This is a genomic window from Desulfotruncus alcoholivorax DSM 16058, assembly GCF_000430885.1.
In the GTDB taxonomy this organism is placed as follows: domain Bacteria; phylum Bacillota; class Desulfotomaculia; order Desulfotomaculales; family Desulfallaceae; genus Desulfotruncus; species Desulfotruncus alcoholivorax.
This window is the reverse complement of sequence record NZ_AUMW01000015.1, coordinates 1-57,671: the sequence shown is the minus strand read 5'-3', so window position 1 is coordinate 57,671 and position 57,671 is coordinate 1. Positions and strand designations below refer to the sequence as shown.

The following is a 57,671-nucleotide window of genomic DNA, read 5'->3' as shown; positions in this document are numbered from 1 at the left end:
AATCAAAATTATTTAACATAAAAAGTGAAATGTATGAATGTACTGATAATTTTAATAATAATACTTTTTCGGATGGTATAAATATAGCAAATGTAAACAGATTTGGCTCTGAATTTGATGTCTTTTGGGAATTAATATGTAATAATTCCCCGGTAATGGTTATAAGAAACAGCGAGTATTTGAATTGGAGATATATAGATATACCTTATCGCCGATATCATGTATTAAAGGCTGAATGTGATGGAAGAATTTGTGGGTATATTGTCTTACGGGAAACATCTGTAAAAAATATTAGATGCGGAATGATAGTTGATTTTATTGTGGAAAAAACACAAGTTGGGGAGCAGGTCGGAGATAATCTTATTAGGTCCGCATTAAAGCATTTTAAGGAAGCTAATGTTTCTATCAGCGGTGCTTTAATGATGAAGCATACTTTAGAGTTTAATATTCTAAAAAGAAATGGTTTTATTACATGCCCAAAATGGTTTTTACCTCAACCATTTCCATTAATACTAAAGTTGCACCAAAAACATGACAAAGATAATATTATAGAAGATTTTAATAACTGGTTTGTAACTATGGGGGATTATGATGTTATCTAAAAATGCTGTTGTAAATAATTTGCTTACCGTTGATCTGGAGGAATGGTTCCATGCAAATTATAAAAAAGATATTATTAATATTTATAAATATAGTGAACATAGAATTGTGGAAAATACTCACAGACTTTTAAAATTGTTTGAAGAGTGTAATGCTAAGGCAACCTTTTTTGTGCTGGGTTGGGTTGCTGAAAATTATCCAAAATTGGTTTTAGATGTGTGTAATAAGGGTCATGAGATTGCTACACATGGCTATGGTCATGATTTAGTTGGTGAGCTATCAAGGGAGAAATTTATTGATGATTTGGTTAAATCTAAACAATTAATTGAAAGTATAATTGGTAAAAAAATTATCGGTTACAGAGCTCCTAGTTGGTCTATAAATAAAAGTAATTTTTGGGTTTTTGATATTTTAAAAGAGTATGATTTTCAATATGATGCAAGTATTTTTCCGGTTAATACCTTTCTTTATGGTATACCGGATGCCCCACGATTTCCTTATGTGTTGAAACAAGGGATACTAGAGATTCCTTGTTCAACAATAAATTTGATTGGAAAAAATTTTGGTTTTTCCGGTGGTTTTTATCTAAGAATTTTACCACTGTGGCTTGTAAAGTATGGGATTAATACCTTAAATAAACAAGGCATCCCTGCAGTAATTTATATCCATCCAAGAGAGATTGATTTATTTCAACCTAAAATTTTGTTGAGTAGAAAAGAATCGTTTATTCATTACTATGGTATCAAAAACTGTTATGAGAAATTAAGAAATTTATTAAAAAAATATAGGTTTACTTCTATTAGAGATTATTTTAATTTTACTTAGTGGTAAAAGTAAGGCAATTGGTGGAGCATAATCTAACAAGGTCATTGGTGGCTGTATATTGTTGCTACGGCGTTCGGTCGCGTCATTTACGATGATGTTTCAATGATACTATACCGCCAGCATGCGTCGAACCAAATCGGCATGCGACTAGGTTTTGCTTCATTATTTTTTCGCCTGCGCAGGCTTCTACGTCGTTCGGCAAGGCCGTCGCGGTTGACGCAGGCACGTGAGTTTGAACGCATTTACAGTGAACGTTTGCCATCTAGGCAGTCTAGTTATCTTTCCGAACTAATTAAATGTGAGGATAATTTCATTGCTCGCATAAAATTTGCGGTTGCCCACAGGCCAAGACGCCTTAAGCTTATTGATGATATAGCTGCATTGGTTGCCTTTATGCTTGGGCGGTAGCAGGCGATGCCAGGGGAGATTGAGTGATGGACATAAATTTTTCGCTGGTGGTTCCAACACTAAATGCTGGTAGAGATTTCGAACTGTTCTTAAAGTCAATTAAAAAACAAAGTGTAACTCCCGGGCAAGTGATAGTTATAGATTCGGAATCAGATGACAATACTGCAAATATTGCCGGAAAATATGGTTGTAATGTTCTCTCGATTAAACGCAGGGATTTTAACCACGGGTCCACCCGCCAGTTTGGGGCGGAATTTGCGAACACTGATGTGGTGGTTTTTTTAACACAGGATGCAATTTTGGCAAATGAAAATTCATTAGGGAATATTATTAAATGTTTTAGTGATCCGGCTATTGGTGCCGCTTATGGTCGCCAGTTACCCTATAAAAACGCTTTACCTATCGGGGCACATGCCCGCCTATTTAATTATCCACCTGAAAGTAGGATAAAAAGTTTAGAAGATGCTCAAGAACTGGGGATTAAAACTGCTTTCATATCAAATTCCTTTGCAGCTTACAGAAAAACAGTGCTAAAAGAAGTCGGCGGCTTTCCCGGCAATGTTATATTAAGCGAGGATACTTATGTTGCTGCGAAAATGTTGCTGGCAGGATGGAAGATCTATTATTGCGCTGAGGCGCAGGTTTACCATTCCCATGACTACAGTATTTGGCAGGAGTTCAAACGCTATTTTGATATAGGAGTTTTCCATGGGCGCGAGCAATGGATACGTGAAGCATTTGGTCAGGCAGAAGGAGAGGGGCTTAAATATATTGTTTCTGAGTTAAAATATCTATGGGCGAATGGGAAAAACTTTATACCAAAAGCCTGTCTGCAAAATCTTTGCAAAATTTTGGGATATAAATTGGGGTTTAAAGAAGAATTTTTTCCTCTATGGTTAAAAAAGAGACTTAGTATGAATAGACAGCACTGGGGTTTATAACTGGCAGCTTAATTATCATCAATTTTTTCGTATTTATATGGTTGAACAGTATGTGCTACCCCTTGAATTTTTGCAATATATTCTTATTCCTGACCGTATAAAGTGGGAGCATGTCAAAATACTGCCTGCGTGAATTAACCTCAAAGTTAATTCTGGCTAACCGGTTATTTTCGACCAGTAGTTTCCCCGTTTTAAGTATTTGGTGCTGTAATACCAGGGGGGCTTCCAAAATATCCACTACATCAACCGGTCGACCGAGTATGTCTTCAAGTTCCATGCTTGTTGTCAAGATAATATCAAACCGTTTAATCTTGCTTTTTAATTTGATTGCAAATAATACGGCAATATCAATATCACTCTTCGGCCGCATTAGGTTTTTAGCTGCTGAACCAAAAAGGTAAACAGCTGAAATTAGATTGTTGCCGGAAAAGTAATATGCTATTTTTTCTGCGATGGCATCCATAATACTTCACCCTCATAAACACATCGGGGATGGTTAGTTGATCTGAATATTATTGTTACTATATTATACCATAACGGTCAGTCCTTTAGTTGAAAATCAACATCGAATAACCGGTGCCACGGAAAAGTAACGTTGGAAACAGTTATGCCGCCAAAGTTTTTGGCCAGGTTTTGTTCGGCAAACTGGTTGAGCATCTCTTTCGTTTTAACTGCAATATTTTGCTCAAATTCACGATCGATAAATAAAAACTGCTGCCCGGGCGGGACCTCCTTTTTCAGCTGCGGTCGCACAACAGACTGGTAGCCCCAGTCTTCGATGAGCCTGGTTAAAAGTATCTGCCGGTGGACCTGCCGTTGAGCCTGCCGGCGGACCGCGTTTTCCCCGTTATGATCATCTTTCCCGTTATAAAGGTGGTAAATCAGCCCCTGGCTCAAAGCTATGCCCAAGGAATTCCCCGGCGTGTTCCAACCCGCATACGCGCCCAGTTTTGACAAGTCAACGCTTGCCCCGAGTTTCTGCATGAATTCGTTGTCCGCGCCGTTGGGCAACTTTACGTCGGCCAGACATACTGTTTTCCCTTCATCAATATAGTTGGCAATCCTGCCTACAAAATTCTGCTCTGTATTTTGCTCTATATTTTGGCCGTTCCGGGCGCCTGTATTTTGACCACCGGCAGGTATGGAAGCGCTGTCTTCAAGGCCCGGCCCGTTGTGTACGGCCAAAACCATGTCCGCCTGGTGTACGTCAGGCGTTCTTATTGCCCCAATAGCGTTAATATGCAGGCTCACGTTTTCATCCAGGGGAACGTCCTCATAATGCAATATGGCGTTTTTACCCGCCGGGTCTGCGTAATCAACAAATATCCGGGGTCCGGTTTGGTTCTTTTTGCCAACGGAAGCGGCGGCTAAAAGCAGCATGCCGCATTCATCTGTTCCGGTTAAAAATGTAACCTTGGATTCAATGCCGTGCAGCTTGATCAGCGAGTTCAGCTTTTGCGCTTCCAGGACGGAATAGCCATAAGCGGAAGCATCATCCTTGCTGATGGTCAAGTGGTCAATATAGCCCTGTTGTACCAGTTTAAGAATCTCGCCGGTTGCAGACAGGTTTTTTTGCCTCCTGCCGGCAAAGTCATTTAGTTCATTGGGAATCGTTGCTTTAATGTTATTGTATCTTTGTATCTCCGCCGGGTTGGCCAGGCCGAGCCCGAGCTTGTGTGCCAGCTCTCCGTATTGGTAAATCATGAAACCGTATTTGCTGTAATAATCCGGCATGGTGTAAGGGGTATTGGCCGAAGGCGCCCTCATTATGGATATGAAAGCATATACCCTGTTATTTTTTGTCTTTAATTTTTTAATTTCTTCTATTCGCCCGTTAATTTCGTTTTGAGTTAACTTGTGCTTCCTGGATTCGACGAGGCCGCCGTAGATCAAGGCGTCCAGTGAGGCTATTACCGTGCTTGACGTCCGGGCGTTGGCAGCGGACCACTTGGCCAGCTCTGCATGGTTTTTCAGCGTTTGTCCGTCAGGATATACAACAGACGAACCGGTTAGGCCGGAAAGTTCAACGACCTGCTTGAAATTTACTGGCCTGTCATCCAGGGGCAGGTATAAAATTTGGCTGCTGCCCACCTGCGGATTGCAGCTTGAAATTATCATCATTAAAGAAAAAATTGCAGTATAAAATAGTAGTCTGTTTTTCAAATGATCCACCGCTTTTTGTAATATCTTTACCCGGCTGGTTATCAGCTTTACTCAAGTGCAAGGAAGCGAAGGAAACGCAAGGTGTCATTGCAAGGAGTGATACGACGAAGCAATCCGAAAATGCAATTGCCGCGCTGCGCTCGCAATGACAAAGGCGAGAACAGAGTGGATACCCGGGTATCTTTAATTATATTAGAATATATGACATGAGAACAGTGTTTTATGGAAGGACATATAGATAATCCGTCGAAATTATGCATAGCCCAGTATTTTATGTTTGGAGGTCGATTTGGTGCGCGCAAAAAAGAAATTGCTTTGGTCCGGTTTGCTGCTGCTGGCGCTCTGCATTGCGGGTTACGCCGGTCTGGCTTCGGCCGGCGAAGACGGCAGCCCCGGTTCGGTGAATGATCCCCTGGTTACAAAAAGCTTTGTTGTAAAATACGTGCAGGAAAGTTTGGCCCAGCTCGGCCAGGTCAAGGGGGGAGGCTCTCTTGAATGGAGCACCTCAGCACTGGAGCCGGGCCAGCAGTTTATCGGTAAATCAGGCACCGAATTTATTGTGCGCAGCGGTGAGGCCGTGGTGGTGGACCCGTCCGGCAGCGGCATTGTGGACCTAACCGCCGGTAAGAATGTGTCTGCCGGCATGACGGCGGAAAAGAATCACCTGTTTACCATCCCCAGGGAGGATGGCCGCGGGGTAACAGCTGTTAAGCAGACAATCATTATGTACAGAGGCTATTAAAACTTAAGTATGCGTATAAATATGCGTAAAACAAGCAGGCGTAAGCCGGGTAAATCTCTGTTAATATTGGCCCTATCGGTTCTGGTTGCCTTTCTTCTAATATCTGCCAAATGTAATAACACAATTAATAACATATTCAATAACACAATTATTAATAACGAAAGCACCTTGCCCCCACCCCACCAAGTGGGGGACGTTTATGATCTGGTAGTTGTCGGCAGCGACCCCGAAGGCATTGCCGCTGCAGTATCCGCCGCCAGGAACGGTCTCTCCGTGCTTCTGGTGGATAAAAGGCCAATTTTGGGCGGTTTAATGACCATGAGCTGGTTGAACTCAATTGACATGAATTACGGCCCCGGCGGGGAAATACTAAACAAGGGGATATTTGCCGAATTCTATAAGAATGTAAAAGGCGACTCGTTCGACGTGCAAAACGCAATACGCGTCTTTAATAACCTGGTGGCCCGGGAAAAAAACCTCCGGGTTTTGCTTAATGTCCGCAGCATCAAGCCGGTTATGGCAGCAAGCGGAGGGCCGGAGGTCATTGGCGTAAGCCTGGCGGGCGGGGGAGTGGACAAGGTGGTTAAGGCCGGAGGTGTCATAGACGCGACTCAGGATGGTGATATTGCCGCCCTGGCCGGTGTGCCCTACAGCGTGGGCCGGGAGGATACCGGCAGCAGTGCCGGTAATATGGCGGCGACCCTGGTTTTTAAATTAAGCCATGTCAGTTTGCTGGACTGGTTGAAAATTCGCTATTACTTGTACCGGGACGGCAATAAAAACACCGGCGCCAACATGCGCAGCGCCTGGGGTTTTAACGAAATCACTTCGCATTACAAACCGTTGAGCGGCAGGATTAAACTGAGGGGCCTCAATTTGGGCCGCCAGGATGACAACAGCGTGCTGGTCAACGCCCTGCTGATTTTTGGAGTCGACCCGCTCAACGATAATTCCAGGCTGCAGGCCAGGGCGGCTGCCGAAAAGGAACTGCCTTCAATTGTAGCTTTTATCAATCAACATGTTCCCGGGCTTGCGCACGCCTCCCTGGCCGGGGCGGCGCCGGAGCTTTACGTGCGGGAATCCAGGCATATTTACGGTGAATACCGCCTGACCCTGGATGACGTGCTGGAAAACAGGGATTTTAAGGACAGAATTGCCTTCGGGTCCTACCCCGTGGATATTCAGCCCACGGGCCCAACTGTGCCGGGCGTTGTTATCGGCAAGCCTGTTCAATATGCCATACCTTTTCGCTGCCTGGTGCCGCAAAAAGTGGACGGCCTGCTGGTTGTGGGCAGGTCCGCCAGCTATGATTCACTGGCGCACGGCAGCGCCAGGACCGTGCCCGTGGGTATGGCCGAGGGGCAGGCGGCCGGGGCTGCGGCGGCGCTGGCCAGGGAAAACAACCTTTCCTTCCGGGAACTGGCCGGGCGGCGGGATTTAATGCTGGAGCTGCAGTCGAGGCTGAACAAACAGGGCATGGTATTGCATCCCTTTAAAATTGAAAACAAAATTGCCGGCCACTGGGCGTACCCCGGGCTGAAGTTCATGCGCGGATTGGGCCTGGCTGCAGGCGGTTATAATAACGACTACAAATTAGATCAACCCATTGAACAACAGCGATTTATCAATATCTTGTCCCGGGCGGTTGAGCAAACAGGCGCCAAAGTAAAAAACCATCCGCATCTATTCACGGAACCCAATGTATTCAACCTTAATGACGCCTGCTATATGCTGTCCGGGTACCTGGGGCTGAATCGCACCAAAGAGGAATCTTTTCGTTATTTTAATGACCGCGGCTTTTTTGACCGGGAGCCGCAGTGGAAGGCATATATTGATGTAAACAAACCCCTGTCCAACGGGGCGGCGTATATGCTGGTCAAGAACTTTATCACTATGCTGTCATAGGAAATAAAAAGCCTATTGTCTTGAACTATTCTGAATTCTGACTCCTGAATTCTGACTCTTGAATTCTGAATACCTGAATATTTATGAGCTGGGGGTTTAAGTATTGGATAAAAAATGGACGCCCGTTTTAATCGCTGTCGTTGTCATTTCCATCATCGCCGCCGGTTACCTGGCCTGGCAGAGGCACACCATGGAGGCTAACAATCGCAGCGTGCAGATGGCGGTTGTATATGACGAAGTTGCCTCGCTGGCCCGCATGAACGGTACCGGCGTGGTGGATGTGCTGCGTCAATTCCGGGAGCGGGGCGCGGGCGCTGTCTTAATCAAAGAGCCTACCGTTGCGGAAGCGGAGCAAAACGGGGAATTTAAACTGCAAACCGGGCAGTCGCTGCTGCTGATGCGGGATTATGGCGTTTTGAAGACGCTGGGTAGCGATTTTTGGCAGCAGGTCCGGCCGGACCGGGCTTACTTTATTTTTTCAAACCCGGACATCTACCAAAGAGTCAAGGGCCAGTTAACCGCCAAGAAGGTGCAGTTGAGAGCGTGGGAACGTCCAGGGCTGTATATCCTTGAAGCGGGGTGCGGCTGGAGCCTGCTGCAGCAATTGGGCGTGGGTTTCCCCCAAAACGCCGTGGATGACGCCAACCGGGCCGGCATGCAGGTGCTGGTACAGCTGCGCTCCTGGAACCAGGTTGACGCGGCAGGGTTAAAATACGTTTTCGGCGAGATCGGCAAAATACCGGGCCTGGCCGGGCTTTTATTCAACGACCCGGTGCTGCCCGGAGCGCCGGACCAGATCCGGCCGCTGGCCTATGTGGTGCAAAAACTCAGAGTCCCGGTGGTGGCCATAGAATTTTCCAACCAGATCGGCCTGTCCAAGCTCGGCTACCTGCTGGACAAGAACGTGGTCAGGCTGCATACATTGAGCCTGGAGGAAGACGCCAAAAAGAATTACAGCCCGGAGGAGATTATCGACAGGTATGCTCTGGCGGCAACCGAGCGCAATATCAGGATCCTGCTCTTCCACAGCTACACCAAGCCCGATGCGCCGGATATCCTGCAGTGGAACCTGCAGCTGGCCGGGCGGGTTGGTGAAAAGCTGCGTGCCGAGGGCATGCAGGTGGGCGAGCCGTCTGTTTTGGCCGCGCCATTATCAAATTCGCGCTGGTTGCTGTTCCTGGCCGGCTTAGGGGCAATTGCGGGAGGCATGCTGCTTTGTTTCACCATGGGCTGGCCAAAAGCCGCGCCGCTGCTTGGCCTGGTGGCGCTGCTGGCCTGGGCGGGGCTGTTGGGCGCGGGGATGACCGGCCCGGCCCGCAAATTGATGGCCTTTGCTTCGGTGGTAATCTTCCCCACCCTGTCGCTGTCGATCAACATTAAGAGCGAAGGCAGCACGGTGCGGAAAAGCGTGCTGCTGTTACTGCGCACCTCGCTCATTTCGCTGACCGGCGCGCTGCTGATGGTGGGCCTGCTGGCGGACCGGGGCTTTATGCTCAAGCTGGACCAGTTTGCGGGGGTTAAACTGGCTCATGTGGCCCCACTGCTCTTATTGGCTTTAATTTTCTTTTTCCGCCATGATGAAGAAGGGATGGGCTGGCGCAGGCAGCTGCAAAAGTTTTTGGACCAGCCCATACTGGTTAAGTCCGTTGTGATCCTGGGCATATTGGCTGTTGCCCTGCTCATCTATGTGTCCCGCACGGGCAATGAGTCGGTGGCCATATCTCCGCTGGAGTTAAAGTTCCGTTCGCTGCTGGACACACTGCTGGGGGTGCGGCCGAGGACCAAGGAATTCCTGGTGGGCCACCCGCTGCTGCTGCTGGTCTTTTATCTCGGGTACCGGAACAATAATTACATGCCGCTGCTCCTGGCCGGGGCCATCGGCCAGATTTCCCTGGTCAATACCTACGCCCATATTCACACTCCACTGGCCGTATCTTTGCTGCGCAGCTTCAACGGGCTGGTTTTGGGAATTATCGTGGGACTGGCGCTCATTGCGCTGTGGCGAGCCGGGGAACGGTTGTACCGGAGGCTGCAGGCTGCAACGGAGACCAATTCGTAATTCTTGGCTCAATTCAAGGGCAATTCAACGCGATGTGTCTGGCATATGCATAACACAATGCGTAATACAAGGAACAAAATTGGAGCAACCGGCGTCATTATTCAATAAGTGCATTCTATGAGTACATTTTCCACATGTGCATTTGTCAACCGTATTCAATTAAACACCCGACAACTGCCCACTGTGCGCAGCCGGCGGGCTGATAGAATTACCAATCTTTATAACTTTTTTGTATAAATTTACTAAAGGTTATACCCGTTCGACATAGAACTATCTTTCTATAGAAACTATCTTCCATAGAACTACCTATAGAACTTATTATTCGAACTATTTATCCGGGTGATAAAAATGAAAGCTGAGATTTTGGGGGCGGGCATCGGCCGCTTGACCATGGACCAGGCGGTTGAAGCCGTTACCGCGCTGGTGCGTGCAAGCAAGCCCTGCCGGGTGATTACGTTAAACCCCGAATACCTTTACCGGGCCGCAACTTCAGATGCAGCACTGCTGGAACTGGTCCGTAAGGCGGACCTGGTCACTGCCGACGGCGAGGGCATTGTCTGGGCGGGGCGGGTGGCGGGTTCGCCTTTTCCGGAAAGAGTCACCGGTATAGATTTGATGCTGCGCCTGATGCCGAAAGCCGCAGCGGAAGGCTGGCGCATCTACCTTTTGGGGGCCGCGCCCGGCGTGGCCGAAGAGGCAGCCGAAAACCTGCGCCGCCTGCACCCGGGCCTGCAGGTGGCCGGCACGCACCACGGTTACTTTCAGCCCGCTGAAGACACCGCGGTTGTCGAAGACATCAGGAAAGCTGCTCCACAATTGTTGTTTGTGGCTCTGGGCGCTCCCAAACAGGAAATTTGGATCGATAAATATATAGATGAAATAGGCCCGGTGGTGGCCATGGGCGTCGGCGGCACCTTTGACGTGCTGGCCGGCCGTGTGGCCAGGGCGCCCCGCTGGATGCAGCGCCTCAAAATGGAATGGTTGGGGCGCCTGGTCATGGAACCGTCGCGCTGGCGGCGGATGGTGGTCCTGCCCAAGTTCGCCTGGCTGGTATTAAAAAAATATCGACTAAATTTGCGCTAAAAACAAAAATATTGAACGTTCAGCGTCTCCGGTGTATTATGTTTAAGAAGCCGGGCTGATAAATGACCCGGCGAAGGGAGGTGCCGCTTATCGCCGGCAATAGAAAGAGAAAGTTGAACAAGCCCAGGTTTGCCATATTTGTTGTTTTGCTCGCTGGTTTGTTTGCCGGGGGCTTTGCGCTTGCCAACAATGTTTTGTGGCCTTTATTAACCGGCAGCCCGTTAACTGATAATACAAATAGTAATGAACAGGATTTATCCAAACTTCCCGGCATCAATGTGTTGATGATGGGCGTGGACGAGCGGAGCGGCGATACCAGCAACCGCACGGATACCATGATTCTGGCCAATATTAACAACAAAGACCGTCGCATCTCGCTCCTTTCCATTCCACGGGATACCAAGGTTGATTTGCCGGGCCACGGGGTGAACAAGATCAACGCGGCCAACCAGTATGGCGGGCCGAAAATGGCCATGAGCGTTGTTTCCGATCTGACAGGAGTGCCCATAGACTATTATATCCTTACCAATTTCGGCGGATTTAAAGGTATTGTGGATGCCCTCGGCGGGGTTACCGTTGATGTGGAAAAAGACATGCATTACCATGAAAACGCTTACGGCGGGGCATATAGCATCGACCTCAACAAGGGGGTCCAGCGCCTTAACGGTGACCAAGCCCTGCAGTACGCGCGCTTCAGGCACGACGCTTTGGGGGATATCACCCGCACCCAGCGCCAGCTCAAGCTTTTGACGGCAATCGGCGATGAGGTTATGAAGCCGGGTTCGATAATCAAAATGCCCAAACTGATACCCGAAATCTACAAAAACGTGGACACCAATTTGGGGATATCACAGCTGGTGTCGCTGGCCAAGGCGGCCAAAAATATTGACAATGTGCAGATAGTCAGCCAGACATTGCCGGGCTGGTTCCTCAACGAACACGGGGTAAGTTACTGGTACGTGGACCCGGGCAAGGCCAAAGAAGTGGCCAGCGCTTTGTTTGAACAAGGAAAAGTGACCGACGTGATCCTGGGCGAAATTAATCAAAACTCCAATAATACCAGGCAGGTGGCCATGGATCAGGCTAAAACCGCTCCGGTTAAACCACTGCAACAGCCTGATACGACCAAAAGTGCAAGCACCACCGGCAGCGGCGCCGGCTCCGGCGGTACCGGTAACAGCAGTGCCAATGGCAGTAATATAAGTAACAGCATTAACAGCAATCCAAATAACAGCGGTAATAGCAGTCTGCCAGGCAATCAGGGCGGTGTGGTGCAGGGTACCTCGACGCCGCCGCCGGGGACCGGCCAAACAGAAACGCAGAAAAGTACTGCGGGAGGCGTTGTGGAAACCCAGCCGGAAAAAAATCACGTTCAAATTATTATCAACAGCAACAACTGACAAAAATGCGACAGTGGACGGTTCTCCCCTGTCGCATTTTTTTCTGCGGCAGGGACGGTTCTATTTTAACCGAGCAATTGACGTTAACCGGCTGTTAACGAAACGGGCTGAATCAATCAGCTCCTACACTAAAGCAATGTGGGACGGCCCGCAGCTCCAGATGAATGATAACTTTAAAACTGGCCCCCTTGAGATTTGAAGGCTTTGAAAAAACAGCACAAAGAGTTGACGATCCGAATGAAAATCAACTGTTGTTTATTTCCTGAATTCAAATTGGTATAATTCTGGTAGGGAAGGTTCAAGGAAGAGGGAAATATTGATGAGGGCACAGACTTCCGTATGGATAGGAATAGCCGAGGACGACCTGGAAGCCGCAGAACACTGCTACGAGGGAAAAAGATACCTTTGGGCCATGTTCATGTGTCAGCAAGCGGTAGAAAAAGCCCTTAAAGCAGTCTATTTTGAAAAAACTGGCTTAACTCCCCCAAAAAAACATGACCTCATCTCACTGGCTGGTACCGCCAATATCCTTGATCAGTGTACCAAAGAGATGAAAGATCTCTTTCGTCGCCTGTCTCTCTACTATATAGAAACGCGGTATCCCGATAAGCGAGCGGAGTTGGAAGCAAAATGTACACCAGAGCATACAAAGAACATTTTGCAACGTTCAATGGAGGCGGTAAAATGGCTAAAAAGCATGTTGAAGTAATCGTGAAGGAATTTATCAATGCTATAAAAGAAAGAAATATCCGAGTGGAAAAAGCCATCCTGTTTGGTTCCTACGCCAAAGGAAATGCAGTCGAAACCAGTGATATTGACGTGGCCGTCATTTCCCCGGACTTTGGCCAGGACTATGTGGAAGAAGCTGTGCTGTTGAAAGAAATCAGCGAGAACATTGATTTGGACATTTCCCCAAGACCTTATTCATTGGAAGAATATAAAAAGGTTAACAGTGGCCAGTTTCTTTACGATGAGATTATCAGTAAGGGTAAGTTCATTAATGCTTAATGATATTACTGCGACAGGGGATAGTTCTTAAAGGGTCCAATTGGAAGTTTTGCGGAGAAAAAAAGGCTCAATGCCAGGTAACTCCTGGTTTTGAGCCTTAATCATCGATAACGCGCAATAAATGCCTCGCAAAATTTTCAATTGCGATGAGGTAGCTGACATGGATTTTGCGCAGGCTTTTTTTGACTGTTGGAACTGCTAAAACAGGCTTTGCGGGAAAACTTGTTTCTTCCGGAGTCTGTGGTCAGTGAGTTTATTTTAAGGTTTTATGGATAACTTGCTTAATTTCTAAAAGTCAGATTGAATTTGCAAACTGCATAACTATGGGTTTTTGTCAACTCCGAAAGTTGAGTTATAAAAAATTTTAGCTTCTATGGATTTATATGTCATTAGTTTAAAGGATTATATAAATTACTGGTAGAATTGTAATATATATAAATTCGGCAAATTTGGATAAGGAGGTATGCAATTATAAGTTCAGATCAATTTTGCACGGCGAGAAAAACTGGAACCAAGGATTAACAAGAAACTAACTCAAAGGGGTGAAATTATTTGGGTTATAAAAAATTTTTTACTGTAGCGTTAACGGCGTGTCTTGTTCTAGCTGTGGCGGGCTATGCTTTGGCGTCCGGCTTCACCGACATCAAAGGCCACTGGGCGGAAGCCCAAATAAATAAGTGGGCGGGTAACGGCCTGGCAGGCGGCTATGATGACGGTACGTTCCGGCCGGATAACCAAGTATCCCGGGCTGAATTTGTCGCCCTGGTCAACCGGGCTTTTAGCGTGGAAAAACAAAATGTCGCCGGTGCCGGGTTTAAAGACGTTAAAGCCGGCAAATGGTACTACAACGATGTCAATACAGCCAAAGCAGCGGGGTATATCGGTGGCTATGCCGACGGCACCTTCCGGCCCGATCAAACCATCACCCGCCAGGAAGCGGCCAGCATATTGGTGCGGTTGCTCGGTTTGGAACAGACCGGTGACGGGCTGGATAAATTTGCCGACGCTGCAACGTTTGCGGCATGGTCCCGCGGCAGCATCGGCGCTGCGGCCAAAGCAGGGTTGATGGGCGGTTTTCCGGACAAAACTTTTAAACCGGTTAAAAGTATTACCAGGGCTGAGACAGTTGTAACCCTTGACCGTGCCCTGGTCAAATACGGTAACAAGGTTGTCGTCAACAGTGCCATAGAAGGAAAGGTAACTTTTGACGATAAGGCTGTGGCGGGCGCCGTAGTCCGAGTTTTCAAGGCAGGAAGTTTTGAAGCCATAAAAGAAACCAAGACCGGTAAAGACGGAAAATATAAACTGGCCCTGGAAGCCGGAGTTTACAATTTAACCGCTTCAACTGATCAACAGGTTGCTTATCTCGATGACGTTAAGGTAACAAGTAATCAAATATCGACGGCTGACTTAAAAATGGTCAAAGCGGCTGTCTTAAAAGGTAAACTGGTGGACAAAAGCAACAGTGCCCTTAAAAATACCAAGATGCTGTTCACCACCAACCCCACTTTTGTAACCGTAACCAATAGCTACGGTGAATACACCGTTGCCGTATTGCCTGACAGGACATACACTGTGCGGGCTTATGACCCCACAAGTCAGACCAAGGGGCCGGTAATTATTAAAGAAGACCTGCAAGCCGGCGCAGCGGGAGAATATGCTACCGGCACGCTCAAAGCTCCTTTCACCGTTTCATCTGCAGGCGGCGGCGGTGGCGGTGGCGGCATTACTCCTGATTCAGACCCGATCGTACTTGGCGAAAGTGATATAAAGGCAGGGGAAACGTACAGCGACTCCAGGGGTTATACCATCAAAAGCTCCGGAACTTTTGGTCCGGCCAGCGGATTAGCCGAATTCACGACAAAATTAACTTTGGATCCGGGCGCTGCCGGCGAGGTTACCCTGCGTAATATAAAAGCAGCTAATATCGAAGTTCTTTCCGGCGCATCATCATCTGTTGGATTTGAAAATGTTGAGGCCGATCAAGTGGCCGTAAAAGCTTCCAATCAGCAAAATCCGGTTAGAATTGTAACCCGTGGTACTACGAATCTCAAAAGAACAAACGTTGGCTCCAAGGTTATTTTAGAAGCAGAACAAGGCTCCTTTGGGGACATTACCATCCAGTCCGAAGCAGCCAATCAAGAGGTTGAATTAAGGGGAGAACTTTCAGGTAGCACCATAACTGTTGATGCTCCGAACTTAACCATTACTGTGGCACCGCCAACCTCCCCCGGAGCTAGTACCACAGTAGGTACACTTAAGTTAAATCAAAGCGCCGCAATTAAAACTAACACAAATACTACTTTGTCATCAGTCCAAATATCTGGCAATAACGCCAGCTTAAACTTGAGCGGCAGCGGAACAGTTACAAGTATAACCGTACCGCAGGGTTCAACAGGTACAAAAATTACAGTTGGCGAAGGAACAATAGTACCTAAGCTGGAAATTAATAGTTCTGATGTTTCTTTGGAAATATCCGATCCTAATAACGTAACAATTAACGTGGACGACAGTATAAAGGATGAGTTAATAGAAAATGTTAAAGGCGCGGCAATTGATGCAATTAGTTGGAGCTCGTCAATAACATACAACCAGGACAACGAAGATAAGATCAAAACAGCACGTAACAAAGTTAATGCATACTTGGTCCTAATCGGTAAAACCAGTGATAACGATATCGCTGACAACACTTTAAAAGAAAAGGTGCAAACATTGCTGCAATGTGCGGAGAAAGCTTTCTCAGATGCGAAAAACCTGTCGATTTTCGCCTCCGGGGACAGCGCCGCCGGTGTTACCCAGGATTTAACGCTGCCATCTACCGGTGCAAAAGGATCAAATATAGTGTGGTTATCGTCCAATGCCAGCGTTGTTGCCGCTAACGGTAAAGTAACCCGTCAACAAACCGATGTCAGCGTTACTTTAACCACCCAAGTTACATGCGATGGTGTCACGGTTACCAGAGAATTTGCATTAACCGTCAAGGCCGGGGCGCCGACAATAACCAAATTCGCCGGACAAACACCGGTTGGTAGTAATATTTCAGTTTCTTTAAGTCAAATTAATACCCAAACCGGCACAGAGGTTAGCCAAGATTGCACCCTGAAGTTAACTGTGGAAGGATTGGGTCCTTATGGCGAATTTGCTTTAAAGTCCGGAACATTAAATAATATCAGCAATATTTTAGTCCCGAATGTTAACATCTCGTCACAGGATTTAACCGCCTTATTTAATGCTTTAAAGAAAATCGATTCGGCTACTGTGAATTCAATCATTGCCGGTATTGACTTCAGCGGTTTGTTTAATGCAATTAATAAAGCCAGCGACCAAACTAAAAAATCCGTATTGGCCGCATCTAACTTTACCAATGCTTTTAAAGCGGCCAAGAGCGCTCCGGCTCAATACAAAAGCAGCCTGTTAAACGATTTGAAGACAATCATGCCCATGATAATTAACAGTGAAAATAAAATAACTATTGTAAAAGCAATCAAATCGGATGCGCTGCTATCAGTGTTATCAGAGCAAGACAAATTAATCTTGTTTGAAGCCTTATTAAACGGCGACATTTCAGGCATAGATTTCAGCCGGATTTTCAGTTCAATAACCGGCGCGGACGAAACCACACAAAATGCCATCATAGAGGCGATTGACTTTCAAACCTTATTCAATGAAATCAATAAGCTTGATGCAAATACCAGGAGTGCGGTCTTCAATGCGATCAACTTTACCACCCTGTACAACGCCATCAAAGAATCTACCGATGTTCAGGCTAAACAAGCTTTCGTTACTAATGATGTGCCCAGCATGATTGTAACAGTTGCAAATGATACACAAATCAACCGCTTGGATTTAATTAAATCTCTAAACTTGAATCGGGTAAAAGTTGAAAGCTTATATGACTGGCTGAAAACTATCAGCGGTAACACAAATGTTGTAGAGATATCTGCCGCAGTAAGCAATAATAACGGCATAACAACATACAATATCAACATCAACAAATAGGTGTCAGGCACCAAACTTATTAACTTATGTAAATACAACTAAACGGCCGGGCAGTTCCATGCGGATTGCCCGGCTGATTTCTTTTCTTTACTGCTGGATCTTCTCAATTGATTCCAAAATACCATGCCCGCCAAGGCAAGTCAAGAAAGAAGAAGAAACAGGAAGCAAAGCAGGAAGTGACAATAATCGGGTGGAATATATAAACCAGGTAATTTTAACGACAAACAACAAATTAGAAAAAAGGAGGCACATGCAAAGAATGACCCAAAAGGCAACACGTATATTATTTTTGACAATGTTGGTACTGTTGACCCTGACGGGCTATGCCCTGGCAGCCGGTTTTACCGATTTGCAGGGCCACTGGGCGGCAGGGCAGATAAACAAATGGGTGGATCAAGGGCTGGCCGCCGGATATGCTGACGGCACCTTTAAGCCTAACCGCCAGGTTAGCAGGGCGGAATTTGTCGCTTTGGTCAACCGCGCGTTCAAAGTTGAGCAGAGCAAGTCAGGCGCGAATTTTCCGGATGTCAAGCCCGGAACCTGGTATTATGGTGATGTGGCGAATGCAACCGCCGCAGGTTATATCGGCGGGTATTCCGACGGCACCTTCAGACCCAACCAAACCATCACCCGTCAGGAAGCGGCCGGCGTTTTGGTGCGTTTGCTCAAGCTCACCCCGGATACCGGTGGGATTGATAATTTCACGGACGCCGGGCAAATTGCGCCATGGGCCCGCGCCAATACCGGCGCCGTTGTCCGGGCCGGCTTGATGAAAGGCATGCCGGACAACTCATTTGCACCGCAAAAAGGCATCAGCAGGGCAGAGGCGATAGTATCCCTGGACCGGGCCCTGGGCTATACACCGGGCGCCGGTACACCGGTTCAACCCCAGCCGCTTAAAGCAACCGGTATTGACGGCAAGGTAACTTATAATAATGCGGCCGTGCCCAATGCTGTGGTAAAAATATATCAGGCCGACGGCTATGAAGTATTGGCTTTAACCAAAACCGACGCCAACGGTCGTTTTAAATTTAACCTGGAGCCGGGTAAATATGATTTGACAGCCGCCACCGGCAAGGAAGTGGCTTATCAAAGTGATGTGCAGGTGACCGCCGGCAATATGACCGGTGTCGACCTGCCGGTGCAGGCGGCCGCTGTGGTCACCGGCACCTTGAAAGACAAGAACGGTGAGCCTGTAAAAAATACGACACTTATTTTTACCACCAATCCCACCTTTACTGTCAGCACTGATGACAGCGGTAAATATACCGCCGTGTTGGTTAAAGACCATAAGTACCTGGTGCGCTGCGTAATTGACGGCAAGGTGGCCCAAATAGAGAAGAGCTTACAGGTGGGTAATGCCGGGCAGCAAAATATAACTTTAAGCACGGCAAACGCTGCAGGTTTGCCCATCGCAGGCGGCGGCGGTGGAGGGGGCGGCGGCGCAGTTGATACCCCCTACACCGAACAACCACCGGTGGTGAATTCAGTAACCTTTATGGTGAACGGCAACCCGGTTACGGTAACGGGTACAAACAACAATTTCAACATTAATTTAACCGGGTATCAAGACAGCTCCAAATTCACCGGCATTACAGTAAATGCATCATCAGATGCAAGCAAAGCCAGGGTTAGTTTGCTTGGCGTCACTAAAGAAATAACTTTCAATCAAGGGGTGGCTTCCGTTACCGTTGAGCAATTGATCGGTGACCCTTCAATAACCCTGAATGGCTTGAAGACAGTGCTGGATTTGCTTGAAACCAACACCATATCCATAACCGTCACCGGCAAAACAGGCTTGGAATCACAGGTTACGGTTAACATAAGTATATAGTGCCGGGCACCAAACTTATTAACTTATGTAAATACAATAAAATACGATAAAACGGCCGGGTAGTTACATGCGGATTACCCGGCTGCTTCTTTCGGTGCTTTTTTAATCTGTATTCAGAGGTAATAATATATGTCACTGAGGTATAGGCGGGTGTTTCTCCTCTGTGCTAAAATTTGGGTTGGGGCCAAGGTTTGCCGGGACAGGGTATGGGATATAAATTAATAAATGAAGGCGTTTTGAGAAGTGTTGGCGAAGTGTTATAAGAAGGTGTGATTATGGGACATAGAATAGTAATATCCGGCTATTACGGGTTTAATAACCTGGGGGACGAGGCGGTGCTTTACAGCATGCTGCTTACTTTGCGCAAAAGCATCCCCGGATTGGACGTGACCGTGCTTTCCAATGACCCGGCTGCCACGGCCCGGGATTACGGGGTGCGGGCGGTAGACAGGTGGAGCATCAGGGAAGTGGCCGGCGCGCTCCGGAAGGCCGACCTGTTGGTAAGCGGCGGGGGGAGCCTCCTGCAGGACGTAACCGGGCTGCAGAGCCTGCTTTACTACCTGGGGGTAATCTGGCTGGCCCGCATGCTTGGCCGCCCGGTGATGTATTATGCCCAGGGCATCGGCCCGGTTAACACCAAGTACGGGCGGCTTCTCGTGGGCCTTACCACCCGGGGCGTCAGGGCCGTCACGGTGCGGGACGAGGAATCCAGGCGCGATTTACAGGCCATGGGGGTAACGCGGCCGGTCGAAGTCACAGCCGACCCGGTGCTGGGGCTGCACCCCGAAGACATCGGCCTGGCGGAAGGGGCTAAAATCCTGCGGCGCCATGGTGTGGAACCGGGCGCCGGAGTGGTGGGGGTCGCCATCCGCCCCTTGCCGGGCCGGGCCACATGGGAAATGGATTTGGCCCGCGCCCTCGACAACCTGGTCAAGGCCGGCCGGACAGTGGTATTTATACCCATGCAAAGCCCGGCGGATCTGGTGATTTCACGTGAAGTGGCGGCGGCGATGCGGGAACCCAGCATTATTGTCAGTGAAAAGCTGAATGTGCCGCAGGTGATATCCCTCACCGGCAACCTGGACCTGCTCCTGGGGATGCGCCTGCACGCCCTGATTTTCGCCGCTGTCTGCGGAGTGCCTCCGCTGGGGATTGTTTACGACCCCAAGGTTGAACGCTTCCTGAAAAGAATTGATGTGGCGCCTGCGGGCCGCCCCGGTGAAATAAAAGGCGAGGCCCTGGCAGGCCTGATTGAAAGGCTGCTGGCGGACCGCTCCCGGGTTGTGCTCAATATGACCCGTAAAATGGAACACCTGCGCACCGCGGCTACACGCACAGCCCAGGTTTTGGAGTCCGAGATTGCCGCGTCGCTTCGCTCCTCGCAATGACAATACACGAATCGCCATCTGAAGATGCAGGGGCGGGCGACCCTGTCCGCCCGGCTTTCGCCCGGCTTTGCGCTGAAATCGCGGCTGAAGCCGAACCGCCAAACCGGGCCTGTCGGGTTTTGCGCCGGCAAAAAAAGAGTAAAATCATCAATCTTTATCAATCTTGATGATTTAGGAAAATGGAAGCCTGACGCAGCCGGGGGGACAAACCCGACATAAATAGCCCGTATTTTACATATATTAGCTAATATCAAGCATTTTTTGAATTTGTAGAGCACCAACGCCAGTGATAAAATAGATTTAAGTTTGTCTGATGCCGATTTTTACCGGCTGGAGGGAGAATTCTTGGAAAAATATACAATACCGCTTTTTCTCGCGCTGGTCCTTGGTTATGCTGCAACGCCGGTGGTGCGGGTAATTGCCGTTAAAATTGGGGCCATCGACCGCCCCGACCCTCGCAAGGTGCACAAGGGTTTAATGCCCCGGATGGGCGGACTGGCAGTATACCTGGCCTTTACTGCGGCGGTGATCATATCTCCGGCAAGGGCATATCCGGGCATATGGGGATTGCTGGCCGGTGCCACTGTTATTGTTGCGCTGGGAATTCTGGACGACACCAGGGGCCTTCCCCCCGGGGTGAAGCTGTTGGGACAAATACTGGCGGCGCTTTCCGTAATTCCCTTTGGAATTGAGGTATATTATATAACCAACCCGTTAACAGGTAAAATGTTGTTTCTGGGAGTGCTGAGCGTTCCGCTGACATTATTTTGGATTGTGGCTGTAACCAATGCGGTTAACCTTATCGACGGGTTGGACGGGCTGGCCGGAGGGGTTTCGAGTATCGCCGCCCTCACCATGGCGGCGGTGGCCTGGACCCAGTGGGGCAGGTCAGGCACAGCCGCAATGACCGACATGGTAATGCTGTCACTGATTTTGGTGGCTGCAACCCTGGGCTTTTTAAAGCATAACTTCCACCCGGCCAAAATATTCCTTGGTGATACGGGTTCCATGTTTCTAGGTTTCACCCTTGCAGTTATGTCCATTATGAGCCTTACCAAAAGCGCCACAGCCGTCTCCGTAATTGTGCCGATGGTAATCCTGGGCATACCGCTGTTGGATACTTTTTTCGCTATTATCAGGCGTTATCACAAGCACCGGCCGATATTCCAGCCCGACCGGGAGCACCTGCACCACCAGCTTATGGCGATGGGGCTCAGCCACCGGCAAACCGTACTTGTGATATACGGTCTCAGTGCTTTCCTGGGGATTAACGCAGTGTTGTTGAATTTAATCAGCAGCAACCAGGCGCTGGCATTGCTGGCTGTGCTGGCGGTAGTGGTTATCTACTCCGCCAACCGTTTGGGCGTGCTGGGAAGCTCCGGGCGTGCCGGTTTCAAGGTAACCGAAGGCTTGAAGCGTCAAGGATCATCTAAAATGTAATCATTTCATAAATTGAATAATTGAACATTTGAATAATTGAATAATTAAATAATTAAACAAAAGCAACCATGAACCTTACAGGTTTCAAGGTTGCTTTTTATTGTACTAATTACTTTTTTCTGGATAAGGAGGATTTACCTGCCCCCGGCTGGAATATATACTTGAGTTATGAGTCAAGTCCTGAGTTGAAATGCGCAAGCTTGGGGGGGAAGCACGGGGGGAGCGGGAAACGCGGAGACTGTTTGCAGAACCGTCCCCGCATTTCCATCCCTGTTCTTTCCTGGTAAATTGATAATTAGGAGGAATCGCCAATGAGAATCAGAAAGGCGGTTATACCGGCGGCAGGATTGGGAATACGTTTTTTGCCGGCCACCAAGGCGCTTCCCAAGGAAATGATACCAATAGTGGACAAGCCTACCATTCAATATATAATTGAAGAAGCAGTAGATTCAGGGATCGAGGATATACTTATTATAACCGGCCGGGATAAAAAAGCCATTGAAGACCATTTCGACAAATCGCGCTGCCTGGAAGACCACCTGCGCAGCAAGGGCAAGCAAGACCTGCTGGAGATAGTGGAGAAAACTTCCAGCCTGGCTGAAATCCACTATATTCGCCAGAAAGAGCCGCGCGGTCTTGGCCATGCCGTTTACTGCGCCCGCCGGTTTGTGGGCAACGAGCCCTTTGCCGTGCTGCTGGGCGACGATATCGTCAGCAGTGAAGTGCCCTGCCTGCGACAAATGACGGACCTGTACGAGGAAATGCAGGCGTCGGTTATCGGTATTAAGGAAGTACCCCCGGGAGATGTCGGCAAATACGGTATTCTGGATGCCGAACCGGTGCGGGACAACATTTATATTATCCGCGACCTGGTGGAAAAACCGGCCCCGGAGGACGCGCCCTCCCGCCTGGCCATCATGGGCCGCTACATTATCGAACCGGAAATATTCGAAATTCTGGCCCATACCACACCGGGGGCCGGGGGTGAAATCCAGCTGACGGACGCGCTAAAAGTGCTGGCGGCCCAAAAGCCCATGTACGGGCTGATTTTCGAAGGCGACCGGTACGACGTGGGGGACAAGCTGGGTTACCTCAAAGCCATGGTGGAATTTGCCCTGCAGCGTCCGGACCTGGCGGAAGAATTCCGCCAATACTTGCACGACTTAATGACTGGAACCAGGTAAGAACCAGGTAAGATAGAAGCAAGAGAAACATCCGCATGTTTGCATGCGCGTGTTTGCATGTATCTATTGTTTCCCCAGCCCTTGTCATCGGTAGGGGCGGACGACCGCCCGTGCGGTTTACTACTTAAAGTCCCTATCGGAGCCAGGTATAGCGGATTCATGAGCAGCGGAATCATGGGACGCTTCGAGCGTCCCCGAAGCGTACGAAGCGTATAGCGAAGGGAAGCCGGAGGAACCGTCCCCGTGGCGCTTCGTGGCGCGGAACAATCACTTTGATATAGGAGGGCATATGCGAGTATTAGTAACTGGCGGGGCCGGCTTCATCGGTTCCCACATTGTAGATGCCCTGGTCGCCCGGGGCTGCCAAACTGCCGTACTGGACAACCTGTCCAGCGGGCGGATGGAAAACCTGGACCCCCGGGTTAATTTCTACAAGGGCGACCTGCGGGATGAAAACTTCGTGCGGGAAACTCTGAAATCCGAGCGACCCGGGTACGTAATCCACCACGCCGCCCAAATCGACGTGCAGTCCAGCGTGGACTGGCCGGCGGAGGACGCCGCCATCAACGTCATCGGAACCATCAACCTGCTGGAAGCCTGCCGCTCCTGCGGGGTCAAAAAAATTGTCTACGCCTCTTCGGCTGCCGTTTACGGCAACCCCCGCTACCTGCCGGTGGACGAAAAACACCCTTTGCAGCCCATGTCCGGCTACGGCATATCCAAGCACACCGTGGAGCATTACCTGGCGGTCTACCGGACATTATACAACCTTGACTTCACCGTGCTGCGTTATGCCAACGTATACGGCCCGCGGCAGGACGCCACCGGGGAAGGCGGCGTGGTGGCCATCTTCACCGACCGGATGCTGCGGGGCCGGCGGGTGAAAATATTCGGCACCGGCAAGCAGACCCGGGACTTCATCTACGTGGGAGATGTGGTGAACGCCAACCTGTCCGCGCTGACCGGGGGCGGCGGGGGCATTTTTAATGTCAGCACCGGCATGCCCACCTCGGTTAACGAACTGTTCGACACCCTGAAAGAAATAACGGGCAGCACACCGGAGCCCGAATACTGCCCGGCCCGGCCGGGAGACATTGAACATAGCTACCTGGACGAAAGGGCGGCCGCCTCGGGGCTGAACTGGCGGGCACAGACCGGCCTGGCCGCGGGCCTGCTGGAAACTGTGAAGTACTGTCGACATGCCGCAAATAATACCTTTAATAATTAAAAATTAATATTTAACTATTGAAAAGAACAGGCTTGCCGCTTATTTCAGCGCAAGCCTGTTTCGCACAGCGCTGTCAATTTTTCCCCGCGCTTTTTTCTTTTCCGCCAACAGCAGCAAATAATCACGATACATCTCATCCCGCCGGATATCTTCAACCTTGCCAATCCTTAGCACTGCCTGCTTATTCAATATAATCCTCCTTATCTGGCTAAAAATGCATAAAGTAACATTTTAGGGGTAACATTAAGATCTGTACATTATATGCGCATTGATTGACATTTAATATAAAAAATAATTACTTCAAAATAATTACTTCAAAATAATTGCTTTATTGAGGAGTCAGGAGTCAGAATACTTTGGTTAAAGGTCATTCAGTATGCTTGCTTTGGCATATGGTTAAAGCCGGGTAATTGAAGCGGTGTTAAATAGTTGGCGGATAGAACGTGTTTATCAAACCAGGACCAGGAGGATTACATAAAAATGAAAAAAATAAAATTCGGCACGGACGGCTGGCGGGGAATTATCGCCGGCGATTTCACCTTTGATAACGTCCGCATTGTCTCCAAGGCGGTGGCGGACTACATCAACAGCAAGGACATGGGGGCCAGGGGCATAGTCATCGGATATGACAACCGTTTTCTCTCCGACCTCTTTGCCGACAACGTGGCCGATGTGATGATCCAAAACGGTATCAAAGTTTACCTGTCCGACGGGCCGCTGCCCACGCCGGTTACAGCCTTTGCCGTAAAAGTGCATCATGCCGCCGGTGCGGTAATGCTCACAGCCAGCCACAACCCGCCTGAATACAACGGCTTTAAATTTATCCCTGATTACGCCGGCCCGGCGCTGCCTCACATAACAGCCGCAATAGAAGAAAATATAGCCCGCCTCCAAAACGATATAGCTTACCTCCGGAACGGCGACCGCCGTCCAACAAGCATCCACCAGGAGCAGGCCCTGGAACTGGCTGTTGACCACGGCATCGCGATGGCGCAGCCCGCAGCTGAATACCAAACCGGGCGCCGGTCCAAAGAACAGTCTGAACACCACGTGGCTGACCGCATTATGATCGACCCCCGTTACGAATATTTTGATCACCTGGAAAAACTTGTGGACATGGAGGCAATCGGCCGGGCCAACCTGGAGGTAATGGTGGACGCCATGCACGGCAGCGGGATGGGCTACCTTGATATAATGCTCAAACGGGCAGGCAGCAGGGTTAAAGAGTGCCGTTGCCACCGCGACCCGCTGTTTGGCGGCAGCTTGCCCGAACCCACCAGGAAGTCGCTGGAAGGAGCGTGCCGGTGGATCAAGGATGAGGGCGCGCGCCTGGGCCTGGCGCTGGACGGCGACGCCGACCGCTTCGGCATCATCGATGCCGGGGGGGTTTACATAACCCCCAACCAATTCCTGCCCTTGCTGTATCACCACCTGATTACCGTAAAAGGCCTGGTGGGCCCGGTTACCCGCACCGTGGCCACCACCCACATGCTGGACCGGATTGCCGAAAAACACGGGCAACAAGTATACGAAACGCCGGTCGGGTTTAAATATATCGGGCAAAACCTGCTGGAAAAGGGCTGCGTGCTGGGCGGAGAGGAAAGCGGGGGGCTTTCCATAAAAGGGCATATTCCTGAAAAGGACGGCATACTGGCCGGCCTGCTGGCAGCCGAAATGGTTGCTGTCAACGGTAAAAGCTTGAGTCAACTTGCGGAGGAATTGGCCCGTGCATACGGCGGCGGCATGTACAGCGATCGTTTGGATGTTCACACCACCCCGGCCCAAAAGAGCCGCATCATGGAGAAACTGCAACAACTGAACCCCGGTGAACTCGCCGGGGTTCCGGTCGCCAAAAAAAATGCCATGGACGGGATAAAGCTTGTTTTAGAGAGCGGCGAGTGGGTCCTGGTTCGCGCCTCCGGCACCGAGCCGCTTTTTAGGATTTATGCGGAATCCAACAATAAAAACAGGCTGAAAAAAATACAGCAGGATATCATCAATGCGGCAGGTATACATTAGCGCAGGTTCTGTCTCCGGTGCACGCTTGGCTGGAAGCCCGCCGGTGCGATGCGGCAATCTATTTTCCATTACCAAAATTATATAACTATTAAAGGAACAGATTCGATCCTTGTCGAATTATTTTCTTTGGTAATCCATAACAGATAAGTACATTTACTGTACTTTAAGTGCCTTTTCCTTTTAGTGACCTTTTAGTGTCCTGTTAGTCCTTTTAGTAATTGATTTATTATTTAATTATTTTAATGTTGCTGAATATTGCAACGGGGCGGGTGCCATATTGAAAAACCCAAAATTTTTAATAGCGGCAACTTCCTTATTATGTGTAATAGGTATCAGCCTGTTATTGCTGATTAACAATGCCGGCCCCGGCGGGTCGGATTTGACAAAAAATTACCACGGGATGACGAATCCAGCCGGAGAACCTGGTTCTTCCGGAGCGCCCGGCACTTTTCAGGGCGGTGCCGGCATCGACCTTTTGCCCGGCCCCGGGGACTTGTCCCAATTGGGCTCCGGCGTGGAACAGGAAAAATACAAAGCCATTTTATTAAAATATACAGCCCTGTTCTCCAATCTGCAGTCGGAATATACAGGCAAGCTCAACAACCTGCTGAAAAGGGCCCAGGTGGATGTTAAAAACAGCGGAGGGCAAAAAAAAGAAGTTATCAAAATCGCTTACCGGTGCATTACAGAAGCCAAGGCACTTGAAAAAGAATGTGACGCCAAATTTTACGGCATCCTAAGCGACATGGAAAATGAGCTGAAACAGGGGCATTTTCCGCTGGATGTGGTCGACGAAGCGGAAAGTCAGTACCGGCAGCAGAAAAAAGAGCGGGAGCATTACCTTAGAGCCAGGGCAACAGAGTACATTAAAAGAAATAATTAGTTCCCCCTGAAGCCATAAAGGAAATATTAAGGAAAGTTTCTTTGAGGGTTGATTATGATTGATATTCACGCCCATATTTTGCCGGGCATGGACGACGGGGCCCGCGACGTCAACGAAGCTTTGGACATGGCCCGCATTGCCGTGCTGGAAGGAATGACGGGCCTTATTGCAACCCCCCATGTCGCCGCCGGGTTGTACAGCCGGGAGAAATGGCAGATTTTGGATGCGGTGGCTGCACTGAACAACTTGTTAATTAAAGAAAAGATCCCTTTGCAACTATACCCCGGCGCCGAATACCTGCTGGAGCCGGATATCCCGCAACGGTTGCGGTCAGGCGAAATATTGACCCTTAACAACGGGGGCAAGTACCTGTTGGTGGAATTCCCTTTCGCCTCCGTGCCGGTTTATGCCGAAAACGTCATATTTGAAATAATGCTGCAGGGTGTCACTCCCATCATCGCTCACCCGGAAAGAAACGCCGAACTGCAAAAAAACCCCGGCAGGCTGGCCGGTTTGATCCACCAGGGAGCGCTGGCCCAGGTTACATTGGGAAGCATAGCCGGCCTGTTTGGAGATAAGGCCAAATACGCGGGGATAAACCTGGTCAACCAGGGGCTGGCGCATTTCCTGGCGTCGGATGCCCATTCCCCCAACAACAGGCCGCCTCTGTTAAAAACACTGCTGAAAAAGATGCACCAGCAATTGAACACCGGTATGATAGAATTGCTTACAGAACAAAACCCGGAGCACTTAATCCGGGGCAAGCCGGTAAAACGGGTTGAACCGGCTGAAAAAACACCTAAACAGAAACAGGCGGGAAGAGGTTTGATCTCCAGGCTGGTCAAAAAGCTGAGGCAAACGCCTTGAACCTTGATAAATTAAATGCCCCGGATATTGAAAGGGAAAATACCGCCCGGTGAACTGCCCGGCGACTGTTTTATCGCGGATTGTTTTGCGGATTATATTATATGATTATATTATATTATTTTATTGTGGAATGTTTTATCGTGTATTGAAGGTAATTAAAAATAACTGTCGAATATTACCTTATTGCTCAATATTTTAAAAAGGAGTTATAACATTGCAGAACGACCAACCAAAAGAAGAATTTTTCGCCGAGGTTATCGATTTAAGGGATATAATCGATGTTTTAAAGAAAAGAAGAAAAATAATCGCCCTGATCACATTAATTTCCCTGCTCACCAGCGGGATATTGAGCTTTTTCGTACTGGACCCGGTTTATGAAGCCAAGGGCATGCTGCTTGTGACCATGGCTTCCGATAATACCCACACAGTTGTGTCAAATAATGACAATTTGAATTCCGTCATTGACAACCTGTCCAGGATGCCCCAAATGACCATGAACACCTATGTCGAGCAGCTCAAAAGCGAAGCTGTAATGAAGAGAGTAATTACCAAGCTGAAATTGGGTGAATACGGCGTCACTCCCTCTGACCTTTCCTCTATGATTGATGCCCAGGCGGTTAAAGACACCAATATCATTGAAATAAAGGTGCAAAATACCAACCCGCAGCTGGCGATGGATATTGCCAACACATTGAACAGCGAATTTCTGGACTACCTGTCCGAAAAGAACCAGGAGCAGATGTCCCGCTCCGCGGCTTTTTTAACCCAACAAAAAGAACAAAACGATAAAAAATTAAACGCAGCCCTGGCAAAACTCAAAGAGTTCAATGCCCAGCCCCGGGGAGTCGATTTTCTGGACAAAGAATTTACGATTATGACCGATGACTTGAACAGCAGCCTTTCTCAGCTCGATTCAGTGCGGATAGAGGTAAAGGAACTGCAGGCCGGGATTACCCAATTAACGGAAACCTTGAAAAATGTGCCGAGAACCATAACTGTAAACAGCCAGGACCTGCAAAACGGCTCAACGGCAGTTAACGAACAGGTCAACCCGCTTTACGTATCGTTAAATGACCAGTTAAACCAAAAACAGGCCGCCCTGGCTGAAAAAACAGCCCGCCTTGATGCGCTGGTAACTAATACGGAAAGACTGAAAAAAGATTTAACCAGCCTGCAGGTGGAACTTAGCGAAAAGAAATTTAAGCAAACCCAACTGCAAAATGAAATTGACAGGTTGAGCCAAACCAGCACGTCTCTGGCTGATAAAGCTACGCAAACTCAAATTGCCAAATCTATTGACCTTGGGAACACCAGTGTAGTTATCGTTTCTTCAGCTTCAACCACCAGGCAGGTAAAACCAAATAAACAATTGAACATGGCTGTGGCACTGGTGTTGGGTTTGATGCTGGCGGTTGGATTGGCGTTTATGCTTGAATTCCTGGACAATACCTTAAAAAGCACGGAGGATATCGAAAAAATTCTTGAAGTACCGGTTATTGGGGTCGTGCCCAATGTTAAACGCTAGCAAATGAGGTGGATGCTATATGAGTGATAATGGCGATTATAAACTGATAACCAGCAGCAATGCCAGGTCTCCCTTTGCGGAGGCCTTCCGCACGATACGCACCAACATAAATTTTGCCGGGCTGGACAAGCCGTATAAAACCATACTGGTCACCAGCGCGGGGCCCGATGAGGGAAAGACAACCACCATATCTAATTTGGGCATTGTTATGGCCCAGTCCAATAAAAAAGTGTTGATTATCGGCCTGGACCTGCGTCGCCCCAACCTGCACAAAGTATTCAACATTGAGGATAAAGTGGGGGTTACCAATGCTTTGATCGAAAACATAGACCCAAAAGATATAGCGCAGGAAACGGAAATCCCCGGGCTTTACGTTTTGCCCAGCGGGCCAATTCCCCCCAATCCGTCCGAGCTTGTCGCAACACAGAGGATGCATGCGCTTTTGGAAAGGGCAAATAAAAATTTTGATGTGGTTTTGGTGGATTCGCCCCCGTTAATGCTTTCCGACGCGCTATTGCTGGCCAACCAGGTGGACGGCGTTATCTTGGTCGTGAGTAAGGGAACCACCCGCAAGGATCATGCCAAAGAGGCCAAAGAAAAATTGGAGAGAGTTGGAGCCAGAGTTATCGGTGTGGTTTTAAACAGGGTGGATATGGAAGGCGGGGATTATTACTACTACTATTATTATTCACACGGCAATGAGGGAAAACGCAGGAGGCATAAGCCCGGCAAAATTGCTTCTTTTTAGAAAAAAATACTTGATCTATCAACTAATATCTGTTAAATTTTTAGGTGTAGTCATATTGCGGCATATAGAGGGCAAATCTGTCGAAAGACAGGGGCGCAAAGCCACAGGGTCTAAGTCGCGAAAGCGATAGGACAGCCGGTTGCAAATAAGCCGTGCCTCCTTACCCGTGTCTAAGGATGTGCTGCTTAAAGAGGAGGTTTTATTTAAGGATGGAACATATACTTGCAAAGGAATCAATCAAGGGTAATGTAAGAACTGCACAAGACAGGGAGGTCATCATTAATTTAAAACAAAAACTGACCAAATTGGGGTACACACCCGGCGAGGTTGAATACATTTTAAGAAACTGCACCACCAACCAGGAAATTATTCAAAAATTAAAAGAGCAATTGGACATTGCAAATAGGTGCCTTGGTATAAAATAATATTTTCCGGAGGGAAACTCAGGATGATGACCTGGGTTTTTTTATTTCCCGGCCTTTAAGATCAAGCCTCAAAACCAAAAAAACATCCGCCCGTAAAGAAAATCACCCGTTTGGGTGATTTTCTTTCAAGCTGTCAAATGGTATTTTTTAAAGGAACATTTGACAGTAAACAACCATACCGGGAAAGACTTAAAGAAATGGCGGGAAAGAATGATAATTTTTTAAACTAAGTAATTATCAAGGATGGCAGGATTTTAGAAATATATATAGAATATTGAAAATTATGGATATAGATATAAACTCAAATATTAAATCCCAATATTTGGGGTAAAGTTTTGGGTAAACCAATCTAAAGGTTGGGACACAAAGCCATGGGCCTAAGGCAATAATGCTATGGCTGCCAGGCTGCTTAAAAGATGTTGTTGTTGGTTAAACAACGTTTTTAGGTTGACCTTGTTGCTGTCATGGCTTTTTTGTTCGCCTGCCTGTCTGTCTGGCGTTGCGGGGAGAGAAGCGGCGAAGCAAGCCCATTTTTCTAAAGAAAGGTGTTTATTATGTGACGGCATGGGACAACTCGGTTACGAATGTTATATATGCAGGAAATGATCCAAAGAAACGGCAGGGTAAGCAATGTATGGTTTAATGCGGCATTTAAGCCTGATATTTATTGATTTTTTAATCATCAATATCGCTTTCATCTGTTCTTATTTTGTCAGGTTTGAAGAACAGGGCGTGTTTATTTCCAATCTGGTTAACTACATCAAAATATCTCCTGTAATAGTTGGTATTTATCTAGCCTGTTTTTATTATTTTAAAATATATAAGCGCGTCTGGGCTTATGCAAGTATCGGTGAGCTTATTACCATCGTCCAGGCAGTCTCCCTTGGTAGCGGCATTATTGTTGTTTTAACCTACCTGACCGGGTTGCTGCTGCCCCGCACCATTGTATTGGCTTCCTGGGCGTTTATCATACTGCTGCTGGGCAGCTCAAGATTATGCTGGCGCCTGAATCTTGAATTAAAAAAGAATAACTGCCGTAACGGTAACGGGTATAATGGCCAAAAAGTGCTCATTGTAGGGGCCGGTGATGCTGGAGTCCTGGTGGCAAGGGAATTAAAGAATCACGACAGCGGCCTTGTGCCCGCCGGTTTTATTGATGATGACCCCAATAAGTGTAAATTAAGCGTGCTGGGCCTGCCTGTATTCGGCAACCGCGACAAAATTGAAAAAGTAGTAAATAAATATGACATAAAGCTGATTATCATCGCCATGCCGTCCGCCACTGCACAACAAATAAAACAGATCTTTGAGATCTGCCGGAAAACAAATAAAGAAGTAAAAATATTACCGGGTTATTACCAGCTGATCAATGGCAACGTTACCATAAGCCAGCTGCGGCCGGTAAAAATTGAAGACTTGCTCCACCGGGAGCCGGTCAAATTAAACATAAATGAAATATCGGGGTACATAAAAGGAGAAACCGTGTTGGTAACCGGGGCCGGGGGCTCCATCGGCTCCGAGCTTTGCCGGCAGGTGGCCGGCTTTAAGCCCAAGCTGCTGGTGATTTTGGGACACGGGGAAAACAGCATCCATAAAATTTGGCTGGAGCTGACGGAAAAGTTTAAAGATATCCCGCTGGGGGTAGAAATTGCGGATATCAGAGACAAACATAAGATTAACGCTGTTTTTAAAAAATACCATCCCGGGGTGGTGTTTCACGCGGCGGCGCACAAACACGTACCGCTGATGGAATATCACCCGGACGAGGCTGTCAAAACAAATGTCCTGGGAACCAAAAACCTTGTCGATGCGGCGGACAAGCATGGTGCCAAACAGTTTGTTCAAATATCAACCGACAAGGCGGTTAACCCGTCAAGTGTGATGGGGGCCACCAAGCGGCTGGCCGAACTGATCATTCAAAATATGGATAGAATCAGCAACACCAGGTTTGTGGCTGTAAGGTTCGGCAACGTACTGGGCAGCCGGGGCAGTGTTGTGCCGATTTTTGAACAACAAATCGCCAAGCGCGGCCCGGTGACAGTGACGCATCCGGAAATGAAGCGGTATTTCATGACCATTCCCGAGGCGGTCCAACTGGTCATACAGGCGGGATCGATGGCTGACGGGGGCGAGATATTTATCCTGGATATGGGCGAACCGGTTAAAATAGTGGATCTGGCCAGAGACATGATTAAATTGTCCGGTTTGGAGCCCGGTAAAGATATTGAAATCAAGTTTACCGGTATGAGGCCGGGAGAAAAACTGTTTGAAGAACTGTTAACCGAGCAGGAAGGGGCTACCGCAACAACACATAAAAGGATTTTTGTCGCCAAGCCCTCCCTGATTGAAGTATCGGAACTGGAAAAACAACTTCTGTATTTATCAGAAAATGTTAATCATATTGACAATGAAGCGGTATTCGAGGTGCTTGGTTCAGTCCTGCCGCATTTTAAGAGCTATAGGAATAAAGTTACGGCGGTATAAACATCTACTAACCACTATAGGGTATAATACTTTCGAGGTGGTCATAATGTTAACTCCAAAACAACTGACCGGTTACCGCGCCGGTTGGCTGGAACGAAAAAAGAAAAAAGAACAGGAGCTTGAACTTCGCTACCAAAAAGCCACTGCTCTGGCCCACAAGGCTGCCGAACATTTAAAACAAAAATATCATTGCCAGGTATTCCTTTTTGGCTCCCTGCTGAGCAAAGAAAGCTTCATGGAACACTCTGACATAGACATAGCCATAGCAAACCTGGATAGCGATAAAAATTTTTGGCAGGTCTACTCAGAAGTTATGGGTATACTGCACCCCTTTGATTTTGATTTGATCGAGCTGGAAAGAATTGATTGGGAAGTACGTAATTACATTCTGCAAAAAGGGTTGGAATTATGACTCCAAGCATAATTTTGTTGGAAGCGCGCATTAGGAAAGAGTTGCATCAATGCCTTTAGGCACCGTTTCCGCAACTTATATGGGTATGAACTTGAATGGGCCAAGATGGAACCTTTGGTAAAAGAGTTAGCAGCAACCTATAAAGCAATAAAAGATAGTGTGGAAAAATTTCTTGACCTGCTATCAAGAATAACAGATTAGATTGGTTAGGATAGAAAAAATGGAATCTGGACTAAGATAATTAATCACTGTAAAAGTTGGGCAAGATTTACCTAAATTCATGAACCAAAAGGAATTAGCAATATTACATAATTGGTTAGAAAACATACCGGAGAAAATAGCTTTGGGTTTTCGTACCATGCTGAAGTTTTGGGGCACGAGAATATATCAACCACCAGGCGTTATGCCAGGACCGCCCAGGAGGCAATCATGGAGTTGGCAGCCAAGCCGGATAGGGTTGAAGAAACAATGGCAATTTATAAATTTTTAATGAAAAAAGTTTATCAATGTTAGAAGGATATGGAATATATTTGTGGAATATTGCTAATATGGACAAAAAATGTACGAGGTGCCAAACGTTATGTATAGTGATTGACTACTCGATTCGAATTGTAATTTACACCAGGTAAATCTGTTAGTTAGTTAAAAATAAGGTCAACAAGATAATCCTAGGAGTTATTACGAAAACTAAAGAAAGGGCCTTCTAGGAGGTCCATTATTTTTATATTAAGGTATGTTAAAGGTGTGAATCATGAAGCCATATTTTATTGTTAAACGATTATTAGATTTATCATTTGCCATTATTCTACTTATGCTAGTTTCGCCAATTATGGTATGTGCCGCACTCGCAATAAAAATAGATTCACCAGGTTCTGTGCTTTTTAGACAAAAACGCCCTGGCAAAAATGGCAAAATATTTACTGTCTTTAAATTCCGTACCATGCGAATGGAAACAAAAAAAGATGGCAGGCTTCTTTCCGATATGGAGCGAATGACAAAAGTTGGCTCTTTGCTTCGCAAATCAAGCATAGATGAACTACCTCAGCTTTTTAATATTCTGAGGGGTGAAATGAGTTTTATTGGGCCAAGGCCATTGCTAATACAATATCTTGATCATTATACACCAGAACAGATGCGCCGCCATGAAGTAACTCCAGGTATATCCGGTTGGGCACAGGTAAACGGACGCAACACAATAAATTGGAATGAAAAGTTCAACCTAGATATTTGGTATGTGGATCATATAAGTTTTTGTCTTGATGCTAAGATATTTTTTATGACTGTATGGAATGTATTGAGCCGAAAAGGTATTAACAACTCACAAGTGGATACTATGCCGTTTTTTACAAATAATACTATTAAACATTATTAATAAAATTATAGGGTTAAACAAAAGTCACGAATTAGTAATTTTAATAACTGATATTACAAAATGTGGTTTTTGTAAATGCTTATTGTAGGAGGGATGGAACCTGAAGTCCCTTATAATTATTGGCGCTGGTGGATTTGGTCGGGAAGTTGCATGGTTGGTCAATGAAATAAATGCTTCAAACCAAGAATGCTTTAAATTTCTTGGTTTTGTGGACGATTGTGCAACTGGTACAACAATAGAGGGATATCCTATCCTTGGAAACTGTGATTGGTTAAAAAATTTAAGTGAAAAGCCTTATTTAGTCTGTGCTATAGGTAATCCTGCAACTCGTTTTGCTTTGGCCAATGATTTTAAGAAACATGGTTTTCCATTTGCTAAACTGATATCACCATCAGTTCAAATGTCTAAGTACATTTCGATTGGCGAAGGTTCAATAATATGTTCTAATTGCGTTTTAACTACAAATATTAAAATTGGTCGGCATGTAATTTTAAATCTGAGTTGTACAGTTGGACATGATGCTATTCTTAATGATTTTGTCAGTTCAATGCCTGGTGTAATGATTGCTGGTAATGCTAATATCGGAAAAGGGGTTTATCTTGGTATTGGCTCAAATATAATAAATGATGTAAAAATAGGCGAATGGACCATAATAGGTGGTGGAAGTACCGTGGTCAGGGATATACCAGATCACGTTGTTGCAATAGGTACTCCAGCAAAGCCAATTAAGGAACACTATCCTGAAATTTAGCTTTAATAAAAATAATGCCTATGGCATTATTTTTATTGCAATACATTTCAATGATGGATTTATTAAGAAGATAATGTACAAAACAATAAATTATAATTTTAATAATTAAAATAGGTGGTCCTTTATCTAAACGGAGATGAAATTAATGAACCAAAGAATATACTTGTCCCCACCTCACATGAGCGGGCATGAAATGAAATACATACAGGAAGCATTTGATACAAACTGGATCGCCCCCCTTGGCCCAAATGTAGATGCCTTTGAGCAGGAACTTTGTAATTATGTAGATATTAAATATGGACTAGCTCTGTCATCAGGGACAGCGGGAATACATCTTGTGTTAAGATATCTTGGAGTGATGCCTGGTGATTATGTCTTCTGTTCAAGCCTAACATTTTCCGGAAGTTGTAATCCAATAATGTACCAATATGCAAATCCTGTTTTCATAGATTCAGAACCCGATAGTTGGAATATGTCTCCTGAGGCATTGGAAAGGGCTTTTGATTGGGCCAACAAGGAAAACAAGATGCCCAAGGCAGTTATTATAGTTGATCTATATGGACAGAGTGCTGATTATGAAAAGCTCCTTCCGATTTGTGAATATTATGGAGTTCCTGTAATTGAAGATGCTGCAGAGGCCTTAGGGGCTACATATAAAGGAAGAAAATGCGGCAACTTTGGATATGCAGGTATTTTTTCATTTAACGGTAACAAAATTATAACCACCTCGGGTGGTGGAATGGTTGTTTCTAATGATGAGGGAGCCATAAAAAAAATGCGTTTTTGGTCAACCCAGGCCAAGGAACCTGTAAGACATTATGAACATAAAGAATTTGGATATAATTACCGCATGTCCAATGTATGTGCAGGCATAGGACGCGGGCAGTTAATGGCATTGGATAAACGTATTGCAATGAAAAAGAAAATCTATCAAAGATACGTTAATGATTTAAACAGTTTGCCGGTAACATTTATGCCGGTACAACCAAATAATGAACCCAACTATTGGTTGACGGTTATGACCATTAATGAGGATTGTAAGGTTTCCCCGGAAGATATAATGATAGCTTTGGAAGAGGAAAATATTGAATCTCGTCCGGTTTGGAAACCGATGCATCTGCAGCCAGTGTTTAAGGATTACCCGTTCTTTTCTCATCTTGAAAATAAAAGTATAGCGGAAAAAATATTTGAGAGAGGTTTATGCTTGCCTTCAGGTTCTTCTATGTCATCAAGTGAACAAAGCAAAGTTATAGAAATAATTAATATAGTTTTTTCTGATTGCAGGTGATACTATTGAATGTGCTATTATTAACACTTGCATACCCTGAAGGTGAAAACGCACGCAATATATATACCGATTTAATGCAAGAATTTAAGGATCGCGGCAACAATGTTTATGTTATTTGTCAGCGTGAACGCCGTCACGGTAAGCCTACGGAACTTAAAATGGAAAAAGGTATAAACGTTCTTCGCATCAAGACCGGGAATATAACCAAAACAAATATTATTGAAAAAGGTATAGCTACGCTTCTATTGGAGAGCCAATTTATTTGGGCTATAAAAAAATACATAGGATCCATTAAATTTAATTTATTAATTTATTCAACGCCACCAATAACATTTGAGCGCGTGGTTAAATTTATTAAAAGAATAAGCAATTGTAAAACATATTTGCTTTTAAAAGATATTTTCCCACAAAATGCAGTTGACATTGAAATGATGAAAAAGAACAGTTTATTATGGCAATATTTCAGGGCTAAAGAAAAAAGGCTTTATGCTATTTCCGATTATATAGGTTGTATGTCCAAAGCCAATGTGGAGTATGTGTTAAAGCATAACCCAGAAATAGATGCTAATAAAGTTGAGGTATGTCCTAATTGTATAAAACCTGCCCCACTCCTTAGTCATAATAATAAAGATTTAAATATGCGGCAAAAACTTGGCATACCAAATGATGCTGTAGTTTTTATCTATGGAGGCAATCTTGGCCGCCCGCAAGGAATAGGGTTTCTGCTTGAGGTACTTGATTATATAAAGGAACGGGATGACATTTTCTTTTTAATAGTAGGTTCCGGTACCGAGTATGGACGCATTGAACAATACATCAAAAATAATAAACAACGCAATGTAAAGATTATTAAGTCATTACCAAAGGAAGAATATGACCGATTGCTGGTATGCTGTGATGTTGGCCTAATATTTCTTGACCACAGGTTTACTATACCAAATTTCCCATCCCGCTTAACTGCCTACATGGAGTCGGCTATACCTATACTTGCTGCAACGGATGTAAATACCGACATTAAGGATGTATTATATGAAGCAGAGTGTGGCATGTGGGCCGAAAGCGGCGATTTGGTTAATTTTATTAAGCTTATTGATAAATTCGCAAAAGATGCAAATATGCGCAAACAGATGGGTTTAAATGGACGAAAATATCTCGAAAAAAATTATACAGTATCAAGGGGATATGACATTATCACTGCCCATTTTAAGGTTGATTTTGGAGTTGATAAGAATTGTTTAAGGACAAATGTTTGCTAATAACCGGTGGTACAGGCTCTTTCGGCAATGCGGTGCTAAGGCGCTTTCTTAATACAGATATCCGTGAAATACGCATATTTTCCAGAGACGAAAAAAAACAGGACGACATGCGCAAGGAGCTAATGAGTGGCAAAGTAAAGTTTTTTATAGGCGATGTGCGCAACTATGACAGCATAGCTTCTGCCATGCATGGAGTGGATTATGTATTCCACGCGGCAGCACTCAAACAGGTTCCGTCATGTGAGTTTTTCCCTATGGAAGCGGTCAAGACAAATGTAATAGGCACTGAAAACGTACTAAATGCCGCCATAGCATATGGCGTTAAAAAGGTTATTTGTTTATCAACTGACAAAGCAGTTTACCCAATTAATGCCATGGGTATATCCAAAGCTATGATGGAAAAAGTCATGGTTGCCAAATCACGAACTGTAGACCCAGAAAAAATTACCATATGCGGCACACGTTACGGCAACGTTATGGCTTCCCGCGGTTCGGTAATACCACTATTCGTTCAGCAGATAAAAACCGGACAGCCCCTTACCGTAACCGATCCCAATATGACCCGCTACCTGATGTCATTGGAGGAATCAGTGGAACTTGTTTTATTTGCCTTCCAAAATGCCAACCAGGGCGACATTTTTGTGCAAAAGGCACCGGCTTCTACTATCGCTGATCTTGCCCAGGCTATTAAAGAACTGTTCAATGCTAATAACGAAATAAAAATTATCGGCACACGTCATGGTGAAAAACTATATGAAACATTACTAACCCGTGAAGAAATGGCCCATGCGGAGGACCTCGGGGACTATTACCGCATCCCGGCCGATACGCGCGATCTCAACTATGATAAATACTTTGTAAACGGCAATGAACAAGTAAGCTATGGATGGGAATACACATCACACAATACCGAAAGGCTGGATGTCGAGCAAGTCAAAGAAAAACTACTCTCGCTCCGGTATATCAGGAATGAGCTTGAGGGCTGGGAGGGTGAATAATGAAAACAGTATTGGTTACCGGCGCGTCCGGTTTTATCGGTAAAAATTTATGCGCTACGCTTGAGCAACGTGAGGACGTCCAGATATTACGTTATGATCTTGGCAACACTAAGGAGGAACTGGCTGACTATTTAATCCGGGCTGATTTTGTTTTTCACTTGGCAGGCATTAACAGGCCCCGGCATGTAGAAGAGTTTGACCTGGGCAATCGCGGCTTTACCGAAGAAATACTTGCATATCTGGAAGAGAACGGCAAAAAGACACCTGTGGCTATGACATCTTCTATTCATGCGGTTTTGGACAATCCTTACGGCATAAGCAAGAAGGCGGCGGAGGATACAGTTTTTAAGTGGTCCCGGCGCACCGGTATACCAGCATATGTTTATCGCCTACCGGGGGTGTTCGGTAAGTGGTGCAGGCCAAACTATAACTCGGTGGTGGCTACTTTCTGTCACAATATTGCACAGGGACTGCCTATTCAAATAAATAATCCTGCTACTGAAATTACACTTGTCTATATTGATGATGTAGTTTCAGAACTGGTAGCGGCAATGGACGGCATTGTTCATTCCGGTAATGACGGCTATTGCTACGTTCCCCGTACATTTAAGGTTACACTGCAACAACTGGCGGATACAATCTATTCCTTTGCAAAAAGCCGCAACAATCTCGTTATGCCCAATTTTGAAAGCGTTTTTGAAAGATATCTTTATGCCACATACATATCATACTTGCCGGAAGATGGTTTTGGTTATAAGCTGGAAATGAAACATGACAACCGGGGCTGGCTAGCGGAATTTATCAAGTCCAGGCAATTTGGACAGATATTCATCTCCCGTACAAAACCGGGCATAATGCGGGGAAATCACTGGCATCAAACTAAAGTTGAAAAATTTCTGGTTATCGAAGGAGAGGCTCTGATAAGATTTAGAAAAATTAATTCAGATAAAATTATAGACTATAGAGTATCTGGTAACCTGCTTAGAGTTATTGATATACCTCCAGGCTATACCCATTCCATAACTAATATAGGCGATACCGACCTGATCACTTTATTCTGGGCAGATGAGATATTTAACCCGGAGAAGGCTGATACATATTTTTTGGAGGTTTAAATTTTGGAAAAACTTAAGGTTATGACGATTTTAGGTACAAGGCCGGAGATAATTAGGCTTTCTGAGGTGATAAAAGCCTGCGACAGATATTTTAACCACATACTAGTGCATACCGGACAGAACTGGGATTACACGTTAAATCAAATCTTTTTTGAAGAGTTAGGGCTCAGGGAGCCGGATTATTACCTTGACAGCGCCGGCAGTAACCTGGGTGAGACCATGGGTAATATTATTGCCGGATCATATGATGTGTTGCAAAAGGAAAGGCCTGATGCCCTGCTGATTTTAGGGGATACAAATTCAGCGCTTTCGGCTATTTCAGCCAAACGGCTCAAAATACCGATTTTCCATATGGAGGCGGGGAACCGCTGCTTTGACCAGAACGTGCCGGAGGAAATCAATAGAAAAATAGTTGACCATATAAGTGATATAAATTTACCATACACTGAACACTCCAGGCGCTATTTATTATCGGAAGGCTTCAGAAAGGAGCATATATTTGTAACAGGCTCCCCTATGCAGGAAGTTTTACAGGTACATATGGAGAGAATTGATGCCAGTGATGTATTGGACAGGCTGGGTGTTAAAGCAGGAGAATATATTATGGTTTCAGCTCACAGGGAGGAAAACATAGATAATGAAGAAAATTTTTTATCCTTAATGACTGCTATAAATAATATTGCGGAACGTTACAAAATGCCGTTAATCTATTCAACCCACCCCAGAAGTAAAAAGTTTATTGAGCAGCGCAACTTTACTTTTCATCCTTTGGTGCAGAATGTAAAGCCTTTTGGTTTCCTGGATTACAATAAACTGCAAAAGAATTCTTTTTGCGTATTATCCGATAGCGGAACTCTCTCGGAGGAAAGCGCAATCTTAGGCTTTGCTGGGATATTATTGAGGACATCCACCGAGCGGCCGGAGGTATTGGATAAGGGGACAGTAGTAATTGGGGGCATTAACGGAAAGGATATAGAGCAGGCCATAGAGCTGGCCAAAGCAATGCAGGAAAATAATGAACCAACCGTCTTGGCGACCGACTATGTTGATGCTAATGTATCGGTTAAGGTGGTTAAGATCATTCAGAGTTATACGAAGATAATTGATAGAGTTGTGTGGGGAAAAGGATAGATGAAGGTACTGCAGATAAATTCTGTTTGTGGATTCGGCAGCACCGGCAGGATAGTAACAGACATCGCTTCGAAACTTAGAGAAAATAATATTGAAAGCTATATTGCATATGGCAGACAGACTTTAATTGATAACGACAATATCCTGAAAATTGGAAACAAATTGGATTACTATATACATGGAGGTCTTACCCGGCTTTTTGATACCCATGCTTTATTAGGTTCGCGAACAGCAACAAAAAGGTTTATAGAGCAAATAAAGAGTATAGACCCAGATATTATTCACATACATAATCTCCACGGCTATTATATTAACATAATAATTCTTTTTAATTATTTAAAGCAAACAGGCAAACCAGTAGTTTGGACATTGCACGATTGCTGGAGTTTCACAGGGCATTGTGCATATTTTAGCTATGTAAAATGTGATAAATGGATTGAGGGATGTCATAAATGTCCTCAGAGGACATCTTATCCGGCAAGTACTTTTTGGGATAACTCAAAAAGGAATTACAATATTAAGAAAGACTTATTTACCAGTCTTGAGAATATGACTATCGTCACGCCTTCACAGTGGTTAGCAGATTTAGTGGGGAAGTCATTTTTATCAAAATACCCTGTGAAAGTTATACATAATGGAATTGATACAGATATATTTAAACCTGTTGATGGAAAACCTGTTCGTGAAAAATTAAAAATAGGAAATAAATTTATTATATTGGGTGTGGCAAGTATTTGGAGCAAAAGGAAGGGATTAGATTATTTTATAGAACTGTCAAAAATAATTGATGATGATTCGATAATAGTGCTGGTTGGGCTGGATGAAAAACAAATTGAGAACCTTCCGCTGAATATCATTGGCTTAAAGCGAACATCTAATATACTTGAGCTGGTACAGATATATTCTGCAGCTGATGTTTTCGTTAATCCGTCAGTTGAGGAAACCTTTGGGCTGGTAACAGCAGAAGCCTTAGCATGTGGGATACCTGCAATTGTATTTGATTCAACCCCTGGGTCGGAAATTGTAATAGATGACTGTGGATTTGTAGCTGAGCCAGGTAACATCTATGATATTAAGAAGTTTATTGACATCATAAAACGTAACGGGAAGGGTTATTATTCGGAAAAATGTGTAAGAAGAGTTAGAAATAAATTTAGCAAAGCTGATCGTTTTGATGAGTATATTGAGTTGTTTAGATATTTAGATAAATATCGGGGGAAGTTTTGTTGAAGGTATTGTTTATTACGAACATCCCATCACCGTATAGAGTAGATTTCTTTAATGAGAGCCAATTGCAAAATTCAAAAATTATAACGAATAATCAGTGACAACATCTAAGTAACGGAGATTAACCTGGAAAAACCCACCAAAAAGCTTAACAAAATCAAGCCGGAATAAAACACTTGTCAAAAAAAGCACAAAGAAGCTCTATTGCAGCTATACACAGGTAAAGCCAGTTAAAATAATTACGCTACATTAGCTAAAGGGCTAGTTTTAAGCTGAACAAGAGTTCCAGCAAGGTATGTAGGTATACCCAAAGCCCCAGGTGCTGGGCAAGGGTTCTGTTTTTAGCATCCCGGATATTTACGTCAAACTGCCTTTTGAAACGGTTACACGTAAAGGTAAACCCATCACCCGGCAACGTTTCGTGCCTATTGCGGCTATTGCAGCAACCTATGTCAAGCAGGTACCGGAAACAAGTATTCTGCTCCCGGAAAAGGAACTTACGGCAACTTTCAAGGATGCGTATCTTCTCATCAGTAACCGCGTTGATGCGCCCGAAGATGCAGCAGGTACCTATATCAAACGCTGGAGAATCGAGGTTTTTTATCGAACAGTCAAGCAGAATCTTGGTCTAACATCCTGCTACGCCCGTTCTAAAACAGCTCATTTCGCACATGTGGAGTTTTGTTTACGGCGAATACCCTTCTTTGTTATGCCACCTGGGAGTGTAATAAAGAAGGCGCTGAACAAGCCCTCTCCCTGTGCGAGGTGATCGGGTGCTTTTTCAACGCCGCTTGTCGAATCAGCTGCTGCAATCAGCAGATCCAAGTCTATTTTGACACGGCAACCGAACGCTTTGCAAGTCTGATTGATAAATTGTGGCCTAAATCTTTGGATTTTAAGTTGTGGAATTGGGGTTATTATCCTGAAACTGCATAACTACTGTTAAAACGTACAATCGTTATAAGGTTGTTACTTGTAGATTAGGCTGGAAAATACCATTGAAAAGGGATTGCAAATGAATATTGTTCATATTGATTTTACGGGACCTTATACGGACGATACAAGTTATCAAGAGAATATTTTACCTTGGTATAATGTTTTAGATGGGTATAAAACCACTATAATTGTAACGATGCAAAGGTGGGAAAATGGTATAATCAAAAATATTCCTCTGTATGAACCCATTGATTATGTCCTGCAAAATGGGGTAAAAGTGATTCGGATGCCGTTTAAAAGGGTATTCAATCGTTATGTTAATCAAAAAATTCGGGCTGTAAATGGCCTTTATGAGTTGTTGGAAGAATTGAAACCAGACGTAATTATGTTTCATGGTATACAAACTTGGGAGCTTATAACCGTTGCAAGATATAAGAGGGAACACCCCGAAGTGAAGTTATATGTGGATAGCCATTCAGATTTTAACAACAGTGCGCGAGGTTTTGTATCAAAACATATCTTACATAGAATGTTTTATAAGAGAATTGTAAATATGGCATTGCCGCAAATCGATAAATTGTTCTATGTTTCTGTCGAGTGTGGGGATTTTATGCGCGAACTATATAAAATACCTAAGGAAGTGATGGAGTTTTATCCATTAGGCGGGATAATTTTTTCTGAAGAGGAACGCCAGGCTAAAAGACAAGAAATTCGTAAAAGTTTAAGATTAACAGATAACAACATTCTGTTTGTTCACTCAGGAAAAATGGATAAAAAGAAAAGAACATATGATATTTTAAAGGCCTTCTTGCAAGTTAAATCAGATAAAATACGCCTTGTACTTGTAGGTAGCATGACGGAGGATGTTAAGGAAGAGGTTGAACCATTAATAGAGACGGATCCCAGAATATCCTTTGTTGGATGGAAAACAGCAGATGAATTGTTGAAGTATCTATGTGCAGCAGATGTCTACGTTCAGCCAGGTGGGCAGTCGGCAACAATGCAGAACGCAATATGTTGTGGGTGTGCTGTCATGCTATATCCTCATAAAAGTCATGAACCATATCTTCAAGGCAATGGGTACTATATAAAAAGCATAGAGGACATGAAAAGAGTGTTTAAGGAAATTGCAGATAATCCAAGCAAATTAAAAACGATGAGTTCAAATTCTATGAAGATCGCAAGAGAGCTTTTAGATTATAAAAAACTTGCGGCGAGGCTTTATGTATAATTGTATGCAATCTTGCCCCTTTTGTAATCACGAGAGGTAGTAAAAATGTAATAAATTTAATGAGATATAGTCGTAAGGGTTGCGAGAGGAGAAAAAGAATGTCCATCAAAGAACAATTGCTTAATAAAATAGCGAAAAAAGAAATAATTGTCGGTGTAGTAGGCCTCGGTTATGTCGGTTTGCCTCTGGCCGTTGAAAAAGCCAAAGCTGGCTATAAAACCATCGGCTTCGATATCCAGCCCCAAAAGGTAGATATGGTTAATCAGGGCATCAATTATATTGGCGATGTCGTTGATACTGAGTTAAATCAGCTCGTAGCAAGAGGTATGCTTAGTGCCACTAATGATTTTTCCTTTATAAGTGATGTAGACTTTGTCGCTATTGCGGTACCTACTCCGCTGGACAATTATCAGCAGCCAGACATTAGATATGTCAGAGATTCCGCAATTGCTATAGCTAAATACATGAAAAGAGGCAGTATGATTGTACTCGAATCCACCACATATCCCGGTACCACCGAAGAACTGCTACTGCCGATACTTGAAGAGGGTTCAGGACTCAAATGCGGGAAAGATTTTTACCTTGCTTTCTCACCAGAGCGCGTAGATCCAGGCAACCTCCGACATCAGACAAAAAATACCCCCAAAGTAGTAGGCGGTGTAGGCAAAGATGCCACTGAAGTCATCGCCGCCATGTACCGCAATGTTGTGGATGGAGGAATCTTTGAAGCCAGTTCGCCTAAAATCGCTGAAATGGCAAAAATATTAGAGAATACATATAGGAATGTTAACATTGGGCTAATTAATGAACTAGCTATCCTCTGCAACAAGATGGACATTGACATATGGGAAGTTATCGAAGCTGCTAAAACTAAGCCCTTCGGCTTTACACCCTTTTATCCCGGACCTGGACTCGGTGGACACTGTATTCCACTGGATCCCTACTATCTGTCCTGGAAAGCCAGGGAATACGGATTTCATACCTCCATGATCGAAGCATCCATGATGGTCAACGACAAAATGCCTGAATATACAGTTGAGCGTGCTTCTAAAATCCTTAACCGCTTTAAGAAAGCATTAAACGGTGCAAAGATTCTTGTATTAGGTGTGGCCTATAAACAGGACATTGACGACTATAGAGAAAGCCCTGCCATTAGAGTCATTGATGAATTCCGCAAAGCAGGTGCCGAAGTCGAATATTATGACCCCTACATCAATGCATATAAAGAAAAAGGCCAGATTATAATTGGACTCAGTGAACTTAATGCCGAAAAACTAAAGTCAGCCGATCTTGTCGTCATAACTACAGCTCATACGAAGATCGATTACGAATTCGTGCAAAAAAACGCCAAAGCCATATTCGATACTAAAAACGCCATGAAGAACGTGAAAAAACGAGAAAACATTGAATTACTCTAATTAAAAAAACAATTTAACTTGGTATACGGGAATCATATAAAACCCTATATAGATGCACAAGCTGGCAGGCGAGTCCATTGCCAAAACATATAGAACAAACAAATATTGGGTTGGCGTACAGTCTGATGGCCAATGTATCCTTAAGGTGAAGTATTGGTGGGGAGAAAAATTAAAGTAAAATTATTCAAAGATTTTGGAACTAGTATTATCGGTTCTTTAGTAGTGGTAGCATCTCTGCAATTGCTAGTTTACCCATATTTAGCAAGAATAACTTCTCCTGAAACATATGGTATTATTTTAACCTTCATGGGGATCCTAAATATTATTGTTGTTGGACTTGGAAACACTCTTAATAATATTAGATTGATTCAAAATGTCGAATATATAAGACGAGATATTCAGGGTGATTTTAATGTTATTTTAATTGGTACATTGCTGGCTGGGTCATTAGTTCTATATATTATAAATCAATCTTTGCTGGCAAGAGATAATATTACAGTTATCTTGTTGATTTTCACCTTAATAGTGGGAATATGTCGATCTTATTTTTCCGTAAGCTATAGGCTAAAACTAAATTTTACCATGAATATGGTTTTTAATTGTATAACCGCTTCGGGTTATATAATTGGTTTATTTGCTGTGGCCTATACAAATTATTGGCCTTTGGCCTTTTTAATAGGTGAAATAAGTGGCTTTATTTTTATATTCCTGACAACTAATATTATAAAGGAATCAATTAAAATTACATGTTTATTTAAGCCAACTTTAATGAAGTATATAGTTTTGCTTTTTTCGGGTTTAATGGGTAATATGATTGTTTATCTGGATAGGTTGATTCTCTACCCAACATTGGGGGGAGATGGTGTTGCAACATATGCAGTAGCGTCCTTTTTTGGAAAAAGCTTGGGCCTGGTTTTTTCCCCCATTGCTAGTGTCTTACTAGGATATTATGCTCAAAAGAACTTTAATATGACTCGCAAGTTATTTTGGAGGATTAATCAAGTTGTAACAGTTTTTTCTATTATATTTTATTTTCTTTCTTATTTTTTGGCTAATTGGTTTACTAGCTTATTGTATCCAACCTTGATTGACAATGCTTCCCCATATATTATGCTGGCCAATATAGCTGCAATAATTGGGGCTGCCGCAAATATGACTCAACCTGCTCTATTAAGATATTCACCATTACACTGGCAAATTATTATTCAAATAATTTATGGGGCTGTTTATCTAGTAGGTGGATTGATTTTGTTAAAATATTATTTAATTTTTGGTTTTTGTATTGCCGCTATTATTGCCAGCTTAACTCGTCTATTTGCATTATATTATATTGGAAACAGAAGTGTATTTTATAATGAAATGGGAGAACGAAGTGCAAATTAGTGTAAATAAGCTGAATTAAGTTGTTAAAGGTTGTCACAGCAAAACAGATGAAAGTAGGCAATACGAAATATGTTATATATTTTGAACCTTACAGCAATTATATATATAATACTTTTATGCAAAAAAAAGAATCCAGTTTCACTTTCAATGTACTGGGTTATTGTATTTTATGCGATATATATTTTTATACCAATATTTAGGAACCAAATTACAGAATTTAATGGTATCTCAGATGATTTAGTAGAAAGATTAGCATCATACTCAATGCTAGGGTTGATATCATTTATATCAACTAATTGGTTCTTCATGTTAAAATGGGGTAAATTAAAAAAAGTTTCTTTAATTAGGCAGATAGAGGTATCTTATAATAATGTCAGTTGGTTATTTAAACTATTTATTGTATTATCAATAATATTGGTAACACTAACTATTGGCGCAAGTGGAATAATAAATATATTTAATTCTGGTTCAGGGAGGATATGGCTATATGAAACTAACAATAATATATTCTCTACATTTGCTGAATTATCATTATTTTATGTTGCAATCATAGGATCGGTTTTGGTGCTCTCGTCGAATAATAATAAAGATAAGAAGAAATCTTATATAATATTTATTACAATTATTATGTTTATATCAATGCTCACATTTGCTAGGAGGTATGTAGTTTATCCTTTGTTTGCTATAATATTTTATAAGTTGTCAAAAAATACGAATAAGGTTAAAATTGCAACTATTAGTATATTGTTGATACCCATATTTTTTATGGTAATGTTTATGACGGGTTATTTTAGAACGTTTGGAATTAATGATTTTAATTTAAATTCCATTATAAGTTACTTTCAATATGGTAATTTTATGGATATATTCATGTCAAATACAGACTTTGTGGCATCATATAAATATTTTAGTTATCAGATTGAATATGGTGATATTTTTGTAGGTCCCACAGGTTATTTTAAAGCCGTATTTGCATTTATTCCAAGAATTTTATGGCCAGATAAACCTGGTTATACATCAGTAGAAATATTATCAATATTAGAACCACAGAAAGTAAGTCAGGGATTTTCCGCAGCTTCAGGTTACATTGGAGAAGCACATGCTGCGCTAGGATTGGGGGGTGTAGTTATTGTATCATGCCTTTGGGGGATATTATGTGGCTATTTAGATAATAAGTATCATTATATCATAACAAATAAAAAAATTATATATAATGATGTTGAAGTTAATCGAGGGTTTACTGTGTTTGAATATTATTATTTATATACTGCTATGCTATTAATAACTGAGAGTCATAGAGGGGATTTCGGAGCGGCTTCACTTCATTTTATATTGGAAATTGTGTTTATAGGGATTCTACTGAAGCTTGTATCTAAGAAACATCATTTAGAGCATATTCAAAAGTTTACAAACTAAACTACCACAAATAGGTAGTATACCTTTCTTGTTGAATTTGGTGAGGGCGTTCCCAGTTATAATAGCGCAAAAATTCGTTCAGGTCAGACTGGAGTTCTTCTACAGAGAAATATCTTTTGCACCTTAAGTCTACCTGGAAAAATTCCTGGTATAGAGTCTGAATAACCGTTCAGCATAACCGTTGGTCCAGGGGTGCTTTACCTTGGTGGTCTTATGCTTAACGCCCAGGATAAGGCATGTAGCACCATTACAATGCTCATACGTGGGTTCGGACGAGCCGTATTCCTTTCCGTTATCCGTCAGAGCCCGCTGTAACTTAACACCCATAGACTGATAGTCGTGATGGACATAGTTCAGAAAATCAGCAGCGGATTCAGCTGTCTTGTCGGTGTAGAGCCGTGCCCAGCCATAGCTGCTGGCACAGTCCACCCCGACCTGGACATACACTTTTTCGAGTCTGTTTTCTCCTGCGGAGGTTGCAGGGAATCAATCCATTTAAGGCGTTCGCGCCTGAGGCCATTCCGTCTAAGTACCCCGTATACAGCGGTTTCGCCGATTTTAATTCCACCGTTTTCTGGTTTTCTCAGTTCGGCGCTGATCCTTTTGGGGCCATGAGCTGGGTGTTCCTGGACAAAAGCCAGGATAGCTTCTTCAACGTCCGGCGGTGTTTGATTAGGCCTGATGCCTGGTACACGTTCTTTATCGTGCAGGCCAGCCTCACCATGTTCCTCGTATCTTTTCAAAAACTTGTAGAAGGTGGTATGGGATATCTGGCATTTATCGGATATTTCTCGATGGGAATAAACTTTTTTCCGATCAAGTTCCATGGCTTGCTTTCTGCAGCATAATGCTAGGGACAAATACCGCTAATTTCTATATTCTTTCGAAAAAAAATTATAGGAGCAATTAGCTATGAAAAGAAAAATATGCGTAATCGGAGGAGGAAGATGGGGGCAAAACCACATCAGAACTCTTTTCCATATGGGTAACTTAGCGGGTATTGTGGAAGTCAACCAGCAAAGGCTGAATGAACTGTTAAAGCAATATCCAGTAAAGGGTTTTACTGAACTAGATTATGCAATTCAGCAAAGTTTTGACGGATACATATTAGCTACACCTGCAGAAACCCATTATCCTGTGGGAAGGAAATTGCTGGAACAGGGCTTAAATGTACTCATAGAAAAACCAATGACTCTTTCCTCAAAGCATTCAAAAGAGCTTATTGAGATTGCTGAGCAAAAAAAAGCCAGACTTATGGTAGGACATCTCTTACTTTTCCATCCAGCCATCAAAAAAATCAAAGAGGTCATCGATAGCGGCAAAATTGGACAGCTTTATTATGTTTATTCAACCAGATTAAACTTGGGAACAGTCAGAACAGAGGAAAATGTTTTCTGGTCATTTGCGCCTCATGATATTTCGATCTTGGATTATTTTATTGGGCAACCAACCATTAAGATAGAAGCCAAAGGAGCAAAATTCCTCCAGGATAAAATCTATGATGTGACAATGACACAGTTTGTCTACTCAGGCAATATACATGCTCATATCTTTGTTTCTTGGTTGCATCCCTTTAAAGAGCAAAGGTTGGTCGTGGTGGGTAGTCACGGAATGATATCTTTTGATGATTCCTCTTTAGATAAAAACATTCTTTATTATAACAAACACATAGATTGGGTGGAAGGTAAACCGGTTAAAGTAGAGCAGCCTGATGAAATCATCCCTTATGAGAAGGGTATGATGCCCCTGACTGAAGAGCTGAAATACTTTGTTGAGAACCTTGATAAAACAATTGAAATAGCTAGTGGAATAACTGGACACGAAGTTGTCAAAGTGCTGGAGACAGTGCAAGAGTTAATATGCAAAAATGAATGAGATAGGAGTAGGAAGTGATGGCGGACTATTTTGTACACGAAAGCAGTTATATTGATGAGGATGTAACTATAGGCAGTGGCACAAAGATATGGCATTTTAGCCATGTTCAAAAAGGCTCGCAGATTGGAGAGAATTGTTCTTTAGGTCAGAATGTTAATGTTTCAAATAACGTGAAGATCGGCAACGGAGTGAAAATCCAGAACAACGTATCTGTATACGAAGGCGTGGTATTAGAGGACTACGTATTCTGTGGGCCGTCTTGTGTGTTTACTAATGACTTAACGCCGAGAAGTAAATATCCCAAAGGTAGTGTCGGTTATAAGAAGACGCTTATTAAATACGGTGCATCCATCGGTGCAAATGCTACCATTGTTTGTGGACATACCGTCGGCAGGTGGGCGATGATAGCTTCCGGTGCAGTTGTGACTAAGGATGTACCGGACTATGCTTTAATGGCAGGGGTACCGGCTAGACAAGTGGGTTGGGTATGTGAATGCGGAATGCCGCTTAAAGATGGGCTTAAGTGCAAGGTTTGCGGCAGAGAGTATGTATTGATGGATGGTAAGCTAGAAGAGAAATAAAATCGTGTGAAAGAGAAAAATTTTAAGAATAACACATTTCAACAGACCGGGGGGATAATCCCCTAATATGTAAAGCATCAAATAATAAATTAATGGAGCAATAAAATGCAATTTAGAGATTTAAAAGCTCAATATCAAAAATATAAGGCTGAGATTGATTCTGCAATACAGGAAGTTTTATTAAATGCAAACTTTATAGGTGGCAAACAGGTTGGTGAATTGGAAGCGCTTTTGGCCGAATATGTTGGAGTGAAGCACTGCATTTCCTGTGCCAATGGAACAGAAGCAATGACGCTTGTGGCGATGGCCTGGGGAATTAAAGCAGGAGACGCAGTTTTCGTACCCGATTTTACGTTCTTTTCAACAGGCGAAATTGTTTCTTTTGAAGGGGCGACTCCTATATTCGTGGATGTAGACAGAGACACTTTTAACTTAGATCCGGCAAAATTGGAGAAAGCAATTCGGAAGACAATAGCGAAAGGGAAATTAACTCCTAAAGCTATCATTCCTGTTGATTTATTTGGCCTGCCTGCAAATTATCCAGAAATACTAAAAATAGCGAAGAAATATAACCTGTTGGTTTTGGAAGACGGCGCTCAGGGCTTCGGTGGCAATATTAATGGACAAAGAGCCTGCAGTTTTGGCGACGCAGCAACTACTTCATTCTTCCCCGCAAAACCGCTGGGATGCTACGGAGACGGCGGAGCTGTGTTCACCAATGATGATGAACTGGCACAGCTTGTCAAATCTCTTAAAGTTCACGGCAAAGGTGACAATAAGTACGACAATGTGAGAATTGGAGTTAATTCAAGATTGGATACCATTCAAGCCGCCGTATTAAAAGTAAAGTTGAAAGCCTTTATTAACCATGAACTGGAAGATGTGAACAGGGTATACCGACATTACAATGAAAGACTGGATGGCGTTGTTGAAATACCTGTAATACCGGATGGGTTCTATTCGAGTTTTGCTCAGTACACCATCAAGCTGAAGAATAAAGAGCAGCGTGATGGTCTGCAAGCCAAGCTGAAAGAGCAAGGCATACCGAGCATGATTTATTATATCAAGCCGATGCATAAACAAGGCGCTTTTGCGGATTTAGAGTTTGATGAGAACGATTTTGAAGTGACCAATGAACTTTGTGATATTGTACTTTCTCTACCGATGCATCCTTATATAACAGAAGAGGATGTTACAGCCGTGTGTGATGTAATTAAGTCTTATATAGTATGATGTGCTTTAGCAGATAGTAATCGAGCTGAAAAAGGACCCATAAAAATTTTTGGAAACCATCTTTTCCCTCACGTGTCAACTGCCATTGAAAACTTGTTCGAGGAAATTTCAAAGGCCAGAGGTTGAAAGTTGTTGATATACCCCCAGGGTATACCCATAACATTGAAAACCTTGGTGATACAGACATGGTGACCATTATGTGGGCCAATGAATGTTTTGACCCGGAGAAGCCGGACACGTATTATTTGGAGGTGTAAAGTGGCTAATACGGCAATGAGAAAACTAAAACTAATGACCATCCTTGGCACCAGACCGGAGATAATACGGCTGTCCGAAGTAATCAAAAAATGCGATATTTATTTTGACCATATCCTGGTGCATACCGGCCAGAATTGGGATTACACGCTTAACCAGATTTTCTTTGAGGATTTGGGTTTAAGGGAGCCTGATTACTACCTGGAGGCAGTCGGTGGAGATTTGGGTGAAACCATTGGCAATATTATAGCTAAAAGTTATAAGGTGCTCTCAGAAGTGAAACCGGATGCACTCTTGATCCTGGGCGATACAAACTCAGCTCTGTCAGCCATATCAGCCAAAAGACTGAAAGTGCCTATCTTTCATATGGAAGCCGGCAACCGCTGTTTTGATGAGAATCTACCCGAAGAAACCAATCGCAGAATTGTTGACCATATCGCGGACGTGAATCTGTGCTACAGCGAACACGCCAGGCGCTATTTGAACTATGAAGGCGTAGCCAAAGAGCGCACTTATGTAACAGGGTCCCCTATGGCAGAAGTGCTGACCGCCAATATTGATAAAATTAAGCGCAGCAAGGTAGTTGAGCATTTGGGTTTGGAGAAGGGGAAATATATTTTGCTTTCTGCCCATCGTGAGGAGAATATTGATATTGAAGAGAACTTTTTTGCCTTGATGAATGCGGTCAATGCCATGGCGGAGCATTATGATATGCCTGTTATTTACAGTACGCATCCCCGCAGCGCCAAGTTCATTGAGCAAAGGGGCTTTAAATTTCACCCCCATGTGCGGAGTTTAAAACCCTTCGGGTTTTCGGATTATAATAATTTGCAGCTAAATGCATTTTGCGTTGTATCTGATAGCGGTACTATACCGGAGGAAGCATCCTATTTCAAATTTCCGGCTGTATCTGTGCGAACCAGCACCGAGCGGCCGGAATCCATGGATAAAGGTAATTTCATTATTGGAAGTATCACTACAGAGCAGGTACTGCAGGCAGTTGACCTGGCTGTTGCTATGCATAAAAATGGCGACCTCGGCGTTACGACACCTGACTATGCGGATGAAAACGTAAGCGTGAAGGTGGTCAAGATTATTCAGAGTTATACGGGGATAGTTAATAGGGTGGTTTGGAGGAAGTGACTATGTACAAAATATCAGTAGCCGGCACAGGCTATGTCGGATTAGTATCTGGCGTATGTTTCGCCTAAGTAGGCCACAAAGTTACCTGTGTCGATATTGACGAACAAAAAATCAATCTGCTGAAGCAAGGCATCTCTCCCATTTATGAAACAGGCTTGGAAGAACTGATGCAGAAAAATTACGCCGCCGGCAGGCTCAGGTTTACCACCGACAACACCCGGGCCTATAAAGACGCCGACGCGATTTTCATCGGTGTCGGCACCCCCGAGCAACCCGACGGTTCCGCCAACCTGTCCTACATAGCCACCGTGGCCAGACAAATAGCGGAAACCATAGAAAAGGATTGCCTTGTGGTGGTAAAGTCAACAGTCCCCGTCGGTACAAATGATAAAGTAGAGCAATTCATCCATGATTTCCTGGTGCATGACGTTAAAGTAGAAGTAGCAAGCAACCCCGAATTTCTGGCCCAGGGCACGGCGGTGCGCGATACGCTTGAGGCGGCCAGAATCATCATCGGCACGGACAGCCAATGGGCTGAAGAAATGTTGATGAAAATATATGAGCCATTTAATCTACCAATTGTATCAGTAAGCAGAAGGTCAGCGGAAATGATTAAATATGCGGCCAATGATTTCCTGGCTTTAAAAATATCCTACATGAACGACATCGCCAACCTCTGCGAACTGGTAGGCGCAGATATTCAAGATGTAGCCCGAGGCATGTCCTTCGATGAGCGTATTGGTAGTAAATTCTTAAATGCCAGTATCGGCTACGGCGGAAGCTGCTTCCCCAAGGACACCAAGGCGCTGGATTATCTGGCCAGGCAGAACGGCTATGAGCTGCGGACAGTGAAGGCCGCCATTGCCGTAAATAACGACCAGAAGACCATATTATACAAAAAGGCTTCGAACCGGCTGATTACCTTTGATGGCCTGAAAGTGGCGGTATTGGGGCTGACCTTCAAGCCCGGAACAGACGATTTGCGGGAGGCGCCGTCCCTGGAGAATGTTCCGCTGCTGTTGGAGCGGGGGGCCCATGTTTATGCCTATGACCCTGTGGGCTGCGATAATTTCAAGCAGAGGTACCCGGAGGGTGAGTATAACATTAAGTATGTAGACAAACCGGAAGAGGCACTTTCCGGCGCTAATGTCTGCTTTATCTTCACCGAATGGAGCGAGATTAAAGCTGTGCAGCCAAAGGAGTATAAGAAGCTAATGCGTACACCGCTGGTATATGACGGCAGGAATATATACGGCATTGAAGAGATGCAGGATGCCGGAGTGGAGTATTATTCCATTGGCAGACAGGCTGTGGTGGAAAATAAAGACTTAAAGTCAAATAACTCGTATAACCCGGGCCACCGGCAGTACATTGCTTAACATCGATGATCTTTAATTACAACCATTCATGGAAATGTGATTGCCAACGATTAATAACCATTATTTTATCAAACCCCTTACCGCGTCGCGGCACAATTACGAATGAAAATAGAGTTCGAATCTATATTCTTATCAATTAATATAATCGTAAGGAGCAAGTATTCATATGAGAGCGGATTACAAGGAACTGGATACAACAAAGACCTATCTAATCACCGGGGCGGCGGGGTTTATAGACTATTTTCTGGCCAAACGACTGCTGGAACAGGGCTGCCGGGTGATTTGTATTGATAATCTCAACGACTATTATGATGTATCCTTAAAACAAGCCAGGCTTGAAAAGCTAATGCAAACAAAAAGCAGCGGCATATTCACCTTCCTCAAGGGCGACATCTCGGACAAGGATATGGTTAATACTGCATTCAGCAAGTACAAGCCCCATATTGTGGTAAACCTGGCGGCCCAGGCGGGGGTGCGTTACAGTATCGAAAATCCCGATGCATATATCCAGAGCAATATCATCGGGTTCTATAATATACTGGAAGCCTGCCGCCATTCGTATGACCAAGCAGATAACCAGCACAGCAATTATCAAGGCGTCGAGCACCTTGTTTACGCATCATCCAGCTCGGTTTACGGCGCCAATAAAAAAGTCCCCTTTTCAGAGGGCGATTTCGTGGACAACCCTGTCTCCCTTTATGCCGCCACCAAAAAATCAAACGAGCTGATGGCCTATACTTACAGCCACCTTTATAATATACCGGCCATCGGTCTAAGGTTTTTCACTGTCTAAGGACCTATGGGCCGCCCCGATATGGCTTATTTCTCATTTAGCCAGAAGATAATGAAGGGAGAGCCCATTAAAGTTTTTAACCACGGTGATATGTACCGGGATTTCACTTACATTGACGATATTGTCACTGGGGTGGAGAGGATATTAAGCAACCCGCCTGCTAAAGACGGGGTGCGGCACAAGGTATATAATATAGGCAACAACAATCCGGAGCAGCTGATGTATTTCATCGAAACGCTGGAAAAGGCACTGAGCAAGGCCACCGGGAAGAACATTTTGGCAGAGAAAGAGTTCCTGCCTATGCAGCCCGGGGATGTACCAAGGACGTACGCTTCCACTGCCGAACTGGAGCGTGATTTTGATTTCAAGCCCAGCACCAGTATTGAGGATGGGTTGTTGAGGTTTGCGGAGTGGTTTGTTGACTATTATAAGGTGCAATAAAAGGTTAATGCTCAAAAGGCCAGAAAGGTTCGATTTGTAATATATGAACATACTAGTTACCGGCGGTGCTGGATATATAGGCTCACATACCTGTGTTGCCTTGTTGGAAGACATACGGTGATTGTTGCCGATAATCTTTGCAACAGTAAGCCCCAGACTATAGATAAAATAAAACAGATAACAAATAAAGAACTCACTTTCTATGAGATAGACGTGACCGTTGAAGCATCGGTTAACAGTGTCTTTATCTCTCACCAAATAGATGGCATTATTCATTTTGCCGGTCTTAAGGCGGTAGGTGAGTCGGTGGAGATGCTGCTTTCCTATTATTATAACTGGTAAAGGGACTTCAGTTTTGCAGTTAGTTAAGGCTTTTGAAGAGGCAAATGGTATTAAAGTACCCTATGAAATCGTAGACCGAAGACCAGGCGATATTGCTGAATGTTATGCCGATATCTCAAAAGCAAAGCGGGAACTTAACTAGGGTTTGCTGAACCAATCCTAATTTCAATTAAAACACTATAATGACGGTCGAACTAAAGCTAGATTATACCGAAAAAGGTGCCGCAGAAAATAGAACAAAAGAACACGGAGTCTATGCTCCAAGTTCATCACCAGGAACTGTAGACAAATCACGCTTTCGGCGGTCTCTTTCAGGCGTGCCATAATACGAGCCAAACTGTAGCGCCGCTTCCCTTCGCCGAATTTACCTTCTACAGCATTACGTTCGCTGGCATCTTGCCGTTCCAGGCGTTTTTGTTCCTTCTCTATCTCTTTGTTAGCCGGTGGTCTCCCTAGCTTTGGTCCACTGAGCCGTATGCCATGTTGTTCGCAGTACCGAAGATTTTCCGTGTTTCGGTAGATCTTATCGGCCTGAAC

General features: G+C 44.6%; 51 protein-coding genes, 3 pseudogenes and 2 riboswitches (1 of these 56 running past the window's edge). Of the genes and pseudogenes, 49 read left to right on the top strand and 5 right to left on the bottom strand.

All coding sequences use genetic code 11. The features are described 5' to 3' along the window. The 3 genes from H569_RS0108760 to H569_RS0108750 all read left to right on the top strand — a co-directional run. A protein-coding gene (locus tag H569_RS0108760) for a GNAT family N-acetyltransferase (RefSeq protein ID WP_051273482.1) crosses the window boundary here: on the top strand, nt 1–602 show its 3' portion. It extends 460 nt beyond the left edge of the window; 602 of the gene's 1,062 nt are visible here — the last part of the coding sequence; the start codon falls outside the window, past its left edge; its stop codon occupies nt 600–602. After that, complete coding sequence (locus H569_RS0108755) at nt 592–1,425, top strand: XrtA system polysaccharide deacetylase (protein ID WP_034630045.1); 834 nt, start codon at nt 592–594, stop codon at nt 1,423–1,425. The genes H569_RS0108760 and H569_RS0108755 overlap by 11 nt, the downstream gene beginning before the upstream one ends. Nucleotides 1,426–1,859: 434 nt before the next feature. Next, the gene (locus H569_RS0108750) at nt 1,860–2,774 is read left to right on the top strand and encodes a glycosyltransferase (protein WP_081410940.1); all 915 of its coding nucleotides are present in this window, start codon (nt 1,860–1,862) and stop codon (nt 2,772–2,774) included. A 55-nt stretch (nt 2,775–2,829) separates the two neighbouring features. Here H569_RS0108750 and mntA read toward each other — a convergent pair whose 3' ends face one another. Both mntA and H569_RS0108740 read right to left on the bottom strand, forming a co-directional pair. After that, complete coding sequence (gene mntA / locus H569_RS0108745) at nt 2,830–3,237, bottom strand: type VII toxin-antitoxin system MntA family adenylyltransferase antitoxin (RefSeq protein ID WP_034630043.1); 408 nt, start codon at nt 3,235–3,237, stop codon at nt 2,830–2,832. A 77-nt stretch (nt 3,238–3,314) separates the two neighbouring features. Beyond that, nucleotides 3,315–4,937 carry a DUF4127 family protein gene (locus H569_RS0108740; RefSeq protein WP_027364688.1) on the bottom strand — a complete coding sequence of 541 codons (1,623 nt, stop codon included), beginning with the start codon at nt 4,935–4,937 and terminating at the stop codon, nt 3,315–3,317. 292 nt (nt 4,938–5,229) lie between these two features. Here H569_RS0108740 and H569_RS0108735 point away from each other — a divergent pair, with 292 nt between their 5' ends. The 14 genes from H569_RS0108735 (at nt 5,230) to H569_RS0108670 (ending at nt 24,207) form a co-directional block, all read left to right on the top strand. Then, nucleotides 5,230–5,679, top strand: a complete 450-nt coding sequence (locus tag H569_RS0108735) for a hypothetical protein (RefSeq protein ID WP_027364687.1) — start codon at nt 5,230–5,232, stop codon at nt 5,677–5,679. A 21-nt stretch (nt 5,680–5,700) separates the two neighbouring features. After that, a complete protein-coding gene (locus H569_RS19785) occupies nt 5,701–7,584 on the top strand; it encodes an FAD-dependent oxidoreductase (protein WP_034630074.1) in 1,884 nt (627 codons plus the stop codon). Nucleotides 7,585–7,687: 103 nt separating this feature from the next. Next, nucleotides 7,688–9,643 (top strand): DUF5693 family protein, encoded by a 1,956-nt coding sequence (locus tag H569_RS19780; RefSeq protein WP_051273478.1) that lies wholly within the window; start codon nt 7,688–7,690, stop codon nt 9,641–9,643. A gap of 348 nt (nt 9,644–9,991) precedes the next feature. Further along, complete coding sequence (locus H569_RS0108720) at nt 9,992–10,726, top strand: WecB/TagA/CpsF family glycosyltransferase (protein WP_027364686.1); 735 nt, start codon at nt 9,992–9,994, stop codon at nt 10,724–10,726. A gap of 62 nt (nt 10,727–10,788) precedes the next feature. Continuing rightward, complete coding sequence (locus H569_RS19775; protein ID WP_081410938.1) at nt 10,789–12,126, top strand: LCP family protein; 1,338 nt, start codon at nt 10,789–10,791, stop codon at nt 12,124–12,126. A gap of 319 nt (nt 12,127–12,445) precedes the next feature. Continuing rightward, nucleotides 12,446–12,835 carry a HEPN domain-containing protein gene (locus H569_RS0108710; protein ID WP_027364685.1) on the top strand — a complete coding sequence of 130 codons (390 nt, stop codon included), beginning with the start codon at nt 12,446–12,448 and terminating at the stop codon, nt 12,833–12,835. Continuing rightward, nucleotides 12,811–13,134 carry a nucleotidyltransferase domain-containing protein gene (locus H569_RS0108705; RefSeq protein ID WP_027364684.1) on the top strand — a complete coding sequence of 108 codons (324 nt, stop codon included), beginning with the start codon at nt 12,811–12,813 and terminating at the stop codon, nt 13,132–13,134. The genes H569_RS0108710 and H569_RS0108705 overlap by 25 nt, the downstream gene beginning before the upstream one ends. A 552-nt stretch (nt 13,135–13,686) precedes the next feature. Then, nucleotides 13,687–17,133 carry an S-layer homology domain-containing protein gene (locus H569_RS21285; protein ID WP_051273474.1) on the top strand — a complete coding sequence of 1,149 codons (3,447 nt, stop codon included), beginning with the start codon at nt 13,687–13,689 and terminating at the stop codon, nt 17,131–17,133. A gap of 58 nt (nt 17,134–17,191) precedes the next feature. Next, nucleotides 17,192–18,967 carry an S-layer homology domain-containing protein gene (locus H569_RS21280; RefSeq protein ID WP_051273472.1) on the top strand — a complete coding sequence of 592 codons (1,776 nt, stop codon included), beginning with the start codon at nt 17,192–17,194 and terminating at the stop codon, nt 18,965–18,967. A gap of 275 nt (nt 18,968–19,242) precedes the next feature. Continuing rightward, on the top strand, nt 19,243–20,355 hold the full coding sequence (gene csaB, locus H569_RS0108690; protein WP_034630042.1) for a polysaccharide pyruvyl transferase CsaB: 1,113 nt from the start codon (nt 19,243–19,245) through the stop codon (nt 20,353–20,355). Next, nucleotides 20,352–20,522: a hypothetical protein gene (locus H569_RS22740; RefSeq protein ID WP_169726461.1), complete on the top strand. Its 171-nt coding sequence runs from the start codon at nt 20,352–20,354 to the stop codon at nt 20,520–20,522. The genes csaB and H569_RS22740 overlap by 4 nt, the downstream gene beginning before the upstream one ends. Before the next feature lie 178 nt (nt 20,523–20,700). Beyond that, on the top strand, nt 20,701–21,795 hold the full coding sequence (locus tag H569_RS0108680) for an MraY family glycosyltransferase (protein ID WP_027364682.1): 1,095 nt from the start codon (nt 20,701–20,703) through the stop codon (nt 21,793–21,795). A 311-nt stretch (nt 21,796–22,106) separates the two neighbouring features. Then, nucleotides 22,107–22,979 (top strand): UTP--glucose-1-phosphate uridylyltransferase GalU, encoded by an 873-nt coding sequence (gene galU / locus H569_RS0108675; RefSeq protein ID WP_027364681.1) that lies wholly within the window; start codon nt 22,107–22,109, stop codon nt 22,977–22,979. Nucleotides 22,980–23,268: 289 nt separating this feature from the next. Beyond that, nucleotides 23,269–24,207 carry an SDR family oxidoreductase gene (locus H569_RS0108670; protein WP_027364680.1) on the top strand — a complete coding sequence of 313 codons (939 nt, stop codon included), beginning with the start codon at nt 23,269–23,271 and terminating at the stop codon, nt 24,205–24,207. Between the two features lie 39 nt (nt 24,208–24,246). Here H569_RS0108670 and H569_RS22485 read toward each other — a convergent pair whose 3' ends face one another. Beyond that, the gene (locus tag H569_RS22485) at nt 24,247–24,396 is read right to left on the bottom strand and encodes a hypothetical protein (protein WP_157833490.1); all 150 of its coding nucleotides are present in this window, start codon (nt 24,394–24,396) and stop codon (nt 24,247–24,249) included. Between the two features lie 291 nt (nt 24,397–24,687). Between H569_RS22485 and H569_RS0108660 the strand changes: the two genes are divergently transcribed. The 23 genes from H569_RS0108660 (at nt 24,688) to H569_RS0108550 (ending at nt 49,092) form a co-directional block, all read left to right on the top strand. Next, nucleotides 24,688–26,226 (top strand): phosphoglucomutase/phosphomannomutase family protein, encoded by a 1,539-nt coding sequence (locus H569_RS0108660; RefSeq protein WP_027364679.1) that lies wholly within the window; start codon nt 24,688–24,690, stop codon nt 26,224–26,226. A 277-nt stretch (nt 26,227–26,503) separates the two neighbouring features. Further along, complete coding sequence (locus H569_RS0108655) at nt 26,504–27,109, top strand: hypothetical protein (RefSeq protein ID WP_027364678.1); 606 nt, start codon at nt 26,504–26,506, stop codon at nt 27,107–27,109. Between the two features lie 54 nt (nt 27,110–27,163). After that, a complete protein-coding gene (locus H569_RS19760) occupies nt 27,164–27,976 on the top strand; it encodes a tyrosine-protein phosphatase (protein ID WP_051273471.1) in 813 nt (270 codons plus the stop codon). Between the two features lie 214 nt (nt 27,977–28,190). Next, on the top strand, nt 28,191–29,501 hold the full coding sequence (locus H569_RS0108645; RefSeq protein ID WP_034630041.1) for a GumC family protein: 1,311 nt from the start codon (nt 28,191–28,193) through the stop codon (nt 29,499–29,501). 19 nt (nt 29,502–29,520) lie between these two features. Continuing rightward, entirely contained in the window at nt 29,521–30,249 is a 729-nt protein-coding gene (locus H569_RS0108640; RefSeq protein WP_027364676.1) for a CpsD/CapB family tyrosine-protein kinase, read from the top strand. A gap of 60 nt (nt 30,250–30,309) precedes the next feature. Beyond that, nucleotides 30,310–30,396: riboswitch (cyclic di-GMP riboswitch) on the top strand. Between the two features lie 62 nt (nt 30,397–30,458). Next, nucleotides 30,459–30,674, top strand: coding sequence for a hypothetical protein (locus H569_RS0108635; RefSeq protein ID WP_027364675.1), 216 nt, complete (start codon nt 30,459–30,461; stop codon nt 30,672–30,674). A 328-nt stretch (nt 30,675–31,002) separates the two neighbouring features. Beyond that, nucleotides 31,003–31,087: riboswitch (cyclic di-GMP riboswitch) on the top strand. Between the two features lie 217 nt (nt 31,088–31,304). After that, nucleotides 31,305–33,158 (top strand): polysaccharide biosynthesis protein, encoded by a 1,854-nt coding sequence (locus tag H569_RS0108630; RefSeq protein ID WP_027364674.1) that lies wholly within the window; start codon nt 31,305–31,307, stop codon nt 33,156–33,158. 46 nt (nt 33,159–33,204) lie between these two features. After that, a complete protein-coding gene (locus tag H569_RS0108625) occupies nt 33,205–33,570 on the top strand; it encodes a nucleotidyltransferase family protein (RefSeq protein WP_027364673.1) in 366 nt (121 codons plus the stop codon). 45 nt (nt 33,571–33,615) lie between these two features. Next, on the top strand, nt 33,616–33,771 hold the full coding sequence (locus H569_RS23600) for a ribonuclease toxin HepT-like protein (protein ID WP_407638053.1): 156 nt from the start codon (nt 33,616–33,618) through the stop codon (nt 33,769–33,771). Nucleotides 33,772–33,882: 111 nt separating this feature from the next. Further along, nucleotides 33,883–34,083 carry a hypothetical protein gene (locus H569_RS0108620; RefSeq protein WP_027364672.1) on the top strand — a complete coding sequence of 67 codons (201 nt, stop codon included), beginning with the start codon at nt 33,883–33,885 and terminating at the stop codon, nt 34,081–34,083. Between the two features lie 238 nt (nt 34,084–34,321). Continuing rightward, nucleotides 34,322–34,942 (top strand): sugar transferase, encoded by a 621-nt coding sequence (locus H569_RS0108615; protein ID WP_027364671.1) that lies wholly within the window; start codon nt 34,322–34,324, stop codon nt 34,940–34,942. Nucleotides 34,943–35,042: 100 nt separating this feature from the next. Further along, a complete protein-coding gene (locus tag H569_RS0108610; protein WP_027364670.1) occupies nt 35,043–35,693 on the top strand; it encodes an acetyltransferase in 651 nt (216 codons plus the stop codon). Nucleotides 35,694–35,838: 145 nt separating this feature from the next. Then, nucleotides 35,839–36,981, top strand: a complete 1,143-nt coding sequence (locus H569_RS0108605) for a DegT/DnrJ/EryC1/StrS family aminotransferase (protein WP_027364669.1) — start codon at nt 35,839–35,841, stop codon at nt 36,979–36,981. An 11-nt stretch (nt 36,982–36,992) separates the two neighbouring features. Then, nucleotides 36,993–38,237 (top strand): glycosyltransferase family 4 protein, encoded by a 1,245-nt coding sequence (locus tag H569_RS19755; RefSeq protein ID WP_238492510.1) that lies wholly within the window; start codon nt 36,993–36,995, stop codon nt 38,235–38,237. Beyond that, nucleotides 38,213–39,235 carry a nucleoside-diphosphate sugar epimerase/dehydratase gene (locus H569_RS0108595; RefSeq protein WP_027364668.1) on the top strand — a complete coding sequence of 341 codons (1,023 nt, stop codon included), beginning with the start codon at nt 38,213–38,215 and terminating at the stop codon, nt 39,233–39,235. Before H569_RS19755 ends, H569_RS0108595 begins: the two co-directional genes overlap by 25 nt. Continuing rightward, nucleotides 39,235–40,350, top strand: coding sequence for a polysaccharide biosynthesis C-terminal domain-containing protein (locus H569_RS0108590; RefSeq protein WP_027364667.1), 1,116 nt, complete (start codon nt 39,235–39,237; stop codon nt 40,348–40,350). The genes H569_RS0108595 and H569_RS0108590 overlap by 1 nt, the downstream gene beginning before the upstream one ends. A gap of 3 nt (nt 40,351–40,353) precedes the next feature. After that, nucleotides 40,354–41,481 (top strand): non-hydrolyzing UDP-N-acetylglucosamine 2-epimerase, encoded by a 1,128-nt coding sequence (gene wecB, locus H569_RS0108585; RefSeq protein WP_027364666.1) that lies wholly within the window; start codon nt 40,354–40,356, stop codon nt 41,479–41,481. Further along, nucleotides 41,482–42,711 (top strand): glycosyltransferase, encoded by a 1,230-nt coding sequence (locus tag H569_RS0108580; RefSeq protein ID WP_027364665.1) that lies wholly within the window; start codon nt 41,482–41,484, stop codon nt 42,709–42,711. 678 nt (nt 42,712–43,389) lie between these two features. Then, the gene (locus H569_RS23120) at nt 43,390–43,644 is read left to right on the top strand and encodes a hypothetical protein (RefSeq protein ID WP_238492508.1); all 255 of its coding nucleotides are present in this window, start codon (nt 43,390–43,392) and stop codon (nt 43,642–43,644) included. A 79-nt stretch (nt 43,645–43,723) separates the two neighbouring features. After that, a complete protein-coding gene (locus tag H569_RS0108570; RefSeq protein WP_027364663.1) occupies nt 43,724–44,875 on the top strand; it encodes a glycosyltransferase family 4 protein in 1,152 nt (383 codons plus the stop codon). Nucleotides 44,876–44,973: 98 nt separating this feature from the next. Next, the gene (locus H569_RS0108565; RefSeq protein WP_407638052.1) at nt 44,974–46,293 is read left to right on the top strand and encodes a nucleotide sugar dehydrogenase; all 1,320 of its coding nucleotides are present in this window, start codon (nt 44,974–44,976) and stop codon (nt 46,291–46,293) included. Nucleotides 46,294–46,449: 156 nt separating this feature from the next. Further along, the gene (locus H569_RS0108560) at nt 46,450–47,676 is read left to right on the top strand and encodes a lipopolysaccharide biosynthesis protein (RefSeq protein ID WP_027364661.1); all 1,227 of its coding nucleotides are present in this window, start codon (nt 46,450–46,452) and stop codon (nt 47,674–47,676) included. A gap of 69 nt (nt 47,677–47,745) precedes the next feature. Beyond that, complete coding sequence (locus H569_RS0108550; protein WP_081410937.1) at nt 47,746–49,092, top strand: O-antigen polymerase; 1,347 nt, start codon at nt 47,746–47,748, stop codon at nt 49,090–49,092. A gap of 353 nt (nt 49,093–49,445) precedes the next feature. Here the strand turns inward: H569_RS0108550 and H569_RS23115 are convergent, their stop codons facing one another. Beyond that, nucleotides 49,446–49,919, bottom strand: coding sequence for a helix-turn-helix domain-containing protein (locus H569_RS23115; protein ID WP_238492507.1), 474 nt, complete (start codon nt 49,917–49,919; stop codon nt 49,446–49,448). An 85-nt stretch (nt 49,920–50,004) separates the two neighbouring features. On the opposite strand from H569_RS23115, the gene H569_RS0108535 reads away from it, so the two are divergent. The 9 genes and pseudogenes from H569_RS0108535 to H569_RS23110 all read left to right on the top strand — a co-directional run bounded on the left by H569_RS0108535 (nt 50,005) and on the right by H569_RS23110 (nt 57,134). Next, on the top strand, nt 50,005–50,967 hold the full coding sequence (locus H569_RS0108535; RefSeq protein ID WP_027364656.1) for a Gfo/Idh/MocA family protein: 963 nt from the start codon (nt 50,005–50,007) through the stop codon (nt 50,965–50,967). Nucleotides 50,968–50,984: 17 nt separating this feature from the next. Beyond that, a complete protein-coding gene (locus H569_RS0108530) occupies nt 50,985–51,548 on the top strand; it encodes an acyltransferase (RefSeq protein WP_027364655.1) in 564 nt (187 codons plus the stop codon). 105 nt (nt 51,549–51,653) lie between these two features. Beyond that, on the top strand, nt 51,654–52,781 hold the full coding sequence (locus tag H569_RS0108525) for a DegT/DnrJ/EryC1/StrS family aminotransferase (RefSeq protein ID WP_027364654.1): 1,128 nt from the start codon (nt 51,654–51,656) through the stop codon (nt 52,779–52,781). Nucleotides 52,782–52,894: 113 nt separating this feature from the next. Then, nucleotides 52,895–53,038: pseudogene (locus H569_RS23595) on the top strand (polysaccharide biosynthesis C-terminal domain-containing protein); the annotation flags it as partial. Between the two features lie 16 nt (nt 53,039–53,054). After that, nucleotides 53,055–54,179, top strand: coding sequence for a non-hydrolyzing UDP-N-acetylglucosamine 2-epimerase (wecB, locus tag H569_RS0108515; RefSeq protein ID WP_027364653.1), 1,125 nt, complete (start codon nt 53,055–53,057; stop codon nt 54,177–54,179). Nucleotides 54,180–54,181: 2 nt separating this feature from the next. Next, nucleotides 54,182–55,558: pseudogene (locus H569_RS19745) on the top strand (UDP-glucose dehydrogenase family protein). A gap of 166 nt (nt 55,559–55,724) precedes the next feature. Further along, nucleotides 55,725–56,792 (top strand): annotated as a pseudogene (locus H569_RS19740) (GDP-mannose 4,6-dehydratase). A gap of 43 nt (nt 56,793–56,835) precedes the next feature. Then, nucleotides 56,836–56,913 (top strand): NAD-dependent epimerase/dehydratase family protein, encoded by a 78-nt coding sequence (locus H569_RS23270; RefSeq protein ID WP_250636647.1) that lies wholly within the window; start codon nt 56,836–56,838, stop codon nt 56,911–56,913. Beyond that, on the top strand, nt 56,910–57,134 hold the full coding sequence (locus H569_RS23110; RefSeq protein WP_027364652.1) for a GDP-mannose 4,6-dehydratase: 225 nt from the start codon (nt 56,910–56,912) through the stop codon (nt 57,132–57,134). The genes H569_RS23270 and H569_RS23110 overlap by 4 nt, the downstream gene beginning before the upstream one ends. Before the next feature lie 177 nt (nt 57,135–57,311). Here the strand turns inward: H569_RS23110 and H569_RS19730 are convergent. Next, nucleotides 57,312–57,671 (bottom strand): transposase (locus H569_RS19730; RefSeq protein WP_157833489.1); only part of this gene is annotated, 360 nt, incomplete at its 5' end.

Coding starts and splice junctions, on each gene's coding strand:
- H569_RS0108755 (WP_034630045.1), top strand. CDS start 592: ATGTTATCTAAAAATGCTGTTGTAAATAATTTGCTTACCGTTGATCTG.
- H569_RS0108750 (WP_081410940.1), top strand. CDS start 1,860: ATGGACATAAATTTTTCGCTGGTGGTTCCAACACTAAATGCTGGTAGA.
- mntA (WP_034630043.1), bottom strand. CDS start 3,237: ATGGATGCCATCGCAGAAAAAATAGCATATTACTTTTCCGGCAACAAT.
- H569_RS19785 (WP_034630074.1), top strand. CDS start 5,701: ATGCGTAAAACAAGCAGGCGTAAGCCGGGTAAATCTCTGTTAATATTG.
- H569_RS0108720 (WP_027364686.1), top strand. CDS start 9,992: ATGAAAGCTGAGATTTTGGGGGCGGGCATCGGCCGCTTGACCATGGAC.
- H569_RS19775 (WP_081410938.1), top strand. CDS start 10,789: ATGACCCGGCGAAGGGAGGTGCCGCTTATCGCCGGCAATAGAAAGAGA.
- H569_RS0108710 (WP_027364685.1), top strand. CDS start 12,446: ATGAGGGCACAGACTTCCGTATGGATAGGAATAGCCGAGGACGACCTG.
- H569_RS0108705 (WP_027364684.1), top strand. CDS start 12,811: ATGGCTAAAAAGCATGTTGAAGTAATCGTGAAGGAATTTATCAATGCT.
- H569_RS21280 (WP_051273472.1), top strand. CDS start 17,192: ATGCGGATTGCCCGGCTGATTTCTTTTCTTTACTGCTGGATCTTCTCA.
- csaB (WP_034630042.1), top strand. CDS start 19,243: ATGGGACATAGAATAGTAATATCCGGCTATTACGGGTTTAATAACCTG.
- H569_RS22740 (WP_169726461.1), top strand. CDS start 20,352: ATGACAATACACGAATCGCCATCTGAAGATGCAGGGGCGGGCGACCCT.
- galU (WP_027364681.1), top strand. CDS start 22,107: ATGAGAATCAGAAAGGCGGTTATACCGGCGGCAGGATTGGGAATACGT.
- H569_RS0108670 (WP_027364680.1), top strand. CDS start 23,269: ATGCGAGTATTAGTAACTGGCGGGGCCGGCTTCATCGGTTCCCACATT.
- H569_RS0108660 (WP_027364679.1), top strand. CDS start 24,688: ATGAAAAAAATAAAATTCGGCACGGACGGCTGGCGGGGAATTATCGCC.
- H569_RS19760 (WP_051273471.1), top strand. CDS start 27,164: ATGATTGATATTCACGCCCATATTTTGCCGGGCATGGACGACGGGGCC.
- H569_RS0108640 (WP_027364676.1), top strand. CDS start 29,521: ATGAGTGATAATGGCGATTATAAACTGATAACCAGCAGCAATGCCAGG.
- H569_RS0108635 (WP_027364675.1), top strand. CDS start 30,459: ATGGAACATATACTTGCAAAGGAATCAATCAAGGGTAATGTAAGAACT.
- H569_RS0108630 (WP_027364674.1), top strand. CDS start 31,305: ATGTATGGTTTAATGCGGCATTTAAGCCTGATATTTATTGATTTTTTA.
- H569_RS0108625 (WP_027364673.1), top strand. CDS start 33,205: ATGTTAACTCCAAAACAACTGACCGGTTACCGCGCCGGTTGGCTGGAA.
- H569_RS0108615 (WP_027364671.1), top strand. CDS start 34,322: ATGAAGCCATATTTTATTGTTAAACGATTATTAGATTTATCATTTGCC.
- H569_RS0108605 (WP_027364669.1), top strand. CDS start 35,839: ATGAACCAAAGAATATACTTGTCCCCACCTCACATGAGCGGGCATGAA.
- H569_RS0108590 (WP_027364667.1), top strand. CDS start 39,235: ATGAAAACAGTATTGGTTACCGGCGCGTCCGGTTTTATCGGTAAAAAT.
- H569_RS0108580 (WP_027364665.1), top strand. CDS start 41,482: ATGAAGGTACTGCAGATAAATTCTGTTTGTGGATTCGGCAGCACCGGC.
- H569_RS0108570 (WP_027364663.1), top strand. CDS start 43,724: ATGAATATTGTTCATATTGATTTTACGGGACCTTATACGGACGATACA.
- H569_RS0108565 (WP_407638052.1), top strand. CDS start 44,974: ATGTCCATCAAAGAACAATTGCTTAATAAAATAGCGAAAAAAGAAATA.
- H569_RS0108550 (WP_081410937.1), top strand. CDS start 47,746: ATGTTATATATTTTGAACCTTACAGCAATTATATATATAATACTTTTA.
- H569_RS23115 (WP_238492507.1), bottom strand. CDS start 49,919: ATGGAACTTGATCGGAAAAAAGTTTATTCCCATCGAGAAATATCCGAT.
- H569_RS0108535 (WP_027364656.1), top strand. CDS start 50,005: ATGAAAAGAAAAATATGCGTAATCGGAGGAGGAAGATGGGGGCAAAAC.
- H569_RS0108530 (WP_027364655.1), top strand. CDS start 50,985: ATGGCGGACTATTTTGTACACGAAAGCAGTTATATTGATGAGGATGTA.
- H569_RS0108525 (WP_027364654.1), top strand. CDS start 51,654: ATGCAATTTAGAGATTTAAAAGCTCAATATCAAAAATATAAGGCTGAG.
- wecB (WP_027364653.1), top strand. CDS start 53,055: ATGAGAAAACTAAAACTAATGACCATCCTTGGCACCAGACCGGAGATA.
- H569_RS23270 (WP_250636647.1), top strand. CDS start 56,836: ATGAACATACTAGTTACCGGCGGTGCTGGATATATAGGCTCACATACC.